This window comes from Kitasatospora sp. NPDC034533 (genome assembly GCF_055575155.1).
Genome location: NZ_JBVITE010000046.1, coordinates 1 through 57519, shown reverse-complemented (window position 1 = coordinate 57519; position 57519 = coordinate 1). Strand labels below are relative to the sequence as shown.

General features: G+C 74.8%; 49 protein-coding genes (1 of these 49 only partly in view). 26 read left to right on the top strand and 23 right to left on the bottom strand.

What is annotated here, in order from left to right:
* On the top strand, window positions 1-206 hold the final stretch of the coding sequence (locus ACZ55U_RS27200; RefSeq protein ID WP_465529956.1) for a PucR family transcriptional regulator. The gene continues 1414 nt to the left of window position 1, outside the view; the window shows 206 of its 1620 coding nt (coding positions 1415-1620); its start codon lies beyond the left edge, outside the window; the stop codon is at window positions 204-206.
* 217 nt (window positions 207-423) lie between these two features.
* On the opposite strand, the gene ACZ55U_RS27195 is transcribed toward ACZ55U_RS27200, so the two are convergent.
* Complete coding sequence (locus tag ACZ55U_RS27195) at window positions 424-1497, bottom strand: alpha/beta hydrolase (RefSeq protein ID WP_465529954.1); 1074 nt, start codon at window positions 1495-1497, stop codon at window positions 424-426.
* A gap of 366 nt (window positions 1498-1863) precedes the next feature.
* Between ACZ55U_RS27195 and ACZ55U_RS27190 the strand changes: the two genes are divergently transcribed.
* From ACZ55U_RS27190 to ACZ55U_RS27160, 7 genes are all read left to right on the top strand, one after another.
* The gene (locus tag ACZ55U_RS27190; RefSeq protein ID WP_465529990.1) at window positions 1864-2877 is read left to right on the top strand and encodes a substrate-binding domain-containing protein; all 1014 of its coding nucleotides are present in this window, start codon (window positions 1864-1866) and stop codon (window positions 2875-2877) included.
* Window positions 2874-3920: an ABC transporter permease gene (locus ACZ55U_RS27185; protein WP_465529952.1), complete on the top strand. Its 1047-nt coding sequence runs from the start codon at window positions 2874-2876 to the stop codon at window positions 3918-3920. The genes ACZ55U_RS27190 and ACZ55U_RS27185 overlap by 4 nt, the downstream gene beginning before the upstream one ends.
* Window positions 3917-4843, top strand: a complete 927-nt coding sequence (locus ACZ55U_RS27180; RefSeq protein ID WP_465529950.1) for an ATP-binding cassette domain-containing protein — start codon at window positions 3917-3919, stop codon at window positions 4841-4843. Before ACZ55U_RS27185 ends, ACZ55U_RS27180 begins: the two co-directional genes overlap by 4 nt.
* On the top strand, window positions 4840-5946 hold the full coding sequence (locus tag ACZ55U_RS27175; RefSeq protein ID WP_465529948.1) for an ROK family glucokinase: 1107 nt from the start codon (window positions 4840-4842) through the stop codon (window positions 5944-5946). The genes ACZ55U_RS27180 and ACZ55U_RS27175 overlap by 4 nt, the downstream gene beginning before the upstream one ends.
* Window positions 5947-6221: 275 nt before the next feature.
* A complete protein-coding gene (gene ggt, locus ACZ55U_RS27170) occupies window positions 6222-8021 on the top strand; it encodes a gamma-glutamyltransferase (protein WP_465529946.1) in 1800 nt (599 codons plus the stop codon).
* A gap of 75 nt (window positions 8022-8096) precedes the next feature.
* Window positions 8097-8951 (top strand): exodeoxyribonuclease III, encoded by an 855-nt coding sequence (locus ACZ55U_RS27165; protein ID WP_465529944.1) that lies wholly within the window; start codon window positions 8097-8099, stop codon window positions 8949-8951.
* 159 nt (window positions 8952-9110) lie between these two features.
* Complete coding sequence (locus ACZ55U_RS27160) at window positions 9111-9758, top strand: hypothetical protein (protein WP_465529942.1); 648 nt, start codon at window positions 9111-9113, stop codon at window positions 9756-9758.
* Between the two features lie 76 nt (window positions 9759-9834).
* On the opposite strand, the gene ACZ55U_RS27155 is transcribed toward ACZ55U_RS27160, so the two are convergent.
* A complete protein-coding gene (locus ACZ55U_RS27155) occupies window positions 9835-10548 on the bottom strand; it encodes a lysoplasmalogenase (protein ID WP_465529940.1) in 714 nt (237 codons plus the stop codon).
* Window positions 10549-10995: 447 nt separating this feature from the next.
* On the opposite strand from ACZ55U_RS27155, the gene ACZ55U_RS27150 reads away from it, so the two are divergent.
* Window positions 10996-12732 carry a DUF2398 family protein gene (locus ACZ55U_RS27150; protein ID WP_465529938.1) on the top strand — a complete coding sequence of 579 codons (1737 nt, stop codon included), beginning with the start codon at window positions 10996-10998 and terminating at the stop codon, window positions 12730-12732.
* 191 nt (window positions 12733-12923) lie between these two features.
* Here the strand turns inward: ACZ55U_RS27150 and ACZ55U_RS27145 are convergent, their stop codons facing one another.
* The 6 genes from ACZ55U_RS27145 to ACZ55U_RS27120 all read right to left on the bottom strand — a co-directional run bounded on the left by ACZ55U_RS27145 (window position 12924) and on the right by ACZ55U_RS27120 (window position 18063).
* Entirely contained in the window at window positions 12924-13103 is a 180-nt protein-coding gene (locus ACZ55U_RS27145) for a hypothetical protein (protein ID WP_396299391.1), read from the bottom strand.
* A gap of 120 nt (window positions 13104-13223) precedes the next feature.
* Window positions 13224-14855 (bottom strand): BCCT family transporter, encoded by a 1632-nt coding sequence (locus ACZ55U_RS27140; protein ID WP_465529936.1) that lies wholly within the window; start codon window positions 14853-14855, stop codon window positions 13224-13226.
* 132 nt (window positions 14856-14987) lie between these two features.
* Window positions 14988-15395 carry a MerR family transcriptional regulator gene (locus ACZ55U_RS27135; protein WP_465529934.1) on the bottom strand — a complete coding sequence of 136 codons (408 nt, stop codon included), beginning with the start codon at window positions 15393-15395 and terminating at the stop codon, window positions 14988-14990.
* Between the two features lie 43 nt (window positions 15396-15438).
* Complete coding sequence (locus tag ACZ55U_RS27130) at window positions 15439-16203, bottom strand: alpha/beta fold hydrolase (RefSeq protein ID WP_465529932.1); 765 nt, start codon at window positions 16201-16203, stop codon at window positions 15439-15441.
* A 197-nt stretch (window positions 16204-16400) separates the two neighbouring features.
* Window positions 16401-17051, bottom strand: coding sequence for a TetR/AcrR family transcriptional regulator (locus tag ACZ55U_RS27125; RefSeq protein WP_465529930.1), 651 nt, complete (start codon window positions 17049-17051; stop codon window positions 16401-16403).
* 103 nt (window positions 17052-17154) lie between these two features.
* Entirely contained in the window at window positions 17155-18063 is a 909-nt protein-coding gene (locus ACZ55U_RS27120; protein ID WP_465529928.1) for an acyl-CoA thioesterase, read from the bottom strand.
* A gap of 141 nt (window positions 18064-18204) precedes the next feature.
* On the opposite strand from ACZ55U_RS27120, the gene ACZ55U_RS27115 reads away from it, so the two are divergent.
* Window positions 18205-19626, top strand: a complete 1422-nt coding sequence (locus ACZ55U_RS27115) for an SWIM zinc finger family protein (RefSeq protein WP_465529926.1) — start codon at window positions 18205-18207, stop codon at window positions 19624-19626.
* On the top strand, window positions 19623-22337 hold the full coding sequence (locus ACZ55U_RS27110) for a DUF7824 domain-containing protein (protein ID WP_465529924.1): 2715 nt from the start codon (window positions 19623-19625) through the stop codon (window positions 22335-22337). The genes ACZ55U_RS27115 and ACZ55U_RS27110 overlap by 4 nt, the downstream gene beginning before the upstream one ends.
* Window positions 22338-22424: 87 nt before the next feature.
* On the opposite strand, the gene ACZ55U_RS27105 is transcribed toward ACZ55U_RS27110, so the two are convergent.
* The 3 genes from ACZ55U_RS27105 to ACZ55U_RS27095 all read right to left on the bottom strand — a co-directional run bounded on the left by ACZ55U_RS27105 (window position 22425) and on the right by ACZ55U_RS27095 (window position 25015).
* On the bottom strand, window positions 22425-23639 hold the full coding sequence (locus ACZ55U_RS27105) for an MBL fold metallo-hydrolase (protein WP_465529988.1): 1215 nt from the start codon (window positions 23637-23639) through the stop codon (window positions 22425-22427).
* A gap of 392 nt (window positions 23640-24031) precedes the next feature.
* Window positions 24032-24484 (bottom strand): MaoC family dehydratase, encoded by a 453-nt coding sequence (locus ACZ55U_RS27100; protein ID WP_465529922.1) that lies wholly within the window; start codon window positions 24482-24484, stop codon window positions 24032-24034.
* Window positions 24485-24559: 75 nt separating this feature from the next.
* The gene (locus tag ACZ55U_RS27095) at window positions 24560-25015 is read right to left on the bottom strand and encodes a pyridoxamine 5'-phosphate oxidase family protein (RefSeq protein ID WP_465529920.1); all 456 of its coding nucleotides are present in this window, start codon (window positions 25013-25015) and stop codon (window positions 24560-24562) included.
* 137 nt (window positions 25016-25152) lie between these two features.
* Here ACZ55U_RS27095 and ACZ55U_RS27090 point away from each other — a divergent pair, with 137 nt between their 5' ends.
* The 13 genes from ACZ55U_RS27090 to ACZ55U_RS27030 all read left to right on the top strand — a co-directional run bounded on the left by ACZ55U_RS27090 (window position 25153) and on the right by ACZ55U_RS27030 (window position 39741).
* Window positions 25153-26019, top strand: coding sequence for a hypothetical protein (locus ACZ55U_RS27090; protein ID WP_465529918.1), 867 nt, complete (start codon window positions 25153-25155; stop codon window positions 26017-26019).
* Between the two features lie 137 nt (window positions 26020-26156).
* Window positions 26157-26780, top strand: coding sequence for a hypothetical protein (locus ACZ55U_RS27085; RefSeq protein WP_465529916.1), 624 nt, complete (start codon window positions 26157-26159; stop codon window positions 26778-26780).
* Window positions 26774-27715 (top strand): hypothetical protein, encoded by a 942-nt coding sequence (locus ACZ55U_RS27080; RefSeq protein ID WP_465529914.1) that lies wholly within the window; start codon window positions 26774-26776, stop codon window positions 27713-27715. The genes ACZ55U_RS27085 and ACZ55U_RS27080 overlap by 7 nt, the downstream gene beginning before the upstream one ends.
* A 146-nt stretch (window positions 27716-27861) precedes the next feature.
* Window positions 27862-28767, top strand: coding sequence for an SAF domain-containing protein (locus ACZ55U_RS27075; RefSeq protein ID WP_465529912.1), 906 nt, complete (start codon window positions 27862-27864; stop codon window positions 28765-28767).
* Complete coding sequence (locus ACZ55U_RS27070; RefSeq protein ID WP_465529910.1) at window positions 28767-30311, top strand: hypothetical protein; 1545 nt, start codon at window positions 28767-28769, stop codon at window positions 30309-30311. The genes ACZ55U_RS27075 and ACZ55U_RS27070 overlap by 1 nt, the downstream gene beginning before the upstream one ends.
* Window positions 30301-31944 (top strand): CpaF family protein, encoded by a 1644-nt coding sequence (locus ACZ55U_RS27065; protein WP_465529908.1) that lies wholly within the window; start codon window positions 30301-30303, stop codon window positions 31942-31944. Before ACZ55U_RS27070 ends, ACZ55U_RS27065 begins: the two co-directional genes overlap by 11 nt.
* Window positions 31944-32909 (top strand): type II secretion system F family protein, encoded by a 966-nt coding sequence (locus tag ACZ55U_RS27060; protein WP_465529906.1) that lies wholly within the window; start codon window positions 31944-31946, stop codon window positions 32907-32909. Before ACZ55U_RS27065 ends, ACZ55U_RS27060 begins: the two co-directional genes overlap by 1 nt.
* A complete protein-coding gene (locus ACZ55U_RS27055) occupies window positions 32906-33784 on the top strand; it encodes a hypothetical protein (RefSeq protein ID WP_465529904.1) in 879 nt (292 codons plus the stop codon). The genes ACZ55U_RS27060 and ACZ55U_RS27055 overlap by 4 nt, the downstream gene beginning before the upstream one ends.
* Window positions 33785-33891: 107 nt before the next feature.
* On the top strand, window positions 33892-34182 hold the full coding sequence (locus tag ACZ55U_RS27050) for a hypothetical protein (RefSeq protein WP_465529902.1): 291 nt from the start codon (window positions 33892-33894) through the stop codon (window positions 34180-34182).
* Between the two features lie 38 nt (window positions 34183-34220).
* Window positions 34221-34595, top strand: a complete 375-nt coding sequence (locus ACZ55U_RS27045; RefSeq protein WP_465529900.1) for a TadE/TadG family type IV pilus assembly protein — start codon at window positions 34221-34223, stop codon at window positions 34593-34595.
* A complete protein-coding gene (locus tag ACZ55U_RS27040; protein WP_465529898.1) occupies window positions 34592-35101 on the top strand; it encodes a pilus assembly protein in 510 nt (169 codons plus the stop codon). The genes ACZ55U_RS27045 and ACZ55U_RS27040 overlap by 4 nt, the downstream gene beginning before the upstream one ends.
* A 159-nt stretch (window positions 35102-35260) precedes the next feature.
* Window positions 35261-35710 (top strand): hypothetical protein, encoded by a 450-nt coding sequence (locus ACZ55U_RS27035; RefSeq protein WP_465529896.1) that lies wholly within the window; start codon window positions 35261-35263, stop codon window positions 35708-35710.
* Window positions 35710-39741 (top strand): LysM peptidoglycan-binding domain-containing protein, encoded by a 4032-nt coding sequence (locus tag ACZ55U_RS27030; protein WP_465529894.1) that lies wholly within the window; start codon window positions 35710-35712, stop codon window positions 39739-39741. Before ACZ55U_RS27035 ends, ACZ55U_RS27030 begins: the two co-directional genes overlap by 1 nt.
* Window positions 39742-39824: 83 nt before the next feature.
* Here ACZ55U_RS27030 and ACZ55U_RS27025 read toward each other — a convergent pair whose 3' ends face one another.
* Complete coding sequence (locus ACZ55U_RS27025; protein ID WP_465529892.1) at window positions 39825-40337, bottom strand: HAD domain-containing protein; 513 nt, start codon at window positions 40335-40337, stop codon at window positions 39825-39827.
* 563 nt (window positions 40338-40900) lie between these two features.
* Here ACZ55U_RS27025 and ACZ55U_RS27020 point away from each other — a divergent pair.
* Entirely contained in the window at window positions 40901-42970 is a 2070-nt protein-coding gene (locus tag ACZ55U_RS27020) for a hypothetical protein (RefSeq protein ID WP_465529890.1), read from the top strand.
* Window positions 42971-43100: 130 nt separating this feature from the next.
* Here the strand turns inward: ACZ55U_RS27020 and ACZ55U_RS27015 are convergent, their stop codons facing one another.
* The 4 genes from ACZ55U_RS27015 to ACZ55U_RS27000 form a co-directional block, all read right to left on the bottom strand.
* Window positions 43101-44471, bottom strand: coding sequence for a S53 family peptidase (locus ACZ55U_RS27015; RefSeq protein ID WP_465529888.1), 1371 nt, complete (start codon window positions 44469-44471; stop codon window positions 43101-43103).
* 209 nt (window positions 44472-44680) lie between these two features.
* The gene (gene fabG, locus ACZ55U_RS27010) at window positions 44681-45439 is read right to left on the bottom strand and encodes a 3-oxoacyl-ACP reductase FabG (RefSeq protein WP_465529886.1); all 759 of its coding nucleotides are present in this window, start codon (window positions 45437-45439) and stop codon (window positions 44681-44683) included.
* Between the two features lie 70 nt (window positions 45440-45509).
* Window positions 45510-46709 (bottom strand): thiolase family protein, encoded by a 1200-nt coding sequence (locus ACZ55U_RS27005; protein ID WP_465529884.1) that lies wholly within the window; start codon window positions 46707-46709, stop codon window positions 45510-45512.
* A gap of 88 nt (window positions 46710-46797) precedes the next feature.
* A complete protein-coding gene (locus ACZ55U_RS27000; RefSeq protein ID WP_465529882.1) occupies window positions 46798-47961 on the bottom strand; it encodes an acyl-CoA dehydrogenase family protein in 1164 nt (387 codons plus the stop codon).
* 171 nt (window positions 47962-48132) lie between these two features.
* Between ACZ55U_RS27000 and ACZ55U_RS26995 the strand changes: the two genes are divergently transcribed.
* A complete protein-coding gene (locus tag ACZ55U_RS26995) occupies window positions 48133-48879 on the top strand; it encodes a TetR/AcrR family transcriptional regulator (RefSeq protein ID WP_465529880.1) in 747 nt (248 codons plus the stop codon).
* A 212-nt stretch (window positions 48880-49091) separates the two neighbouring features.
* Here ACZ55U_RS26995 and ACZ55U_RS26990 read toward each other — a convergent pair whose 3' ends face one another.
* From ACZ55U_RS26990 to ACZ55U_RS26960, 7 genes are all read right to left on the bottom strand, one after another.
* Window positions 49092-50519, bottom strand: a complete 1428-nt coding sequence (locus ACZ55U_RS26990; RefSeq protein ID WP_465529986.1) for a sugar porter family MFS transporter — start codon at window positions 50517-50519, stop codon at window positions 49092-49094.
* A 211-nt stretch (window positions 50520-50730) separates the two neighbouring features.
* Window positions 50731-51702 (bottom strand): L-histidine N(alpha)-methyltransferase, encoded by a 972-nt coding sequence (gene egtD / locus ACZ55U_RS26985; RefSeq protein ID WP_465529878.1) that lies wholly within the window; start codon window positions 51700-51702, stop codon window positions 50731-50733.
* 45 nt (window positions 51703-51747) lie between these two features.
* Complete coding sequence (egtC, locus tag ACZ55U_RS26980; RefSeq protein ID WP_465529876.1) at window positions 51748-52497, bottom strand: ergothioneine biosynthesis protein EgtC; 750 nt, start codon at window positions 52495-52497, stop codon at window positions 51748-51750.
* The gene (gene egtB / locus ACZ55U_RS26975; protein ID WP_465529874.1) at window positions 52497-53966 is read right to left on the bottom strand and encodes an ergothioneine biosynthesis protein EgtB; all 1470 of its coding nucleotides are present in this window, start codon (window positions 53964-53966) and stop codon (window positions 52497-52499) included. The genes egtC and egtB overlap by 1 nt, the downstream gene beginning before the upstream one ends.
* Window positions 53963-55321: an ergothioneine biosynthesis glutamate--cysteine ligase EgtA gene (gene egtA / locus ACZ55U_RS26970; RefSeq protein WP_465529984.1), complete on the bottom strand. Its 1359-nt coding sequence runs from the start codon at window positions 55319-55321 to the stop codon at window positions 53963-53965. The genes egtB and egtA overlap by 4 nt, the downstream gene beginning before the upstream one ends.
* Window positions 55322-55584: 263 nt before the next feature.
* Window positions 55585-56772 carry a MalY/PatB family protein gene (locus ACZ55U_RS26965; protein WP_465529872.1) on the bottom strand — a complete coding sequence of 396 codons (1188 nt, stop codon included), beginning with the start codon at window positions 56770-56772 and terminating at the stop codon, window positions 55585-55587.
* A 114-nt stretch (window positions 56773-56886) separates the two neighbouring features.
* Window positions 56887-57417 carry an SRPBCC family protein gene (locus ACZ55U_RS26960; RefSeq protein ID WP_465529870.1) on the bottom strand — a complete coding sequence of 177 codons (531 nt, stop codon included), beginning with the start codon at window positions 57415-57417 and terminating at the stop codon, window positions 56887-56889.
* Window positions 57418-57519 lie beyond the last annotated feature (102 nt).

Here is a 57519-nt window from a genome sequence, read left to right as displayed (position 1 = left end):
ACGACCTGGAGCACCAGGCGGACCTGGTCCGCACCCTGGAGGCCTTCCTGCGCTCGGACGGCTCCTGGACCCGCTGCGCGGCGCAGCTGCACGTCCACGTGAACACCCTGCGGTACCGGATCGGGCGGATCGAGGAGCTGACCGGGCGCGACCTCTCTCGCCTGGAGGACCGGGTGGACTTCTACCTGGCGCTGGAGCTGGCCTGAGGGCGGGCCGCCGCCGCCCAGCCCCGATCAAGCCCGGCCCGGATCAAGCCCGACCCCCACCACGACCGGCCCCGACCACGACCGGTCCCCGCTGCCACCGACCCCGCCACGACCGACTCCGCAGCGCCCGCGACGCCAGCGGCGAGCGCGACGCGGAAGGGCCCGCCGCGAAAGCTTCGCGGCGGGCCCTTCCGTACGGTTCGCTACGGCGTGCCGACTACTGCGCCGGGATGACCGAGGTCAGCCACTGGAAGGCGCCCGGGACCATCTTCTTCCACTGCTCGGTGGTGTGCGGGCCGGTGCCCTCCTCCACCTGGACGGTGGTCGGGGCCTTGGCCGCGGCGCGGATCGCCTCGCCGTCCTCGTAGCCGTCGCCCTTGGAGCCGCTGATCAGCAGGGCCACCTTCGGCGGCTGCTGGGCGGTCTTCAGGATGTTCACGGGGTTGTTGGCCTCGCGCAGCTTCGGGTCCTTGCCGACCAGCGAGTCCGGCTCCTGGGCCGGGTCGTTGTAACCGGACATCGCGATGGCGGCCCGGTAGCGGTTGGGGTGGGCCAGCGACAGCTTGGCCGCGCAGTGCGCGCCGGCCGAGTACCCGGCGATCGCCCAGCGGTCCGGGGAGGGGTCGGCGCGGAAGTTGTCCAGCACCATCTGCGGGACGTCGCGGCTGACCCAGGCGTCGGCGTTGACCTTGCCGGGGACGTCGGTGCAGCCCGCGTCCTGGTTCAGCAGCTTCGTGCGGGGCGAGACCAGGATGAACGGGGCGACCTTGCCCTGCTGCATCAGCGGCTTGAGCTGGTCGGAGACCTTGAGGGTGCCGTACCAGGTGGAGGAGGAGCCCGGGAAGCCCGGGATCAGCTCGACCACGGGGAACTTCTTGTCCTTGAACGCCGGGTCGTTGTACTGCGGCGGCAGCCAGACCAGCACCTCGCCGTCGACCCCGGACACCTGGCCCTTGAGCTCGGTCTTCAGCACGTCGTTGGGGACGAGCGGGTCGTTCACACCGCCGAAGCTCTGCTTGACCTTCGGCGGCTCCTTGGTGGCGTCGGCGCTCTGGCCCGGGGTGGCGGCCGGGTCGACCGGCGCCACCACGGGGACCGCGCGGACGTGGTCACCGGTGCCGAGCAGGTCGTCCCAGTTGCCGTAGATCAGGTTGGCGTTGTTGACCATCACGAAGACCATCAGGACGGCCGTGACCTGGCAGAACATGATCATGACGATCCGGGTGAGGTACCGCACCGGCTGCGGGCCGCCGACCCTCCCCCAGAACAGCAGCGCCACCGTGATGGACACCGGCACAAGGATGACGGTGAGGAGGAAGAATGGCGTACCTGTCAGTTCCATCGATTCTCGTTATCGGGTCGCACGTCGCCCGGGGCCCACTCGCCCGAACGCACGTCAATGGCATCAGACGTGGTGAACCGATGATCGGTTGCCGTCCGAATCTGTGCGGAACCTGAGAGGAACATCACGTTCTCGTGATGAACCTCCTTCGGAGCGGCGCCTAGTCTGCCACCCGGACGCGCGAGGTCCGGACCAGATGTCCAGCGAACTACCAGGAAGGGTCCCCCGGGGCACCTTACCTCCCAGGCCGTTCGCGCCGCCGGGCGAGGCGGTGCGAGCCCGCACGGCCCGGGCAGGGAGACTATGGGGATGAGCATCACCCGCTTTCGCCCGTCCCGCCGCTTCTGGCCCGTCTGCGCCGTCCTGGCCGTAGCGGTCACCGCGGCCGGTTGCAGCAGTACCGGAGGAAGACGCGCCGAGGAGGCCCGCGCCAAGGCCGCGGCCACCGGCGGCAGCGCCGTCACCACCCCGCGCTGGAAGGTCGCCATGGTGACCCACGCCGGCGCCGGCGACGCCTTCTGGGACACTGTTCGCAAGGGCGCCGAGCAGGCCGCCGCCAAGGACAACATCACCTTCCTGTACTCCAACGACGCGCAGACCCAGAACCAGGTCCAGCTCGTCCAGGCCGCCATCGACCAGAAGGTCGACGGCCTGCTGGTCACCCTCGCCAAGGGCGACGCCATGGCCGACGTCCTCGGCAAGGCCAAGGCCGCCGGCATCCCCGTGATCACCATCAACTCCGGCCAGGAGTACTCGCAGAAGTTCGGCGCGCTCACCCACGTCGGCCAGGACGAGGCCACCGCCGGCCAGGCGGCCGGCGCCGAGCTGGCCTCGCGCGGCCGCAAGAACGTGCTCTGCGTGATCCACGAGCAGGGCAACGTCGGCCAGGAGCAGCGCTGCTCCGGCGCCCAGACCAAGTCCGGCGGCGCCTTCCAGGTGCTCTACGTCAACGGCGTGGACATGCCCGACGCCCGCGCCGCGATCTCCGCCAAGCTCCAGGCCGACCCGGCCATCGACACCGTGCTCACCCTCTCCGGCCCGATGGCCGCCACCGGCCTCCAGGCCGTCCAGGACGCCCACCGCAACGTCGAGCTGGACACCTTCGACCTGGGCACCCAGGTGGTGGCCGGGCTCAAGTCCGGCAGCGTCGGCTTCGCCGTCGACCAGCAGCCCTACCTCCAGGGCTACACCGGCGTCGACCTGATCTGGCTGTACAAGTACAACCTGAACATGCTCGGCGGCGGCCGGCCCGTCGAGACCGGCCCGCAGATCCTCACCAAGGACGACGCCGACGCGCTCGCCGAGTACGTCGCGAGGGGGACCAGGTGAGCACCCCCGACCTCCTCGCCCACGACGGCCTCGGGGGCGGGCGCCCGGCGGCGCTGCGGCGGCTGCTCGCCCGCCCCGAGCTGGGCTCGCTGATCGCCGCCGTCGCCGTCTTCCTGGTGTTCGCCGTCGTCGCCGAACCCTTCCTGCGGGTCTCCTCGCTGGGCACCGTGCTGTACGCGGCCTCCACCATCGGGATCATGGCGGTGCCGGTCTCGCTGCTGATGATCGGCGGCGAGTTCGACCTCTCGGCCGGCGTGCTGGTCACCACCGCCGCGCTGACCTCCTCGATGGTCTCGTACCAGTTCACCGCGGTGACCTGGGTCGGCGTGCTGGTCTCGCTGGCGACCACGCTGGCCATCGGCTGGTTCAACGGCTGGATGCTGGGCCGCACCAAGCTGCCCAGCTTCATCGTCACGCTCGGCACCTTCCTGATGCTGACCGGTGCCAACCTGGGCGTCACCAAGGCGATCTCCGGCACCGTCTCCACCAAGTCGATCGCCGACATGCAGGGCTTCGCCTCCTGCCGCTGGCTGTTCGCCTCCGAGGTGACCGTCGGCGGGCTGGCGATCAAGGCCACCGTCTGGTGGTGGCTGGGCCTGCTGCTGGTCGGCAGCTGGGTGCTGCTGCGCACCCGCTTCGGCAACTGGATCTTCGCCGTCGGCGGCGACGCGGACGCGGCCCGCGCGGTCGGGGTGCCGGTCGCCCGGACCAAGACCGTGCTCTACCTGGGCGTCGGCTTCGGCGCCTGGGTGCTGGGCCAGCACCTGCTGTTCTCCTTCGACACCGTGCAGTCCGGCGAGGGCGTCGGCAACGAGCTGATCTACATCGTCGCCGCGGTCATCGGCGGCTGCCTGATCACCGGCGGCTACGGCTCGGTGGTCGGCTCGGCGCTCGGCGCGCTGATCTTCGGCATGGCCAGCAAGGGGATCATCTACGCCCAGTGGAACCCGGACTGGTTCAAGTTCTTCCTCGGCGCGATGCTGCTGCTGGCCGCGCTGCTGAACGCCTACGTCAAGCGCCGGGCCGAACGGGGGCCGCGATGAGCACGGACCTTTCGACGCTCCCGACGGCCTCCGCGGGGAGCGAGCTGCTGTCCCTGGACGGCGTCGGCAAGAGCTACGGCACCGTCCGGGCGTTGCAGGACGTCTCGCTGACCCTGCGGGCCGGCGAGATCAGCTGTGTGCTCGGCGACAACGGGGCGGGCAAGTCCACCCTGATCAAGATCATCGCGGGGCTGCACCAGCACGACGAGGGCCGCTACACGGTGGCCGGCGAGGAGGTCCGCCTCGACTCCCCGCGCCAGGCCCTGGACCGCGGCATCGCCACCGTCTACCAGGACCTCGCGGTCGTCCCGCTGATGCCGGTCTGGCGCAACTTCTTCCTCGGTTCCGAGCAGGGCATGCGCCGCTGGGGCGGTCTGCGGCTGGACGCCGACGGCATGCGCGCCACCACCCGCGAGGCGCTCGCCAGGATGGGCATCGACCTGCACGACGTCGACCGGCCGATCGGCACCCTCTCCGGCGGGCAGCGCCAGTGCGTGGCGATCGCCCGCGCGGTGCACTTCGGCGCCAAGGTGCTGATCCTGGACGAGCCCACCGCCGCGCTCGGCGTCAAGCAGTCCGGCGTGGTGCTCAAGTACGTCACCGCCGCCCGCGACGCCGGGCTCGGGGTCGTGCTGATCACCCACAACCCGCACCACGCCTACCTGGTCGGCGACCACTTCACCCTGCTCAAGCGGGGGCGGATGGCGGGCAGCCACCCGCGTGCCGAGATCGGTCTGGAACAGCTCACCACCGAGATGGCGGGCGGCTCCGACCTCGCCGAGCTCTCGCACGAGCTGGCCCGGCCCGGCCCTCCCGACGTCCTCGGCTCCCAGCCCGGCGACCGCGGTCCCGGCGACCGCGGTCCCGATCCTGATCCCGATTCCAGCGATTCCGATTTCCGTGAGGAGCGTCCGCGACCGTGACCGGCTCCCAAGGCAGCACCCGCCCGCCCGTCCTGCCCACGCTGCTCGGCCTCGGCCCGCGTGCCGAGCGCCGCCGCCGCGCCCTGCCCGCGGGGATACTGCGGCTGCCCACCATCGGCGTGGACATCGGCGGCACCAAGGTGGTCGCCGGGGTGGTGGACGGCGAGGGCAAGGTGCTGGAGAAGCTGCGCACCGACACCCCGCACAAGAGCAAGAGCCCCAAGGTGGTCGAGGACGTCATCGTCGAGCTGGTGCTCCAGCTCGCCGACCGGCACGACGTCCACGCCGTCGGCATCGGCGCGGCCGGCTGGGTGGACGCGGACCGCTCCCGGGTGCTGTTCGCCCCGCACCTCAACTGGCGCAACGAGCCGCTCCAGGAGGCGCTCAGCGAACGGCTGCGCTTCCCGGTGATCGTGGAGAACGACGCCAACGCGGCCGCCTGGGCCGAGTGGCGCTTCGGCGCCGGGCGCGGCGAGGACCACATGGTGATGCTCACGCTGGGCACCGGCATCGGCGGCGCGGTGGTCCGGGACGGCTACGTGGACCGGGGGAAGTACGGCCTGGCGGGCGAGTTCGGGCACATGCAGGTGCTGCCCGGCGGCCACCGCTGCCCGTGCGGCAACCGCGGCTGCTGGGAGCAGTACTCCTCCGGCAACGCGCTGGTGCGCGACGCGCGCGAGCTGGTAGCCGAGGAGTCCCCGGTGGTGCAGCCGCTGCTGGCCCGGGCGGGTGGCACGGTCGAGGGCATCACCGGACCGCTGGTCACCGAGGCCGCCCAGGACGGCGACCCGACCGCCACCGAGCTGCTCTACGAGGTCGGCACCTGGCTCGGCGTCGGCATCGCCAACCTGGCCGCCGCGCTGGACCCGGGCCGCTTCGTGATCGGCGGCGGGGTCTCCGAGGCCGGCGACCTGCTGCTCGCCCCGGCCCGGGACACCTTCCGCCGCACCCTCACCGGGCGCGGCTTCCGCCCCGAGGCCAGCATCGTGCACGCGGCGCTCGGCAACGAGGCGGGCCTGGTCGGCGCGGCCGACCTCGCCCGCCAGGTGGCGCGGCGCTTCCGCACCATCAAGCGGCGGCGGGTGGAGCGCAGCTCGCTGTAGGGGCGCCGCGCTCCACCGGGGGTGAACAGCCGACAGCCGACAGCTGACAACTTTCAGCAAACAGATTTCAGCGAACAGATTTCGTTATCTGTTCGCTGAAATCTGTCAGCTGTCGGCTGTTCCTCTTCCCGGCGGGCACCCGCCGCCGGGCCCTCCCTCCCCTCACTTCCGTCTCCTTCGGCCCGTCAACTACCCATTGGTAGCGGCGCGGTGTGGTTGTCGGATCATCCACGCTTGTGGAACAACTGAGTTGACGCCGACTCAGGAGGACTCGGATGAGGGCTCTGACCCGTCTCGCACCACCGCTGATGCTCGCCACCGCGCTGGTCTGCTCCAGCGTCGGACCGGCCGCGGCCGCCGGCGACGCGGCCCCGCCGCCCAAGGTGCCGGAGGCGGTGGGCTGGGGCGGGGCGGTGGCCACCGTCGACGCCGACGCCACCGCCGCCGGGATCGAGGTCCTGCGCAACGGCGGCAACGCGGTGGACGCGGCCGTCGCCGCCGCCGCGGCCCTCGGGGTCACCGAGCCGTACTCCTCCGGCATCGGCGGCGGCGGGTACTTCGTCTACTACGACCACGCGACCGGCCGGGTGCACACCATCGACGGTCGCGAGACGGCCGGCCGCACCGCCGACACCGGCCTGTTCCTGGAGAACGGCAAGCCGCTGGCCTTCGCCGACGCCGTCACCAGCGGCCTGTCCGTCGGAGTCCCCGGCACCCCCGCCACCTGGGACGCCGCGCTGCGCCGGTGGGGCACCCGCTCGCTCGCCCAGAGCCTCGAACCGGCCGAGCGGATCGCCGACCAGGGCTTCGTCGTGGACGACACCTTCCGCAACCAGACCGCGGACAACTACGCCCGGTTCAAGGACTTCCCGGCCACCGCCCGGCTCTACCTGCCGAACGGCAAGCCCCCCGAGGTCGGCAGCGTGCTGCGCAACCCCGACCTCGCCGCCACCTACCGGCTGCTCGCCAAGGACGGCGTGAAGGCCTTCTACCAGGGCGAGTTGGCCCGGGACATCGCCGACACCGTGCAGCACCCGCCGGTCGACCCGGCCTCCGGCCGCACCGCCCGGCCCGGCAAGGTCGACACCACCGACCTCGCCGCCTACCGGGTCCGCGACCAGGCGCCCACCCACGTCTCCCACGGCGCGTACGACATCTACGCGATGGCCCCCTCCAGCTCCGGCGGCACCACCGTCGGCGAGGCGCTCAACATCCTGGAGGACGGCGGCGACGTCTCCGCGTACAGCGGCACCCAGTACTACCACCACTTCCTGGAGGCCTCCCGGATCTCCTTCGCCGACCGCAACCGCTGGGTCGGCGACCCGGCCTTCAGTGACGTCCCCACCAAGCAGCTGCTGTCCGAGCGCTACGCCGCCTCCCGGGCCTGCCTGATCAGCCCGGACCACGCGCTCACCAGCCCGCTCGCCCCCGGCGACCCGCGCCACCCGGCCCGCTGCGCCGACACCGGCCAGGCCGTCGCCGAGCCGTACGAGGGCCCCAACACCACCCACCTGACGGTCGCCGACCGCTGGGGCGACATCGTCTCCTACACCCTCACCATCGAGCAGACCGGCGGCAGCGGCATCACCGTCCCCGGCCGGGGCTTCCTGCTCAACAACGAGCTGACCGACTTCGACTTCGCCCCGCTCGCCCCGGGCGTCCCCGACCCCAACCTGCCGGGGCCGGGCAAGCGGCCGCGCTCCTCGATGTCCCCGACGGTCGTGCTGCGCGACGGCGAGCCGCTGCTCGCGACCGGCAGCCCGGGCGGCGCGACCATCATCACCACCACCCTCCAGGTGCTGCTCGGGCGGCTCGACCGGGGCCTGAGCCTGGAGCAGGCCATCGCCGCGCCGCGCGCCAGCCAGCGCAACACCGCCGCGACCCAGGCCGAGCCCGCCTTCCTGGCACTGCCCGAGCGGTCCGCGCTGGAGGCCCTCGGCCACAGCTTCGTCAACGGCGGCGAGATCGGCGCCGCCACCGGGGTGGAACGGCTGCCGGACGGGCGCTGGGTGGCCGCCGCGGAACCGGTGCGGCGCGGCGGCGGCTCGGCCGCGGTGGTCCGCTCCACACGCTGACCGGGCCGGCCTGTCGGTGCCGGACGGTATGTTCGGGGTGGGTCCGCCTCCTGCGGGGCGGTCCACCCCGTCCGCATGTCCGTCCGTACGCCCGTCCGCACCGAACCACCGGGAAGGCCGCCCGCCGTGACCGTCCGCATCGCCACCTGGAACATCAACTCCGTCACCGCCCGGCTGCCCAAGCTCCTGGAGTGGCTGGAGAGCGCCAAGCCCGACGTGCTCTGCCTCCAGGAGCTCAAGTGCGCGGCCGACGCCTTCCCGTACGAGGCGGTGCGCGAGCTCGGCTACGAGACGGCCGCGCACGGCAACGGCCGCTGGAACGGCGTCGCGATCGTCTCCCGGCTCGGCCTGGAGGACGTCGAGCGCGGCCTGCCCGGCCAGCCCGGCTACCTCGCCGACGGCGCCCTGCTGCCCGAGGTCGAGCCCCGCGCCATCGCGGCCACCTGCGGCCCGGTCCGGGTCTGGTCGGTCTACGTGCCCAACGGCCGCGAGGTCGGCCACGCGCACTACCGGTACAAGCTGGAGTGGCTGGAGGCGCTGCGCGAGGCCGCCACCGAGGACGCCGCCGGCCCCCGCCCGTTCGCCGTCCTCGGGGACTTCAACATCGCCCCGACCGACGAGGACGTCTTCGACACCGCCGCCTTCGAGGGCCTCACCCACGTGACCCCCGCCGAGCGCGCCGCGCTGACGGCCCTCGGCGAGATCGGCCTCCAGGACGTGGTGCCCCGCCCGCTGAAGTACGACCGCCCCTACACCTACTGGGACTACCGGCAGCTGGCCTTCCCCAAGAACCGGGGCATGCGGATCGACCTCGCCTACGCCAACAAGGCCTTCGCCGACGCCGTGACCGACAGCTACGTGGACCGCGAGGCCCGCAAGGGCAAGGGCACCTCGGACCACGCCCCGGTCGTGGTGGACCTCGACCTCTGAGCGACGGGTCACGCACCGTGGCGGACGGTAACCCGAACGGCCGTGAGCGCTGGCCGGGCGGTGAGCGGCTGCCTACCTTCGGTGAGTGACCGGGTGCGGTTGATCGACCAGTGGACATGGGAGTCCCCGGCCGCGCCCGAGAATCCCGGAGGTTCCGGCATGCGCCCCACGCGTACGGCCGCCGCCGCTCTGATCGGCGCGACGGCGCTGACCGGCCTGACGGCCCCCCTCGCATCCGCCAGGGACGGCGCGGCCTCGGTCAGCCCGTCGAAGGCCGCACCGGGCCAGACCGTGACGGTCACGGTCTCCTGCGAGAAGTCGGACAAACCCGACGCCAAGACCATCACCGCCCACTCCGCCGCCTTCGACGGCGGCCCGGCGACCCTCACCCTGGGCCCCGACGGCAAGCACAGCGGCTCCGCCAGGCTGGCCGGCCGGTACGGCGGGGACAGCAAGGTCGACGGCACCTGCCCGGACGGCGGTGCCTTCTCCACCAGCGTCACCGTCACCACCGCGGCCGCCACCGGCCCTGAGAAGGGCTCCGAGAAAGGCCTTGAGAAGGGCGCTGAGAAAGGCATGGACAAGGGGCCGGACACGGGTCTCGGCGGGTGGAGCCAGGCGGCGGGGGAGTGGGCCGGCTCGCTCGGGCAGTCCGGCGCCGGCGGTCAGCAGGCCGTCCCGCACGGCTCCGTACAGACCGGCCTCGGCGGTTCGGTCACGGCCGACCCGGCGGAGCTGGCCGGCGGCTTCGCCCTGGTCGCCGGCGGTATCGGCGGTTTCTGGCTGCTGCGCAGGCGGGGTGCCTGAAGGCCCCGGCCCTCACGCGCCGCCGCGCGCCCGCCGCGCCGCCGGAACCCGACGGGACCGGCGGTGCGGCGGTGCGTCAGGCGCCGTGCGGCCCGGTCCGCTCCTCGCGCTCCTGGTGCCGCAGGGTGCCGTCGGCCAGCAGGTACTGGGCCAGGACGTAGGTCGCCATGATCCAGAACTGATGGCCCGGCAGCTCCCGCCACTTCGCCAGCTGGGTGGCGATCAGGGTGTCGGAGAGCAGGAACAGCGCCCCGCCCAGCCCGGTGCGCCAACCCAGTCCGGCCGAAGTGACGGCCGTCGAGGCGAGCAGCAGGCTGTAGCCGGCCACCGGTACGCGCAGGTCCCCGAGGTCCGGCCAGAGCTGCCCGACCAGGGTGACCCAGGCCGTCGCGTACGCGGCCGCGACCACCAGGGCCCGGCGCCGGTCAGTGAGCGCGCCGCGCCGGACGAACATGGTCACGTAGCAGACGTGCGCCGCCGCGAACGAGCCCATGCCGGCGAGGAACGCGGTGTCGTTCTTCAGCTGGAGCAGCACGTCCCCGCCCGCGCTCAGCAGCAGCGCCGGCGCCAGCAGCTTCGGCGCCTGCCGCTCCGCCGCCCTGGCCGCGGCCACGCTGTGGGCGGCCAGCAGCGGCATCAGGGCCGGCTTGGTGGCGTTCTGGAGCACCGACGCACCGGACACGATCGCGCCCAGGTGGGCCGCCGAGGTGGCCGCGAAGCCGCCCAGCAGCCCGGTGGCCGACCGCAGCCGCGCGCCGAGCCCGGCCCGGGTGGTGGTCCGGATGCTCATGCGCCCGCCTCGCCGAGCTCGGCGAGGGCATTCGCCCATGCGCGCCTCTTGATGATTCGCTCGCTGCGCTCGCTCATGCGCCCGCCTCGCCGAGCTCGGCGAGGGCATTCGCCCATGCGCGCCTCTTGATGATTCGCTCGCTCATGTGCCTGTCTCGCTCAGCTCGGCGGGCATTCGCCCACGCGCACCTTGTGATGATTCGCTCGCTGCGCTCGCTCATGGTGCGCGCCTCCCGATCGTCCGCTGGTCCGGACCGACCCTAAGGGAGCCCAGCCGCCCGGCGGAAGGGTCGGTTACCGGTGCGTAACCCGGGCGGAGCGCGGCGGATGACGGGGCGGCCGGCAGGCGGAGCGCGGGTGCCCGCTTCGAGGGCTCCTGCGCAGACTTCCCCGGGAGGGCGGTTGCTGCCATCGGGTGGCCCGGGCACCGTCTAGTCTGGACCCCGACATGAATCAGCAGGACTACGCGGTCGGTGCCACCCGGGTGGCCGCCGACAGGCCGGACGGACGTACGGGCGGGGCAGGACGGGGAACCGCCGACGCCGTCCTCGCCGTACGCGGAGCCGGTTCCGCTGACAGGGCGCCTGGGACGGCCGCGGAGGGCGGCGCTGACGGCCCGCGGGTGCCGGACGGTCCGGCCGCCGACGCCGACGTGACGCTCTCGCCCGACCCCGGATTGCTGCGGCTGGCCCACTGGTTCGCCGAGGCCGGCCCCGGCGACGCCGACGACCTCTGCACCGCGTCCTTCGGTCTCTACCCCGCCCGCCACCTCGGCGCCGCCGCCGAGCCCGCCGCGGACCCCGGGGTGAGCTGGTGGCACGGCCCCACCGCGCACTCCGCCATCTCCCTGCGCGCCCGCGAGGACCGCGCCGAGGGGGGACTGCGCCGCGCCCGCCGGGACGGTGCCGAGCTGCCCGTCGTCCGGTCAGGAGCCAAGCCGGGCAGGCCGGGTCGCCACCGCAGGCCCGAGCCGGTCCGGGTGGCGCCGCCGGCCGTGCCGTCGCAGGACCGCGGCGGGGAGGAGCTGCCGGCCGCTGAACGGCGGATCGCCGCCCGGCTGCTGCTGGCCCATCCGCTGGTCACCGCCTCCGGCCCGCACGCCGACGGTTTCCCGCTGATCCGCCGTCACCGCGACTGGCTCACCGAGCGCTTCGACACCCTGCTCGGCTACCGCCTCGTGGTCGGCCCCTGGCACGCCCGGCTCTGCAAGGCCGGCCTCGGTCCCGGCGCCGGCCGCCGCCTGCGGCACCCCGTCACCGGCGCTCCGTTCACCCCGGCCGGATACGCCCAACTCGCCCTCGCACTGGCCCTGTTGGTCGACGCCCCGGAGGAGCTGGGTTACCGGCGGCTGCTCGACGCGATGCACGCCGCCGCCCCCGAAGTCGCCGCCGAACCGGCCGACCTCGCGATGGCGCTGGCCGCGCTGGCCGACTGGCAGGTGCTCGGTGCGATGCCGGCCGACATCGACGACTCCTTCGTCCTGACCGTCGACCGCGAACTCGCCCGCGCCGTCCCGGCCGGCCCGCCCGCCCTCGCGGACGACGCCGACGACCTGATCCGCCGCGCCTCCGAGGCCGAGCCGGCCACCGCCGTCCGACGCCTGCTCGCCGAGACGCCCGCCGTGCTCGCGGCCGACCTCCCCGAGGACCGCCGCGTCTGGCTGCACGAGCACCGGCTCAGCGGTCCGGCGGCACTCGCCGAGTTCCTCGGCCTGGAGGCCGAACTGCGGGCCGAGGGCGTCGCCCTGCTCGACCCGGCCGCCGAACTCACCGACCTCGCCCTCCCCGGCGCCGGCACCCTCGCCCAGGCCGCCCTGCTGCTGGTCGAGCGGCTGGTCGAGGAGGTCCGCCCGCTGCCCGGCGAGAAGGTCACCGGCGACGTCCCGATCCCGGACGCGCTGATAGACGGCGTCCTCGGCGACATCGCGGACGAGTACGGGCTCCCGGCCCGCTACCTCTCGGACCGCACCGCCCTGCGTCGCGACGCCCTCGACCTGCTCCACCGCCTCGCGCTGATCGCCCCCACGCCCCACCCCACCCGGCCCCCGGCCTGGCGCCTGCGCCCCCCGGCCGCCCGCTATGCCCCGGCCCCCGACCTCCAACCCGCCCCGGGCACCGGCCGCCACTCCCGCCCCGATCCGCTGGTCCCGTCCCCGGCCGCCCAGCGACCGCAGCAGCGGGCGTAGCGGGGGACGTGACAAGGGGGCGTGGCAAGGGGGCGTGGCAAGGGGGCGCCCACGCGTCGAGTGCGCGCCCGGGCGAAGGCCGAACCGGGTCCGTCGGTCCCGTCCCCGGCCGCCCAGCGCTCGCGCGCACGGGGCGCGACAGCAAGGAGCACCGCGTCCGGGACGGGACGGCGGTGCTGGGCGGGCGGCCGCTACTTGCCGGCGGAGGCGCTGGTGAGGGGGCCGTGGGCGACGGTTTCCACGGTGGCGCCGACGCCCAGGGTGCCGAGGGCGATCGAGGCGAGGACGGCCGTGACGGCGAGGAGGCGGCGGTGCCGCTGGGGCAGGGGGAAGCGCGGGTCCTGGTAGGGCGCCTGAGGGTTGGCGTTCATGACACGGAGGTTTCCAGGGCGGCGTGAACGGTCGGTACGCGCGGGTGAAGTCCGGACGGGGGTTGGGCGTCGGTTGGCCGCATACGCCCCACCCGTCACCGGGCGGGGCGTATGCGCTGGTCAGCGGCGTGTGTCCGACTCTCCGACGGCGGCCCGGACGGCGTCCCGCAGGCCGTGCGGCGGGTGGAGGCGGGAGGGGGTGGCGGCCGGGTCCTCGCGGAGCTCCTTCACCAGCGAGACGCACAGCAGCAGCATCACCACCACGAACGGCAGCGCGACCAGGATCGTCGCGTTCTGCAGCGCGGTGAGCCCGCCGGCCAGCAGCAGGGCCGCCGCGACCCCGCCCATCAGCACGCCCCACACCACCACCAGCCAGGTGCGCGGGTGCAGCGAGCCCCGGCTGGAGAGCGAGCCGAGCACCAGGGAGGCCGAGTCGGCGCTGGTGATGAAGAAGGTCATCACCAGCAGCACCGCGACCACGCTGGTCACCGAGCCGAGCGGCAGCGAGCGCAGCATCTCGAACAGGGAGGCCTCGGCGCCCCGCGGGATGGTCGCGACCAGGTCGGCCGCGCCGGTGGTGTTCAGCCGGATCGCGGTGCCGCCCATCACGCAGAACCAGATGACCGTCGCGCCGCTGGGCACCAGCAGGACGCCCAGCAGGAACTCCCGGACGGTGCGGCCGCGCGAGATCCGGGCGATGAAGGTGCCGACGAAGGGCGCCCAGGAGAGCCACCAGGCCCAGTAGAAGATCGTCCAGGAGCCGAGCCAGCTCTCGTCGGTGAAGGCGCCGGTCTGGGTGGACATCCCGAGCAGGTCGGAGAGGTAGCCGCCGACCGAGGAGGGGATCGCGTCCAGTGCGAACACCGTCGGGCCGAACACGAAGACGAAGACCATGATCAGCGAGGCCAGCACGACGTTCGCGGTGGAGAGCCACTTCACGCCCTTGTGCACCCCGGAGAAGGCGGAGACCACGAAGGCGGCGGTCAGTGAGCCGATGATGATCAGCTGGGCGTTCTGGGTGTTGCGGACGGAGGAGATGTAGCCGAGGCCGTCGGCGACCTGGAGCGCGCCGAGGCCGAGGCTGGTCGCGGAGCCGAAGACGGTGGCGAACACGGCCAGCAGGTCGATCGTCCGCCCGGCCCAGCCGTCCGCGCCGCGCTGCCCGATCAGCGGGACGAAGGCGGCGGAGATCCGGTTGCCCCGGCCCTTGCGGAAGGTGGTGTAGGCCAGGGCCAGGCCGCCGACCGCGTAGATCGCCCACGGGTGCAGGGTCCAGTGGAAGAGCGAGAACTCCAGGGCCTGCCGCCCGGCGGCGGCGCTCTGCGGTTCCAGACCGGAGCCGGGCTGCGGGGTGGCGAAGAGCTGGAGCGGCTCGCCGACGCCGTAGAACATCAGGCCGATGCCCATGCCGGCGCTGAACATCATGGCGATCCAGGCGAGCGTGGAGAACTCCGGCCGGTCGTCGTCGCGGCCGAGCCGGATCCGGCCGAAGCGGCTGAACGCGAGTACCACGCTGAGGACCAGGAAGACGTCGGCGGCCACCACGAACAGCCAGCCGAAGTTGTGCAGCACCCAGCCGAGGGCGGTGTCGGAGGTGCGGCCGAGCGAGTCCTCGGCGAAGACGCCCCAGGCGACCACCGCCAGCACCAGGACGGCGCCGGTGCCGAACACCGCCCGGTCGGCCGGAAGGGTCGCGGCGGGTTCGTCGGGCTCCCTCGCGGGCTGGTCGGGCTGCGGGGGCTGGCTGCTCATCAGGTGAACCTCTCGACATGCGCGGACGCTCGGCGCGCCGGGACTGAAGGCGTATGTCGTACTATGTCCAGTTCGTTCCGCGAGCGGCACGACGGCGCGCCGGGGAGGCGCGGGCTGAGGACCTACGTCCCGTCAGGCCGCGCGCGTCTCGCCGGGGTCGTGCCCGGCCGTGAGCCCGGAGCCGTACCCGGGGTCGTGGGCGCTGTCGAGGTAGTGGGCGAGCGCCCGGCGGCTGCGGGTGAGCTCCTCGATCCGCGCGTCCAGGTCGGCGAGTTCGCCGCGCAGGGTGGCCAGCAGGTTCGGGCAGGCCTCCAGGACGGGGACGGGGCCGGTGGCGCAGGGCAGCAGCTCGCCGATGATCCGGGTGTTCAGACCGGCCGCGAGCAGGCTGCGGATCTGCCACACCCGGACGGTGTCCTCCTCGCCGTACTCGCGGTAGCCGGCCGTCGTGCGGTCCGGTCGGAGCAGGCCCTGCTCCTCGTAGTAGCGGAGCAGGCGGGTGGACACCCCGGTCAGGCGGGCGAGTTCTCCGATGCGCATGACCGGTCGAACGCGCCCGCCCGGAGGGGTGTTCCCCGCGGGGTCAGCCCTTGAGGAACTCCAGCAGCACGTCCCGCAGTTCGGGCAGCGCCTCGATCACCGGCAGGTGGCCGCTGGGGAGTTCGACCAGCCGCGCGCCGGGGACGAGTTCGGCGGCCAGCCGGTGCTGGGCGGGCAGGACGAGCGTGTCCTCGACGGTGCTGACGACCACGGTCGGCGCGGCCACCGCGGGCAGCTCGGACCGCACGTCGGTGCGGGCGGCCAGCCGGAACTGCTGACGGAAGCCGTCCGGCACCGGGGACTTGAGCTGCTCCCGCAGTTCGGCGAGCCGTTCGGCGGGCAGCGCGTCCAGCCAGCTCCGGCCGAGGACCACGCCGAGCATCAGCGCGGCGAGGTCCTCGGGCCGGTCGGCCAGGTCGGCGAACAGGTCGGCCAGGGCGCTCATCCGCGCCGAACCCCCGGCCAGCCCCGCGAGCAGCAGCAGCGAGCGGACCCGTTCGGGGTGCCGGGTGGCGATCCTGACGGCGACGGCGGCGCCCAGCGAGTAGCCGGCCAGGTCGAAGGTGTCCAGGCCCTCCTCGTCCGCCACGGCGACGAGCCGTTCGGCCAGCTCGTCCAGGGTCGGCTCGCCGGGCTCGTACGGGCTGTCGCCGGAGCCGGGGTAGTCGGGGGCGACGACGGTGCGGTGGGCGGCGAGGTGGGGCAGCAGCGGGCCCCAGTTGTCCCGGGCGCTGCCGCCGGCGCCGTGGGCGAGCAGCAGGCCGGGGCCGGAGCCCCGGACGATCCGGGCGAGCGGGGTGGCTGGCATGGGGTGCTCCTCTGCGGTCGGGGCTGTGGCGACAGCGGAGACGGTAGGAGTTCACACCGGTGTGAAGGTCAAGACCGCGCGCCGGTGTGTGCGCCGGACCGCACGCCGGACGGCGCGCCGGCGCGACGGACGGCCGGGCGGCGCCCGGCGTCCTCGCAGGCGCTCGGGGGCCGTCGCGGGCGCTCGGCTGGGCCCGCTCAGCCGGTGGACTGGACCTCGTACGGCGCCGGGTACCGCGTCTCGTACGGGGTCAGCACCAGCCGCACCACGTCCTCCAGCCGCCGCCGGGCGTCGCCGAGGGTGGTACGGCCGGTCACCCAGGCCGTCAGCTCGCCCTGCCAGGCGTGGGCCACGATGTGCCGCACCAGCTCGCTCGCGGCGGCCGGCACCTCGGCCGTCACCGCCTGGAGGGCGTTGCTGTCGGCCCGGGCCATGCCCTGGAGGGCCTCGCTGGCGAACGGGTCGGTGGAGGCGGCCACGGCCACCCGCAGCCGGGCGAGTTCCGGCTGCCGCTGGTAGGCCCGCATCCCGCCCCGGACGAACCGGACCGCCCGGTCGGTGGCCCCCAGTCCGGCCCGTGGCCCGCGCAGCTCGGCCACCAGGTCGGCCAGCAGCAGGCGGTGCCACTCGGCGATCGCCGCAGCCAGGAGGTGGTCCTTCGAGGAGAAGTAGCGGTACGCCGTCCCCAGGGCGACTCCGGACCGTTCGCAGACTTGCTTCATCTGCATCCGCTCGACGCCGATCTCGTTCACCAGGGCGAGCGCGGCCGCGATCAGGCTTTCGCGGCGTTCGAGCTGACGCGGAGACATCGCCTCCACCGGCCGTGGTGACAGGTCAACCTTGGTCACCCGCACCATGATACGGGCCGGGGACGCTCAGGAGTATGACGCCGTCCGGCCTCCGTCCGTTCGCCCGCCGGTCACCGGGGTGTGGGGACGGGCGCCCGGGCCGTCACGCGGGTTCGCGGATCAGCGCCTCCTGGACGGCCGAGGCGACCAGCCGGCCGTCCAGGTCGTAGAACTCTCCGAGGGCCAGACCCCGGCCGTCCGAGGAGGAGGGGCTGCGCTGGGCGAACAGCAGCCACTCGTCCGCCCGGAAGGGGCGGTGGAACCACATCGCGTGGTCCAGCGAGGCCATCACCAGGCGGGGCGGCTCGGTGCGCTGGAAGAAGTTCGGCTGCACGTTCAGCCCTGCGGTGGAGGCCAGGGTGAGGTCCGACAGGTAGGCCAGCGCGCCGGCGTGCAGCAGCGGCTCGTCCGCCGGCAGCGGGGAGGCCGTGCGCATCCAGACGAACTGCTGGAGCAGGCCGGGGACGGCCGGCGGCAGGCCCGGGGCGTCCGACGGGACGAACCGCACGTCGAGGTCGCGGAAGCCGCCGGTGGCGGCGAGTGCCCGGCGGACCTCCTCGGACCCGTGGGCGAGGGCGTCGGGCAGCGACTCCGGCCGGGGCAGCGCCGGCACCTCGCGCTGGCGGTCGGCGGCCGGCTCGGGGTGCTTGAAGGAGACCGAGAGGGTGAAGATCTCGCTGCCCTGCTGGAGCGCGGTCACCCGGCGGGTGGTGTACGACATGCCGTCGCGGACCCGCTCGACCGCGTAGTCGATCGGGTGGGCCGGGGAGCCCGGGAGCAGGAAGTAGCCGTGCAGCGAGTGCACCGGACGCCGGTCCCCGCAGGTGCGCCCGGCGGCGACCAGGGCCTGCGCGGCGACGTGTCCGCCGAAGGCGCGCATCGGGGCGCCGGCGTGGCAGTGGCCCCGGAACGTGTTCTCGTCCAGGGGCTCGATCCGCAGCAGTTCGGCGAAGCGGCCGGTCGGCCGGGAGCGCTGGTCGGTCCGGACGTGCGGTTCGGTCAGGTCGGTCACCGGGCCATAGTGGCAGAAGCCCGGCGGGTGGTGGTGTGACCTGGGTAACGCCGTGCCCGGCCGCCCTTCGATGGTGTAGAACGCGTTCCAGTCATGAGCTCGCCCGACGGAGTGTCGGACGTCCCACCTAACGTGCTCGGCATGACGCCATCCGCACACGCGTATGCCTATCTGCGCCCCTCGGCCGTCCTGGACGGCGCCGACGGCCGGCACCTCGACCTGGCCACCTCCGGCGGCGCCACCCCGCTCGGCGCCGTCGCCAACCCGCGCTTCTTCGCCGGGTTCCTCGCCGATCCGGCACCGGCCGCCGCCGCGCTGCTCGCGGTCGCGGACGTCGCGGCCGCGCGCTACTACCAGCCGCAGCTGCGGGCCTCGCTCGACCCGGTGGTCACCGCCAACGGGGACCGGCTGCGCTTCGAGTCCTTCTCGGGCTGCTGCGGCGTCTACGCCCGGCTCGACGTGCTCCGGGCCGGGCTCGACGGGGACGAGATCGGCCACGGCACCACCAACGTGGACGTCAACAACCCGCTGCGGGAGGCGCTGAGCAGGATCGGCCCGGCCGACCCGCTGCACCTCGCCGTCGGGCCGGACGCGCTGGAGGTCACCACCTTCGACGGCCCGCTGGTCGAGAAGAAGGTCCCGCTGCCGGAGCGCTGGCTGCGCGGCTTCGCCGAGACCCAGGTGGTCGCCGCCGGCTTCGAGCTGCGCGCCGAGCTGCCCGCCGCCGAGGCGGTCCGCTTCCTGCGGTCGCTGCCGCGCGGCGGGCGGGCCGGCGTCGGCTGGGTCGTCCCGGCCGGGAGGACGCTGCGGCCGACCACCCGGCCGGTGCCGGGCGCGGTCTGCCTGCCCGGGCCCGAACGGCTGGTGGCGCTCCAGCGGGTGCTGAGGCACGCACTCGCCCTGCGGGTGTACGGGCCGGTGGCGTCCGGGCAGCCCACCGCCTCGGCCTGGGAGGCGGTGCTGCCCGGCATGCGGCTGACGCTGACGCTCTCCCCGGACGCCTCCCGGGGCTTCTCCGGCGAGGGCGGGGTGCTCGACGCGCTCGCCACCGAGGCGGCCCGGCGGGACGCCGAGCTGGTCTCGGTGCTGCTCGCCTGGGAGCCCCGGATCGAGATCGGGGACCTCGCCGCGCAGTCGGGGCTGAGCCCCGAGCGGGTCCGCGCCGCGCTCACCCGGCTGGGCACCGCCGGGCAGATCGGCTACGACGCCGCCGAGGCCGCGTACTTCCACCGGCAGCTCCCGTACGACTCCGGGCGGGCCGAGGCGGCCAACCCCCGGCTGCGGGCCGCCCGGGCCCTGGTGGAGGCGGGCGCGGTCCGGCTGGAGGAAGGCGGGGCGACGGCCGTCGTCACGGTGGACGACCACATCCAGCGGGTGCGGGCGGACGAGTCGGGGCGGCTGAGCTGCACCTGCCTGTGGTGGGGCAAGTACCGGGGCGGGCGCGGGCCGTGCAAGCACGCGCTGGCGGTCGGGATGGTGCAGGGGTCGGCCGCCTCGGCGGGGGCGTTTTCCGAGACGGGTTCCGTCGCCCCGCCGGAGTCGGTGAAGGGGGCCGGAGCGTGAGCGCGACGGCGGACGCCGACCGGCAGGGCCCGGTCGAGGAACTGCTGACGGCCGTCCGCTCCGGGCGCCTGGCGCGAATACCGGAGCTGCTGGCGGCCCTGGACGCCGCCCAGCGGCGGGCCTGCCTGCCCGGGCTCAAGGCGCTGCGCAAGGAGCTGCGGGAGGACTGGTCACGGGAGGCGAACGACGTCCGGGCCCGCCTGCTGGTGGCCGGGGCCGGCTGCCACACCGGTCCGGCCGGCGCGGCCGTCTGGCTGGCCGCCGGTGACCTCAGCGTGCGCGACTGGCCCCGGAACTCCGTGCTGCACCAGGTCATCGAGGCCCAGCCGGTCGAGTGGCAGGTCGAGGTGGCCACCCGGCTCGCCGAGCGGCCGGTGCGGAACTGGGGCTGGTCGATGTACCCGGTGGCGGAGGCCGTGGTCCGGCGCACCGGCTGCGAGGTGCCGCGCACCGCGAACTTCGTCCGGAACTGGGTGGACCACACGAGCGACCTGGGCGGCCCGCGTCCGACGCTGGCCCAGACGCTGCGCGAGGACCCCTTCACCCCCGTGCTGCTGCCGGAGCTGTTCGAACTCGCCGACATCGGCTACACCCTGACCCTGCGGCTCAGCCCCCGCCCCGGCGACGTGTGGACGGAGGCGATCGGCGAACTGGCGGCGGCCGGCGTGGTGGCGCGGGCCGAACTGCTCGACCGCTGCCTGGCCCGGCTGCTGCGCGGCGGCAAGCCGGCCGACCAGCGGGCCTTCCTGGAGGTGCTGCGGGCGCTCGATCCGGCGCCCGAGGAGTACGCGGCCCGGGTGCGCGACCTGGTGGCACTGCTGGACGGGCTGTCGACGACCGCCGGACACGCCCAGGAGGTGCTCGCCGGGCTGGACGCGGCCGGGCTGATCGGGCCCGAGGTGCTGGTCGAGGCCTCGGCGGTGGTGCTGTTCCGGACCGAGAAGAAGCTGGTCCGCGCCCAGCTGGCCTGGCTGGACAAGGCCGCCCGGCGTACGCCCGAGCGCTCCGGCCCGGTGGTGCTGGCGGCGGCCGAGGCCTTCGGGCACCCGGACACCGCCCTCCAGGAGCGGGCGCTGAACGTGGTGGCCCGCCACCTGAAGGCGGCGGGCGAGGCGGTGCTGCCGGAGCTGCGGGCCGCCGCCGGGACGCTGGGCCCCGTGCACCACGGGCGCGCGGGCGAGCTGTTCGGGGCACCGGTCGGCGGTGACGGGGACGACCCGGACACCGGGTGGAGCGAACTCCTCCCGCCGGCCCCCGGACCGCGACCGCTCGGAGCGCCGATCGGCTCGGCGGCCGAGCTCGCGGAGGAGCTGTCCGCCCTGCTCGCCGCGCGCGATCCCGAGGTCGCCGTCTTCGAACGGGTGCTGGACGGGCTGGTGCGGCTGACCCACCTGGACCGGCGGGCCCTGACCGAGGCGGTGGAGCCGGTCCGCCGGGTGAACCCGTGGCACGGCGGCGGCAACCGCGGGGACTGCGCGCCCCGGGACATCCTCTACGTGGTGGCCGCGGTGGAGGGGCGGACGCCGCCGTGGAAGATCTGGGACTACCTGACCGGGAGGGGGCGCTCGCCGCTGCACGGCTCGCGGACGTCGGTGCACGGGGCCGTCCTCGCCGCCCGGCTGGAGGAGGCCGCCCGGCAGCTGATCCAGGGCCCGCCGCCGTACCTGCTCGCCACTCCGACCGATGCCACCGGCGCCCTGGACGCGGCCGTCCTGGTCGAGCGGCTGGCCGGGTACCAGGCGGTGGGCGCGACCCCGGGGAAGGCCGACCTGTCGCAGGCCCTGCTGCGGGTCGGGCCGGCGGTGGACGAGACGGTGCCGAAGGCCGCCGAGGCGCTCGGCTCCCCGGCCGGGCGCCGACTGGCGCACTGGCTGCGCACCGGCGGCCTGCCCGGACAGCCGTCCGAGCGGGTGGTGTTCGCGCCCGGCAGGGGCGCGCGGCGCGCCGACCCGTACGGGGACCGCTGGTGGGAGAGGGTCCAGCGGACCGCCGTCTCCCAGCCGGGCATCGGCGAGGGGCCGAGGGGGCCGGGCGGGGAACGGCTCGGGTCCGAGTTCCGGGCCCTGCTGGACGGCACCGAGCCCAGCGTGGACCGCGCCCGCAAGGCGTACGACTGGTCGTGGCAGCCCGTCGGGCACTGGTTCGCGATGCTGCCCTGGCACCGGGAGGAGCTGGCCGCGCGCTGGCTCGACCCGTTCGCCGCGGGCGCCGACCGGGACGAGTCCGGCGCCGCCCGCCACCTTCCGCTGCTCGCCGAGGCCGGCGGCCCGGCCGGACTCGCGCTGCACCTGGCGCTGGCGTACGGCCTGGGCGCCCGGCAGGCCGAGGACCGGACGGCGGCGGTGGACGCGCTGCTGGTGCTCGCCGCGCGCGGCGACCTGGACGGCGAGCTGCTCGGGCGCGAGCTGGGCGCCCTGGTGGCCTGCGGCACGGTCATGGCCACCCGGTTGTCGGCGGCGCTCGGCATGGCGGCGGAGACGGGTGCCCGGGCGACGGTCTGGACGGTGCTCGGGGCGGCGCTGCCGGCCCTGCTCGGGGAGGCCGACCAGTCGACGCGCGGGCTGGGCGACCTGGTCGCGCTGGCCGCCGACTGCGCCCGGCGCACCGGGGCCCGAGGACCGGTCGCCGAGGTGACGGCGGCGGCCGGGCGCGCGGGATCGGGGCGGCTGGTCAAGGAGGCCCGGGTGCTGCGGGACGTCCTCGCCGGGTGAGGTGGTGGACCGCCGGGGAGGGCGGCGGCTGGCGGCTGACAACTGACAGGTTTCAGATTTCAGATGTCAGATTTCAGCGAACGACTTTCAGCGAACAGATTTTGAAATCTGTTCGCCGAAAGTCGTCACTCGTCCGTCGGCCCCCGCGCCCCTCGGACCCGCCGCCTCGTCCGGCCCGGCGCCGACCAGGGGCGCGCCCGCGCGTGGCGTGGCGGCGACGGCGCGCCACCACAGCCGCAGCGCGGGCGGGGCGGCGGGCTCGAAGGGCTTGCCGGGGCGGGGCACCGCCAGCCGGGCTCCGAGGGCCTGGGCGGCGGCGAGCACCCGCTCGACGGGCTCCTCCCAGGGGTGCAGCGCGAGGTTGAAGGTGCACCAGTGGATCGGCAGCAGCAGGGCGCCACCCAGGTCCAGGTGCGCCCGCACGCCCTCCTCGGGCGTCATGTGCACCTCGGGCCAGAAGTCGCTGTACGCGCCGACCTGCATCATCGTCGCGTCGAACGGGCCGAGCCGGCGCCCGATCTCGGCGAAGCCGGGGAAGTACCCGGTGTCCCCGCTGTGGAAGATCCGGTGCCCGCCGCCGGCCACCACCCAGGATGCCCACAGGAACAGCGCGCTGGTGCGCGGGCCCCGGCTGCAGTAGTGGCGGGCCGGCGTGGCGGTCAGGGTCAGCCCGGCGACCTCGGCCGACTCCCACCAGTCCAGTTCGACGATCCGCTCGGCCGGTACGCCCCAGCACTCCAGGTGCGCGCCGACCCCGAGCGGGACGGCGAACACCGCGCCCGTCCCGATCAGCGCCCGGACGGTGTCCATGTCGAGGTGGTCGTAGTGGTCGTGGGAGACCACCACGACGTCCACCGGCCCGAGTTCGGACAGCGGCAGCGGCACCGGGTGCAGCCGCTTGGGCCCGGTCCAGGAGAAGGGCGAACAGCGCTCGCCCCAGACCGGGTCGAGCAGCACCCGCCGGCCGCCGATCTCGGCGAGCACGGTCGCGTGCCCCAGCCAGGTCAGCCGCAGCCCGGACTCCGGCGGCGCGGCCAGGTCGACCGGGAGCAGCCGGTGCACCGGCACGGCGGCGGCCGGAGCCCGGCGGGTCTTGTCCCCGGTCAGCTGGGCGCGGGTGATCTCCAACGGGCTGCGCTCGTACACCAGGCGGCGGGTCGGCAGGGGGTTGCGGAAGGCGCCGTCGACGAAGTTCGGGGAGCGGCGGATGCGGGCCAGCCGCTCGCCCCGGGGCTCGGCGCCGAAGGCCTCGGTGCGCACCCGGTGCCACAGGGCCCTGGGCAGCCCGGCGAGGCCCGGCACCGCGCGCTCGGCGGGCGGCGGGACGAACTGCGAGGACAGACCGGCGAGGCGGGAGAACCACGGGGCGGGGCGGGGCACGGCTCCTCCAGGGACGGTCACGGCTACCGGCCGGGCCGGGGCGCGCAGCGCAGCGGCGGGCGGGGCTGCTGCGAGACGACAACCATCTCGTCGGACGTTACTCGCCGTGGGCCGTGCGGACCCGGTGAAGGGCCCCGCACGGTCCAATCGGCGTACCCGGGGCCCTGTCGGCCCCGCACGGCACCGCGGCCCGTCCGTCGACCGCGACCCGTCCTCCGGCCGCGCGGCCCGGGGACCGTGCCATGGCCGCCAGGCCCGCCCGGCCCGGCGCTCGGTCCGTCGACCGCGCCCGGCCTGCCCGGCCCCGTGCGGGGTCAGGCGTAGAACCGGGTGATCGTCTCCGCGACGCAGTGCGGCTTGGCGCTCCGCTCGCTGGTGAGGGTGAACCGCACCACCGCCTGGACCCCGCCCGGCACCTCGGTGGCCGAGAGCAGTTCGGCGGTGGCCCGGATCGCCGTGCCCACCGGCACCGGCGCCGGGAAGCGGACCTTGTCGGAGCCGTAGTTCAGCGCCATCCGCACGCCCTCGACGGTGTAGCACTCCTTCGCCAGCACCGGGATCATCGACTGGGTCAGGTAGCCGTGCGCGATGGTCGAGCCGAACTGGCTCTCCTTGGCGCGCTCCGGGTCCACGTGGATCCACTGGTGGTCACCGGTCGCCTCGGCGAACAGGTCGATCTGCCGCTGTTCGATGGTGTGCCACCGGCTGGTGCCCAGTTCGGTGCCGACGGCGGCGGTCAGCTCGGCGAGGGAGGCGAAGGTCGTCACGGTGCGCTCCTGGTGGGGGACGGCCCCGGGCAGGGATCAGGACGCCGGAAGCGTATGCCTACCCACCGGTATCTGTCAGGAGGCGGACGGAAAACCGGTGTTCACGGGCCTGGCCGCACCCGGACCGGTGGGGAACAGCCGACGGCCGCTGACCAGCTCCGGCACCAGTGCGACGAACAGCGGCTCCGGATCGCCCACCCAGGGGCGCAGGCCCGAGCGCAGCACCCGGCGGAGCTGGTCCGGCTCGCTCACCACGTCGGCCCGCCCGTGCACCAGCACGCTCCACCCGGTACGCGTGACCGGGTCCAGCAGATCCGCCTGGAAGGCCACCACCGTGCCGTCGAGCCCGCGCGCGGTGGCACTTCCCCGGCGCACGGCGAGCACCAGTCGCCCGTCCAGGACCTCGAAGGAGACCGGCAGGACGGCCGGCAGTGCGTGCTCGGTGTACACCACGCGCCCGACGGGCACGGTGCTGAGCAGCCGCAGGCACTCGGCCTCGCTCAGGGTTTCCACACGGTCCTCACGCTCCATGCGTCCGATCGTCCTCGGTCGGTGCGCGCGCCGATAGGGCCCATGGTCCCTGAGCCGACGGGCCGGGAGCCCCGTCGGAGGCCGCCCGGAGCGGTAGCCTGCCCGGCGGGTGGAGGAACGGTGGAGGAGGGGGACGGATGGCGGGCGGGGTCGATCTGGTCGTGATCGGGGCGGACGGCGGGCCGGACCGGGCGTTCGGCGGTGCGGCGCTCGCACCTGACGGCGCCCGGCTGCTCGCCGAGGTGCTGCCCGGGATGTTCTTCGACACCGGCGCGGCCGGCTGCCGGGTGGCCGCGGTGCCGTCGGACGCGGACGCCAACGCGATGCTCACCGCCGTCCGGGAGGCTGCCCAGCGCCCCGGCCGGTGGCTGCTGGTCTGCCTGGTCGGCCAGTTGGTGGCCGATCCGCGTGGCCGGCGGCTCGCCCTGGTCACCGCGGGCAGCACCGCCGACAACGCCTACCGCCGGGGCCTGGCCTGGGACTGGGTGGTCAGCGCGATGGTGCACGGGGACCAGGAGGAGGCGCTGCTGCTGGTCGACGCGGTGGCCGACCGGGACACCTGGTCGGCTCTGGAGCGGGGCGAGGACGGCGCGGGCGAACTGCTGAGCTACTCACGGGTCCCGCTGTGGGGCCGGATCGGCCGCTACGCCCCGGGCAGCCGCTACGCCCCGAACAGACGCGGCCGGGACGCCGTACGGCCGGGCGGGGAGGGCTCGTTCAGCGCGGCCCTGACCACCGCCTTGCGCCAGGGCGTCCCGGGAGCCCCCGCGGCGGTCGGCCCGCACGATCTCCAGCCGGCCGTGGCCGCGCTGACGGACGGCGGTGAACCGGCCGGTAGTTCGGGCGCGCCCGGCGCGCGCCTGCTCGTTCCGCCGCACGCCGGGCGGCTCTTGATGCGCAATCGGGCCGCGGTTCGGGGCGCATTGGCCGGATTGTCGCTTTCCGAGGAACTGTTGGCCGTTCTGTGGCGGGAAAGTGCCCCGACGGAACCGCCTTCCGCGTAAGGTCAGGGGGCCTGAGGTGTTGCCGTGATGGGGTGGGTTGGCGAAGAATCGATCCCCAGCGGAAACACCGGCGGGACGGCGGAATTCTTCGGGCGGCCGTGGATCACGGATCGGATCGGTCGCGATGAGGTGGGGCCATGCGGCAGCGCGGAAATGTGTTGCGCCCTGGGGCGGTTGGGGTCAGTGGGGCGGTTCTGTTGTTGCTGCTCGGCGGCTGTGCGAGCGGCGGTGCCGGCGGTTCCGTCGATCGCATCGGCTCGTCCGCGCCCACTGTGGCTGGAGTGAACCCGGTAACTCCTTCGAGTGGTCCGGCAAACGACTCGATCGCGCCGACCGAGGGCCCGGAAGGGGCGATGGGGCGGCTGGCCCTGAGGACGTATCAGGACTGGTGGCAGGCGCAGGCCGAGGCTTTCGGCCGTACGGATTCGGACGGATTCTCGCTGGAGGGGTACTCCTCCGGTCGGGCGCTGTCGGACACCCTCGTGGGCCTGCGTCAACTCCACGACGCGAAACTGGTGATGACCGGATCTCCGCACAATTCCGCGGTGGTCAAGACCGTTGATCTGAAAGCCGATCCGCGGACCGCCGTGATCGAGGACTGCGTCGACGTGTCGGGCTGGCACCGCGTCGACGCCGCCACCGGGGCCGCGAAGGACCCGGCCCAGCGAATCGACCGCTACCTGGCGACGGCGTCCCTGCGCTGGTACCAGGCGCGTTGGCTGATCTACGACTTCAAGCGGGAGGTGGACCGGACATGCTGAACGGACGTCACCGGGTCCGGCGAATCGCGTTCCTCGCACCGTTGTCCGCCGGGCTGCTGCTGTCCTCGGCGCTGACGGCGGCGGCGGAGGAGCCACCGAGCGGCGGGGGAGCCACCCAGTGCGCCCCCGACAAGATCTGCTCGGACGTCCACACCGGCGGCAGCACGACCGGCCCCGGGTCCACCCAGCCGGGCGGCGGAGGGGGTTCGGGCGGCGGCCCGTTGGTGTGCAGCTACCACGGGGTGGAGTGGGCCTGCCACGATCCGGAACTCGGCTGGTTCAACAGCGACCAGGGCTGCTACTACAAGGTGCTCGACCCCCAACTCCCGGCGGGCGCACCGGAGTGGGGCGACCACAAGCCCTCGGACGGCGCGCTCTACTCGAAGGTCTGTCCGCAGACCGGCGGCGGCGCCGACGGCGCCCAGATCGTCTTCGAGGCCAACGCGCCGGCCGGCCCGCCGGTGCTGGACCTGCGCGCCATCGGCATCAGCCTCGCCCACGAGATGAGGTTCCCCAAGCCCGCCGCGGGCGTCGCGCCCAAGGGCACGGCCGTGGTGAAGGCGCCGGTCTGGCTCTGGCTGGACGGGGTCAAGGCGCCCGAGCCCAAGACGCTCGCGGTGCCCGGCGCCTCGGTCACCGTCACGCCGGTGCTCAAGAACGTGACCTGGACCTTCGACCAGGGCATGGAGGTGACCTGCGACACCGCCGGGACGCCGTACGACGCTAAGTACGGCGGCGCGAAGTCCCCGGACTGCGGGTACGAGTTCGCCGTCGGCTCGGGCACCAAGAAGGACGGCGTCTTCGACGGAACGGTGACGGCGCACTGGCAGGGGCACGTGGTCGTGACCGGGCCGAACGCCAAGGTCTTCGACGTCGACCTCCCGCAGTCCGCGGGCTTCGGGCTCAAGGTCGCCGAGATGCAGGTGCTCAACTGACCGCGTCCTCGTGACCGGGGACCTGTGACCCGGGCCCCTATCCCGCGACCACGCGAGCCACATCAGCCAGACCAGCCAGACGAGCAAGACCATCCAGCGCACGCGGCCAGAGCAGCCGGAGACGAACAAGGGAAGGGCGGAACCCGGTGGAGAACCGTACGTTCGCGACGCCGGGAACCGGCACCTCCGCGGGCCCCGCGGCGCCCGCCGCGCTCCCGGAGCAGCAGGAGCAGGGCGGTCCGGGCAAGGGCGGGGGACGGGTGGTGCCCCACGCGCCCGGGCGGACCATGCGGGCCAGGCGGCGGCGCCCGGCGGTGCTGGCGATGGCGGTCGCGCTGATCGCGGCCGGCGGGCTGGGCGGGGCCGTCCTCTACAACAGCACCGGCCAGCGGGTCGCGGTGCTGGCGCTGGCCCGGGACGTGCCCTGGGGCCAGGTGATCACCGAGGACGACCTGGTGGTCGCCCGGATCGCCGGGGACCCGGCACTGCACCCGGTGTCGGCCCAGGACCGGGCGAAGGCGGTCGGCATGCGGGCCGCCACCGACCTCAAGCGCGGGGCGATGCTCACCGGCGCCGACCTCGCGCAGGGCCTGACGGTGCAGCCCGGCCAGATCGTGGTCGGGGTGTCGGCCAAGCACAGCCAGCTGCCTGCCAGCCGGGTCCAGCCGGGCGTGCAACTGGTCATCGTCTACACCCCCGACAACGGCCGGGCCGACTCGCTGCCGGCCACCGCGATCACCGTCGGCCGGGTGGACACCGACGGCAGCCAGGTGATCGACGTGGCGGTCGGCACCGCGGACGGGCCCCGGCTCGCGCAGTGGGTGGCGAGCGGCCGGATCCAGGTGCTGCTGGCACCGCGCGGAGCGGCGGCGGGCGGTCCCGGCGCCGGGACCGCGCCGAGCCCGGCACCGGGCGGCGCGCCCGCGGGTGGCGCCCCCGCGCCGGGCGGCGCCACGCCTGCGGCCACCGGATCGGGTGCCGCCACGCCGGGCCCCACGGCCTCCGGCGCCGGGACCGCGTCGGGGGCCCCGGCCACGACGGGCGGCGCCTGATGGCGGTGATCGCGGTGGTCGGCGGCCCGGGCGCTCCGGGGGCCACCACCACCGCGCTGGCGATGCTGCTGGCCTGGCCGCTGCCGCCCGGCCGGCGGATGCTGCTGGTCGAGGCCGACCCGGACGGCGGCGCGGTGCTCGCCGGCGCCCTGGAAGGCCGGGTCGAGGCCGTGTACGGGCTGCGCAACCTGGCCGTCGCCGACCGGCGCGGGCTGCTCGCCCAGACCATCTGGGAGCAGCTGATCGACCTCTCGCCCGAGGGCAACGCCGACCGGCTGCTGCTGCCCGGGCTGACCGACCCCACCCAGGCGCCCGGCCTCGCCTACACCTGGGAGCCGCTCTCCGACCTGCTGCACGGCGTGGAGCAGCAGGGCTACGACGTGATCGTGGACCTCGGCCGCTCCGGCGCCACCGGCCACAGCGCGGTGCTCGCCCGGCGCGCGGACGTGGTGGCGGCGACCGTGCGCACCACGCTGCGCGGGCTGAGTTCGGCCCGGCCCCGGCTCGCCGCCCTCGCCGAGGACCTGGCCTCGGCCGGCACCGGGGCGGACGCGCTCGGGCTGCTGCTGGTCTCCGAGGGGCCGTACTCGCGGGCGGAGGTGTCCCGAGAGCTCGGACTGCCCGTCCTCGGGGTGCTGCCGTACGCCGCCCGGACGGCGAAGGTGCTCTCGGACGGCGGGGACACCACCGACCGCCGGTTCATCCGCTCGGAGCTGATGCGCACGGCACGGACGGCGGCGGACGAGGTGCAGCTGCTGGTCCGCCGCCGGCGCCAGCGGCTCGCGCCGGGCGCGGCGCCCGCCCAGCTGACGGCGGGCGGCCCGGCGGGGGCTCCCGGCAGGGCCGCAGCCGCCCCTGCGGGCCCCGCGGCGCCGGTGTCGGTGCCGGTGCCGGTGCCGGTGCCGCCGAGTTCGCCGATACCGGCCCCGCCCGTGCCGTCGGCGCCGCAGCCGCCGATGCCCGTGCCTCCCCCCGGGGCCTCCTCCGCGCCCGTGCCGGGGCCCGCTCCCACGCCGGGCCCGTACGGGCAGCCGGGGCACGGACAGGGCGGCTACGGTCAGACGACGCACGCCCAGACCCCCTACGCTCAGGACCCGTACGCTCAGGACCCGTACGGCCAGGCCACCTCCGGCCCGGCCTCGCCCGGGCCGGTCGGGTACGGATCGGCGCCGCACGGCCGGCCGGTGTACGGCCAGTCGGTGCCCGGACGCCCCGCGCACGCCCGTCCGGCGCACGCCCGTCCGGCGCATGCCCGTCCGGCAACCGGCCCGGTCGGCTACGCGGCGGCGGCCGAGAGCGAGCAGCCCTCCTACGCCCCGCCGCAGCCCGTCCCCCCCGTGATCACCACCGGCCCGGTGGCGCCGCTGGCCGGGCTGGCGCCGCAGCCGGCCGCCCCGGCGCCGTTCCCCGCGCACGTCCAGTCCGCGCCGAACGGCGATACGGGCGACCAGTACCCGCTCCAGCAACCGCTCGTGACGAACCGTCATGACGATCCCGGCGGGCCGTACCCGCACAACCCCGGGGAGGTGCTCCGTGCGCGGTAGCCCCCTGCACCAGCGCCCGTCCTCCGATCCGGCCGCGCTGCCCTGGGCCGCTCCGGCGCCCGCGGCCGCTCCCGCGCCGACGCCCGGCCCGGTCGCCCCGCCGTACGGATACCGGCCCGGCCCGGTCGCGCCCCAACCCGGCCCCGCCCAGCCCGCCGCCCCGCAGCCCGTTCCTCCCGGCGCGGCCGGGCCCACCGCCGTGCCCTCCCAGCTGCCCTCGCTGGACCTGCGCGGCGCCGCCACCCGCCCGGCCGTCGATCCGCAGGTCGCCCGTGAGCTCAAGCGCCAGGTCGCGGCCGAACTGCACCAGCAGATCAGCCGGTTGACCAGCGCCTCCGGCTCCGAGCCGGACCGCGCCACCCGCCGCCAGCGCGGCCGGGCGCTGATCGAGGAGGCCGTCGCCCGCTGGTCCGACGCCTACGCGCAGACCCACGGCATCCCGCCCACCCGGGAGCAGGACCGCGCCCTCGCCGAGGCCGTCTTCGACCTGCTGTTCCGGGCCGGCCGGCTCCAGCCCTACCTGGACGACCCGGAGATCGAGAACATCCTGATCAACGGCTGTGACGACGTCTGGGTCTCCAGGGTGCACCAACCCCTGCGCCAGGTACCGCCGGTGGCCGACAGCGACGCCGAACTCATCGAGCTGCTCCAGGACCTGGCCCGCCAGCACGGCGGCGGCGAGCGCAGCCTGTCCACCGCCAGCCCCACCCTCGCGCTGCGCCTGGAGGGCGGCATGCGCCTCCAGGCGCTCACCGAGGTGACGCCCCGGCCGTACGTGGCGATCCGGCGCCACCGGGTGGCCTCCGCGACCCTGCCCGAGATGGTCGAACTCGGCACCCTGGACGCCACCTTGGCCGCCTTCCTGGCCGCCGCGATCCGGGCCCGGAAGAACGTGATGATCACCGGCACCCAGGGCGTCGGCAAGACCAGCCTGCTGCGCGCCATGGCTGCCGAGATCCCGCCGGACGAGCGGATCGGCACCCTGGAGTCGGAGTTCGAACTCTGGCTGCACACCCTCGGCCACCTGCGCCAGGTCGTCCCGATGGAGGCCCGCGAGGGCAACGGCGAGCGCGTCGAGGGGCGCCTGGCCGGGGAGTTGACCCTCGGCGACCTCATCCCGGCCGCGCTGCGCATGACGCTCTCCCGGATCATCGTCGGGGAGGTCCGCTCCGGCGAGGTCGTCCCGATGCTGCGGGTGATGACCAACGGCGAGGGCGGCTCGATGTGCACCCTGCACGCCCGCGGCCCGCACATGGTCGTCGACCGCATCGCCGAACTCTGCCTGGAGTACGGCTCGCACATGACCGATTCACTCGCCTACCGGCTCACCGCCAACGCCCTGGACCTCATCGTGCACGTCACCATGGTCGACGAGACCGCCGTCGGCGGCCGTCGGCACCGCTTCGTGTCCCACGTCCTGGAGGTCACCGGCCTCGGGGAGAGCGGCCGGCCCGCCCTGAACACCGTCTTCGGCCCCCGGCCGGACCTCGGCGAGCCGCGGGCCGTCCCGCACACCCCGCCGCAGTGCCTGGACGACCTGCGCCGGGCCGGCTTCGACGCCTCGCTGCTCGGCTCCCGGTACGGGAGTTGGGCCGCCCCGCTGCACCTGCGGATCGGCGGTGGCGCGCGGTGATGCTGCTCTTCGCCCTGTGCGGGCTGGCGCTCGCGGGCGGCCTGGTCACCCTGGTGGTCTGGGGCCGCGGCAGCGAGCCCGAGGAGGAGGACGGGGCCGAGCGGACGGAGAACCCGCTCGCCGGCCGCCTCCACGTGTTCTGGTACGGCGCCCCCGGGACGGTCACCCCCCGGATGGCGCGGCTGCGCCGGATCCAGCTGCTGCTCGCGCTCGTCGGCGGGCCGCTGGCCTGGCTGTTCACCCGCATCCCGCTGACCGCGCTGCTGGTGCCGCTGGCCGTCTTCGGCCTGCCCTGGCTGTTCGACACCACCCGCCCTGACACCCAGCGGATCGAGCGGCTGGAGGCGCTGTCCGAGTGGACCCAGCGGATCGCCGACGTGCTGTTGCTCGGCGTCGGCCTCAACCAGGCCATCGTCACCAGCCGCCGCACCGCCCCGGCCGCCCTGGAGGACGAGATCGGCGAACTGGCCGCCCGGCTGCAGGCCCGCTGGCGGCCGGAGGAGGCGCTGCGCGCCTTCGCCGACAGCCTCGCCGACGCCACCGCCGACAAGGTGCTCGCCGCGCTCGTGCTGCGGGCCGGCGACAGCGGACCGGGCCTGGCCCGCACGCTCTCCGACATGGCCGACTCGGTGCGCGAGGAGGTCCGCCAGCGCCGCGCCATCGAGGCCGACCGGGCCAAGCACCGGACCACCATCCGCTGGCTGGTCGGCATCATCGTGCTGGTGGTGACGGCCGGCTCCTTCAACACCGAGTACACCCGGCCGTACGGGACCCTCCTCGGCCAGCTGGTCCTCGCCGTGGTGGCCGCCCTGTTCGTGGCGATCATCGCCTGGATGCGGGCGCTGGCCTCCCACCCGCCGGTGCCCCGGCTGCTGACGCCGGACCGGCGCAGCAGGAGCGGACGGCGCTCCGGCGCTCCGGCGCCCGCGCCGCAGCCCGCCGAGCAACTCGGGGAGGTCCGGTGATCTCCCCCTGGTCCGTGCTGGCCGGCGCCGTCGCGGCCGGTGGCCTCGCCCTGCTAGTCGCCGAACTGCGCCCGACGCCACCGGACCTGGGCCAGGCGCTCGACCGGCTGCACGCCACCCCCGCCGACCGCGCGCAGGACCCGGACGAACGACCGCGCTGGTACGACCGGATCGGCGAACGGTCGGTGCGGCTGCGCGGCGTCTCCGTGCCGCGCCGCGAACTCGCCCTGATCGGCCGCACCCCGGCCCGGTTCATGGTGCACAAGCTGCTGTTCGCCGCGCTCGGCCTGGTGCTGCCCGCCTACCTGGGCGCGATGGCCGTGCTGATGGACGTCGGCCTGCCGTTCGCGCTGCCGCTGGTCGTCGGACCGCTGCTGGCCGGCCTGCTCTGGTTCGTCCCCGACGCCATCGTGCGCGGCGAGGCCAAGGAGGCGCGCACCGAGTACCTGCACGGCATCGCCGCCTACCTGGAACTCGTCGCGATGGAGCGGGCCGCGGACTGCGGCCCCGCCGAGGCGCTGCGCCGGGCCGCCGCGGTCGGGCAGGGCACGGTGTTCCGCCGGATCCGCGACGCCCTGGAGCGCGCGGCCACCGACCGGCTCCCGCCCTGGGCTGGACTCGACGCTCTGGCCGAGGAGTTGGGGCTCAGCCCGCTCCAGGACGTGGCCGACATCATGCGGTTGTCCGGCACCGACGGCGCCGCCGTGTACGACACCCTGCGGGCCCGTGCCAAGGGCCTGCGCGGGGAACTGCTCGCCGAGGACCTCGCCCGTGCGAACGCCGACAGCGAGCGGATGGTCGCGCCAGGGGCGGCCCTGACCCTGCTGATGACCGTCCTGATCGTCTTCCCCGCGCTGCACCAGATGCTCAACTGACCGGTGCCCGGCTCCGGTCCGGCTCCTCCGTCCTCTTGGAGCAGCGTCCTCTCAGAGCAGTCGGCACCACCACACCTCACCACACCGCCTTACCCCCGGGAGACCCGATGACCGTCCGACTCGCCCAGCTGGCAGACCGGGTGCTGCGACCCGTCCTGCTACCGGTCCAGTTCGCACTGCTGCTGTTCACCTTCCGGCTCGGCCGTCTCCGGGCCGCCCGCGCACGCGGCGACCGGGGCGCGATCAGCATCGAACTCGCCCTCGCCATCATCGCGTTGGTCTTCGTCGCGGGCGCCGTGGCGACCGCGCTCTACCTGCTGAAGGACAAGGTCGTGAAGAAGGTCGAGCAGGACCCGAACCTGCCGGGCGGCGCGGGCGCGGGCGGCGCCACCCCGTGATGCGTCCTGCTCTCCGTCGCGGCGGCGACCGGGGGTCGATGAGCGTGAGCCTCGCCATCGTCTTCCCGGTCGTCCTGCTGCTCCTGCTGCTCGTCGTCCAGGCCGCGCTGTGGTGGTACGACCGGCAGGTCGCGCTCACCGCCGCCCGTGAGGGCGTGGACGCCGGGCGGGTGCAGGGGAGCGCGACGGACGGCGAGAAGAACGAGGCCGCCCAGCGGCAGGCCCGCGACTTCCTCGACCGGCAGGGCGTGCACGAGTACACCGTGGGCACCGAGGGGAGCACGGCGCAGACCGTCCGGGTCACCGTGCGGCTGACCCCACCGCTGCTGCTCCCCGGGCTCAAGGCGCCGGCCATCACCCAGTTCGCAGAGGCGCCGCGCGAGCGCTTCGTCCCGCCGGCGGTGAAGCCGTGAGGCGCGCGCCGCGGACACCGGCCCGGTGGCGGCGGCGCGACCGGCGGGGCGGGCCGGACCCGCTGAACCGGCGGGGCGGCTCGAAGCGTCGGGACCGCGGCGGGATCGCGATCGAGGCGGCGATCGTCGTCCCGGGAGTGGTCGGGCTCGTCCTGGTGGCCATCGCCGCCGGGCGGGTGCAGACCGCGGCCGGCACCGTGGAGGCCGCCGCCCGGGCCGGAGCCCGGACCGCCTCCCTGCAGCGCGGTGCGGTCGGTCCGGAGCAGCCCGCCAGGGACTCCGCGCTCGCGACGCTGCGCCAGCAGGGCGTGTCCTGCCGCGACGGCGACGTCCGCGTCGCCAAGGGGCAGCTGAACCTGCCGGGCGGACCGGTCGCCACCGTCACGGTCACCGTGGTCTGCGACGTGGAACTGGCCGACGTGCTCGGCGGACCGTCCGGCGTACCCGTGACGAAGCACCTCGTCGGCGAGTTCACCTCGGTGGTGGACCGCTACCGGGGCACCTGAGGACGTACGGCGCCGGCACCCGCGGGACGGGGGATTGGAGAAGGCCCGAGTGGGGAAACGCAAGCGGAGAGCGCTCGGGGGATGACACAGCGGTACCGAGTGGCGCCCGGTGGGGGCAGGTGGGGAGAGCAGCGTGCGGAGTGGGGGGAGGGGACGGGGATGGTGAGCGGACTGCGGCGACGGCTGTCGGCGCGCCGGTCCGACCGGGGCGCGGTGGCCCTCTTCGTGGCGATCTGCGCGGCCTACGTCGTGCTCGTCATCGCTCTGGTGATCGACGCCGGAGGCCGGCTGCGGATCGCCGAGCGGACCGACGCCTACGCCCTGGAGGCCGCACGGGTGGGCGGCCAGCAGCTCGACCAGGCCGCCGTCCTTCAGGGCCAGGGCTTCAAGGTCCAGGAGAAGTACGTCCGGGACGCCGCCGACGCCTACCTGGGCCTGTACGGCCTCCGGGCGGGCGGCATCGAGTTCTCCGGTGACGGGAAGGTCGTCACCGTCACCGTGCAGGCCGACTACCGACCGGTCCTGCTGGGAGCCCTCGGGGAACGGAAGGTAACGGGCAAGGGCAGTGCGACCCTCGTCCACGGAGTCGAGAAAGCGGAGACCGACTGATGGCCGCGCCACGTGCCAAGGACCAGGCCCGAACCGCCCAGGCCCGTACCGGCAGGGCCGGGAGCTCCCACCGAGCCGGCGGCGCGCGGGGGCCCGCCGCCCCGCTGCCCCGACCACCGCGCGGGCGCGGCCGGGCCGTGATCACCGCGCTCGGCGCGCTGGTCACCCTGCTCGCCCTGCTGCTCGGTGTCCCCGCGCTGCTGCTGTACGGCACCGACGCGGTCGCCGGGATGGGTGACGTCACCTCGGGCGGGGTGGGCGAGGCGCTCACCAGCTCGGACGACGGAAGCCTGTTCCTGTGGGCGCTGGTGGTGGTCGGCTGGCTCGCCTGGGCCTGCTTCGCGCTCTCCGTCCTGCTGGAGATCCCCGCCCAGCTGCGCGGCCGGATCGCCCGCCGCATCCCGGCCTTCGGCTGGAGCCAGCGGCTCGCCGCCGGGCTGGTCGGCTCGGTGCTCGCGCTGGTGCCGGTGGCCGGCTCGGCCTTCGCGGCCGTCCCCGAACTCGACGACGGCCCGGCCGCCCAGGCGCAGGTGACGCCGGGCGTGCAGCGGGCCGCGCTGCCCGCGGCGCAGTCCGCGCCGACCCTGACCCCGGCCGCCGAGCAGCAGAACACGTACACCGTGCGGGACGCCCGCCCGGCCGACAGCCTGTGGTCCATCGCCGAGCGCCAACTCGGCTCGGGCGAACGCTGGGTGGAGATCGCGAAGCTCAACGAGGGCCGGGTGATGGGCGATTCGGGCGTCCGCTTCGACGCCGACCGGCCGATCCAGCCCGGCTGGGAGCTGCTGATGCCGGCGGACGCCAAGCCGGACGAGGCGAAGGCGCCCGCGCCCGCTCCTTCGGGCGATGCCGCGCAGGGGGCGCCCCAGGGCGCGCCGCAGAGCGTTCCGCAGTCCGGTACGGAGGCGGGGCCCGGTGGCGCGGCCGGCTCCGGCGCGCCGCGGACCGTCACCGTCCAGGCCGGGGACAGCCTGTCGGCCATCGCCCAGCGGGAGCTGGGGGACGGCGAGCAGTGGCCGAAGCTCTTCGAGGCGAACAAGGGGGCACAGGCGCCGGACGGGGAGCAGCTGACGAACCCTGACGTGGTGGTGCCGGGAATGGTGCTCACGGTGCCGGGGACGGGGGCAGCGACTCCGGCTCCTGCTCCCGGTGACCAGGCCGCCCAGCCCGGGCAGGCTCCCGCCCCCGCCCCCGCACCGGCCGACCAGGCGCCGGCCCAGACTCCGGCTCCGGCTCCGGCGGCGGGCGCCCCCGCCTCGGGCGCCCCGCAGTCGGCCCCCGCGCCCACGCACGCGCCGGCCAAGGCGCCGGCCCCCGCCGCGCACGCCGACCCGGCCACCGGCGGCGACTACACCGTCGCCCTCACGGCCTCCACCGTCGGCGTCCTGCTCGCCGCCATCATGGTCGGCACCGTCGCCCACAAGCGCGGCACCCAGCAGCGTGCCCGCCGCCCCCGGCACCGCATCGCGATGCCCGGCGCCGAGGCCGCCGCCTTCGAGAACGAGCTGATGGCCCGGCAGGACGGCGCCGGGCTGGACCTGCTGGACCGCGCCCTGCGCACCCTGGCCCGCAACACCGTGCGCGGCGGCAAGCGGCTGCCCGCCATCGTCGCCGCCCGGATCACCCAGGGCCAGACCATCGAGCTGCACCTGTCCGGCCCGGCCACGCCGATCGCGCCGTTCCGCGCCGCGCACGCCGCCAACGTCTGGTGGTGCAGCGCCGACTCCGGCGACCTGCTCAGCCCCGGCCAGGCCCGGAAGACCGCCGCGCCGTACCCCGCCCTGGTCACCCTCGGCAGCTCGCCGGACGGCTCGGTGGTCCTCGCCGACCTGGAGGCCGTCCGGCTGCTCCACCTGTCCGGCCACCCGGACGACGCCCGCGACGTGCTGCGCACCCTCGCCATCGAGCTGGCCCACAGCCCGCTCGCCGACCGGCTGCACCTGCACCTGGTGGACCTCGCCGAGGAGGTGCCGATCAGCGGCCCGGCCGCCGAGCGCGTGCACCGCCACCCCACCCTGGAGGCCGCGCTCGCCGCCCTCGGCCCGCGCACCGCCAAGGCCCGCGCGACCCTGGTCGCCGCCGAGGCCAGCAGCCCGCGCGAGGCCCGCAGCCGGGGCCAGGCCGACGAGTCCTGGACGCCCGAGATCGTGCTCTGCGCGCACCAGCCCGGCGGGGAGATCCCGGCCGAGCTCGGGCGCCTGCTCGACGCCCGGCCGCGCACCTGCGTCGCGGTCGTCACCCGCGCGCCCGAACGCGGCACCGGTCCGGTGGCCCGCTGGACCCTGCCGACCTCCGGCCAGGCGGCGATCCCGGGTCTGCACCTGACGGTCGAGCTACAGCGGCTCAGCGGGCAACAGTACGACCAGGTCACCGAGCTGCTGCGGGTCGCCGACGACACCACCCAGCACCCGGCCCCGGCCTGGACCCTGGACGGGCCGGACGGGGACACCGACACCACCGAACTGCCCGTCGCCGTACCGGTGCTGGCGGGCGTCGGAGCCTCGGGCGGCGGAGCGCAGGAGGGCGCGGGCGCGGACGCCGGTCCGCGGCTGGTGGCCCGGGTCATCGGCACCGGGGCCAGCCCGTTCGCGGGCACCGACCCGGTGACGCCGGCTCCGGCGTCGGCGCTGGTGCCGGCTCAGTCCGCCGGTCCTGGTCCCCTTCCCGTTCCGGCTCCCTCGCCGGGTGCGGGTGCGGGGCCGGGCGCGACGTCGGTTCCGGCCGGTCCGGCGCGCTTCGCCGTCAACGGCCAGGGGCGGCAGGCGGCCACCGACGAGACCACCCGGGACCTGCGGCGCCCCGGCCCGCCGGAGGGCGAGGGCGGCGCCGAAGGGACCGCCGAGTCGGGGGGCGGGTCCTCGGAATCCACGGCGACGATGGTCCTCGCCGTGCAGCCGGTCGTGCCCCGGTCGGCCGAGCCTCAGCCGGTCGTACCGCAGCCGGCCGAGCCCACCACGGAATCCGTTCCCGGTCCGGCCGCCACTGTCGGGGCCGGCGCCGACGCGGGAGCCGCCTCCGGGACCGTGGACGCCCCGGAGGTGGCTGAGGCCGCCGAGGTCGTGGAATCCGTCGAGACCGTCGATACCGTCGAGTCCGGTGAAACGGCCGACAGCTCGGGCGCCGTCGCCACCCAGGCGCCCGAGCCCGCGCCCGCGCCCGCCGTCGAGCCGGGCCCCGCCGCCGTCGCGCCGGTCGCCCGGACCACCCCCGGCCGCAGCGACAGCGACGACCTGCTCGCCATCCTCCGCTCCCCGGAGGCCCACGCCCCGCGCAACGCCCCCCGGATCCGCCTGCTCGGCCCGGTGGACGTCGCGGGAACCCTCGGCTCCACCACGCCCGGTGCGCTGCCCAGGCTCACCGAACTGGCCGTCTACCTGGCGCTGCGCCCCGGTGCCGACCGCCACGCCCTCGACCACGACCTGCACCCCGGCGCGGCGCACCTCGACCCGCACCCCACCGCGGCCGACGCCCAGAGCCCGCTGCCGGCCAAACTCGCCGACCTGGCGGCCTGGTTCGGCCAGTCGCCCGATGGGCGGGCCTTCCTGCCCACCGAGGGCACCGAGGGCTACTCCTTCGCCCCGGCGGTCACCTGCGACTGGGACGAGTTCCGCAGCCTCTACCGGCGCGGCATGCGCAGCACCAGCGCCACCGCCGACGCCGCCCTCGCCCACGCCCTGGCCCTGGTCCGGGGCGCGCCGTTCGCCGAGGCCCCGCCGGCCTCGTACGGCTGGGCCGAGGCGGAGCGGCAGGACATGATCGCGGCGATCGTCGACACCGCCCACGAACTGGCCGCCCGCCGCCTGCAGTACGGCGACCACCGCAGCGCCGAGGCCGCCGTCTTCCGCGGCCTCGCCGTCGCCCCGGACGTCGAACTGCTGCACCGGGACCTCTTCTACGCGTACGCCTCGGCCGGCGCCCGGGACCAACTCCTGCGGGCGGTCAACCGGTTGGACGCGCTCAGCCGTCGTACCGGCCGGGACCTCGACGCCGACACCGTCACCCTCCTGCGGGACCTGCTCGCCGGCTCCTGACCCAGGCGGCCCGCTGCCCGGCCACTCCCACGGGGGAGGCCGGGCAGCGCCGTTGACGGGCCGACCACAGCGGCCGCGGCCGGTCAGACGGTCCGCAGCCAGGCCTCCAAGGCGGCGAAGTCCGACTCGGTGAGCCCGCGTCCGGGGTCCACCCGGTGGAGGAGGGCGCGGGCGGCGGAGTGCACGGCGACCCAACGGCGGTCGGCCTCGGCGATCTCGTCGTCCACCCAGGCGAACGGCCGCCCGTCCGCCCATGCGACCAGCGCACGCGTCTTCCAGTGCACGCCGTCCGGCTGGTCCGGTTGCTCCACCGGCCAGTCCACGACGGGCAGTCGGGGCAGGCCGAGCCAGGGCGCGAGGCACTCGTTGGCATCCTCCAGCCACGTCGTGGCCCACACCGGCTCGCCCGGCAGGCCCAGCAACCGCGCCCCCAACTCCGGGTCCACCCGGCCGATCAGCGGGTTCCCGCCGGGCAGCGCGCCGGACGGGACGTACGGGCTCCGGAACGTCGGGTAGCCGCCCGGCGGCGGATCGCCGAAGGGAATGAGCGGGCCGTCGACGTCGAGGAACAGCAACGGGCGGCCGGCATCACTCATGACGGCACCCTAGCGGGACGGCGTGGGCGGGGTGGCGCGCCGATCGGCCACCCGGCCTGGAACGGGCGAGCCGGGATCTCGTAGGGTGGCGCGCACGGAGTGTGGTGGCAGGCACCACGCGGGCGAGGGCATCAGACGCCGCGGGAGCGGCGGGGCGGGGCGGTGACCAGGAGATGGCGGAGACGACAGCGGTTTCCGGAGGTCCCGACCCGGCGGCCGACCCGGGCCCCTGGGACGCCGTACCGCCGCCGCCGCGTCTGCCGGTCGGGGAGCACCCGCCCGGTCCCGCCGCGCTGTACGAGCCGCCGCCGCCCCCGGCCGCTCCCGCTCCGATCGCAGCGCCGACTTCGGAGCCGGTTTCGGAGCCGGCTTCGATTCCGGGTGTCGGGATGGGTGTCGGGACGGGCGTGCAGGGGGGTGCGCAGCCGATCGGGCAGGCGCCCGTGCCGCCGCCCGCGCCCCCGGCCGCGCCTCCTGTGCCGCCCACCGGATGGACCCTCACCGGACTGCCGGCCGTCGGGTCCGCGTCCACGGCGACCCCGCCGCCGTTCCCGGTGCAGGGCGTGGCCCAGGGCGCTGCCGCCGTCGGTGCGGGTGGGCTCGGTGCGGCGCCGCGCGGGCGGATCCTGGTGATCGAGGGCGGGTACGGCAACTCCGGCCGCCGCACCTGGGGGCGGGGCGGCCCGGCCCAGGCGCCGGTGCTCTCGGCGATGCTCGCCGCCGTCTCGCCGCAGGTGCTGCTCGCCGCGGACGCGGTGGACGCCGTCCACCTCCCCGGCGCCGGCGACCCGCACACCGTCCTCGCCCACCTGCGTGCCGCCTCCCGGCACCCGGGACCGCTGCTGATCCACCTGGGCGGCCACGTGGTCGCCGACAAGCGCGGTGGCCAGCTCCAGTTGACCCTGCGTGACGCCAAGCAGGACGGCCTGCCCTGGCAGGCGCTCGCCGCCGAGCTGGGCCACCGTCCGGCCGAGTGGCCGACCCTCGTCATCGCCGACCTGAGTGCCGATCAGAACGCCTGGCCGTACCTCCAGGGCACCGTCTCCCCGCTCAGTGAGGGCATCCCGCTGTGGGCGGTGGTCAGCCCGGACCCGGAGCAGATCGGCACCTTCACCCGTGCCCTGATCGAGGCACTGCACGGCGGCCGACCCGGCGCGGGCGAGGTGCTCGCCCCCGAGCAACTGCGGCAGCAGGTGTACTCGGTGCTGCGGCCGGACGTGGTCATCCTGGCCACCCACGCTCCGGAGCGCCCGTTCTTCCGCAACACCGCCCGGCGGGGCGAGGGGCCGGCGGCCGAGGTGGCGCCGCCCCCGGTGCCGCTGCCGTCGCGTTCGGCGGAGCCGCGGGACGCCGTCGCCGACCGGCCGGTGCCCGCGCCGGCCGTGGTGCCTGTGCCGTCCGCCACGGCCGGGGCCTCCGGCGCGCCGGCCTCGCCCGGAACGTCCGCCGCGCCCGGAACGTCCGCCGCGTCCACCGCGTCCGAGGCGGACCCGGTGACGGCTGGTGGGGGCCCGGTCAGCCTGGTCAAGCCGGGCGTACCACCGACCCCGCCGCGGCCGGCCCGTCCGGTCAGCCTGCTGAAGGCGGGTGAGGCGGGTGAGGCGGGTGAAGCGGGTGAGGCGCCGGCCGTGAACCTGCGCAAGCCCGTTCCGGCCGACGCCGTACCGGTGGACCGCACGCCGGTGACCGGTGTCACGCTGCGCAAGCCCCGGCCGGAGCCGGCGGACAGCGTCGCGGAGCCCGAACTCCCGTGGGTGGAGGCCGTGGTGGCCTCCGAGGCCGGGGTCGAGGTGGCGGCGGCGGTGGAGGAACCGGTCGGGGAGGTCGTCGGGGAGGCGCCCGAGGACGCTGTTCCGGTCGAGCCGGCACCGGCGGATGGGACGCCGGCCGACGGGGGACCGGCCGACGGGGGACCGGCGGGCGAGGCGCCGGTGGGCGAGGCGACCGCCGAGGTGGTGCCGGCCGACGAGACTTCTGCGGACGAGACGCCTGCCGATCAGACGCCTGTGGACGAGGCGCCCGCTGACGAGGTGCCGGCCGACGCCGTGCCCCAGGGCGGCGTGCCGGCGGGCGAAAGGTCGGTCGACGCGGCGGCCGTGGCACCAGCCCCCGTCGACGGGACGCCCGCCGCCCCGGCCGAGAGCCCCGCCGAGACTCCGGCCGAGACGCCCGGCGCCGAGGCCCCCGAGACCGGTCGGCCCCGTGCGGACTACCGCGAGGTCATCGGACGGATCGTCCGCAGCGCCGACGCCGGGGACCACGCCGCCGCCACCGATCTGGCCTTCGCGCTCGAACTGGAGGCGATCGCGGAGCACGGGGCGGTGTCCGAGCCGGTGCTCCAGGTGCGGCAGGTCCGGGCGCACGTGTGCCGGCTCGCGGGCCGAGCGGCCGAGGCCGCGGACATCTACCGCGAGGTGGCGCTGACGCTGCTCCGCTCGCAGGGCCCTGACCACCCGGAGACCCAGCGGGCGGCCACCAACGCCGAGGCCTGCTGGCGCGCCGTCACCGACCGGGCCGAGGCGATCCGGATCGCCCCGGAGATCATCGAACTGCGCGCCCACCTCCCGGGCCCCGACCGCCGCAAGCTCCGCGCCGCGGAGCGCTACCTCGCCCAGCTGGCCGCGACCGACTGACAGACGGCCAGGAGACGACGAACAGCGAACAGATGACAGATTTCGAAATCTGTCATCTGTTCGCTGTTATCTGTTCGCTGTCATCTGTTCGTCGTTACCTGTTGCCCGCCGTCGCGCGCGGCCCGCCGTTTCAGCGAGCGGCGATCGCGTGCACGAACTTGGCGGCGTCGATGGTGCCCAGACCGCTGGCGAGGTCGTATCCCGGAGTGGCGTTGTAGCCGGTGACGCCGCCCCAGCTGTTGTCGCCCTCCTTCACGTCGACGATGCCGGTCAACTGGCTCGGCAGCAGGTTCATGCCGTACAGGCGCCAGTTGAGCTGGCCGAGGCGGTGGCCGGCGAGCTGGTCGGCGAGCGCGACGACACCCGAGAACAGCGGCGTGGCCTCGCTGGTGCCACCGGTGAGGTGCCAGCCGACCGAGGTCGGGTCGTAGGACTCGTAGGTCCAGGCGGCGCCGTCCACGGCCGCGCTCATGCTGATGTCCGGGGTGCCGCGGTGGTTGCCGGTGACGTTCGCGACGCCGGCCTGGTACCACGGGCGCTCGAAGATCCCCGAGACGCCACCGCCGCCGGCGCCGGACTGGTCGTGCCACACCTTGTCGGGCGCGGTGCGCTTGCCGGAGTCGTCCAGGGTGAGCTGGGTGCCGCCGATGGAGGTGACCAGCGGGTCCGAGGACGGCCAGGAGTTGACCTTGTACGGGTACAGGTCGGTGCCGTTCTCCTGGGCGTCGGTGGCGCCGTTGTCGCCGGAGGCGGCCAGCACCGTCACGTTGTGGTCGGCGGCGGCCTGGAAGGCGTACCGCAGATCGGTGAGCGACTTGAAGTCGCCCTTGTCGTAGCCCGGGAAGGTGTTCTCGGTGGCGCCGAAGCTCTGCGAGATGACGTCGCCGCGGCCGGCCTTGATGAGGGCCTTCTCGGCGTCCATCATCTCGGGCAGGCCCGTGGTGCCCTCGGTCTCGGAGACGCCGGTCTCGACCAGGACGATGTGCGCGTCGGGGGCGACGGCGTGGGCGTACTCGACGTCCAGGGTGGTCTCACCGGCCCAGCCGGTGTGGTCGGGGTTCTTCGGGTCGAAGGCGGGGACGTCGCCCCACTTGACCACCTCGACGTTGGTGTCCTTGATGCCCCACTGCTTGTCGAAGACCTCCAGGTCGTGCTGGATGGTCGGGGAGCCGAAGGAGTCGACGATGACGATCGTGCGGCCCTTGCCGGTGATGCCCTCCCGGTACAGCGGGTCCAGGTTGTAGGCGGTGCGGTACTGGAGCGGCGAGTAGCAGTGGATGCCGATCTGGCTGACGCACTGGGTGGTGCTCAGCGGGGCGACGCGCGCTTGGGCGTTGTGGTGCCCGAAGGAGGCGGGACGGACGTGGACGCCCGTCAGGTCGTGCGCGGGGGCGGCGATCGCGGTGCCGGCGGCCGGTACGGCGACGGTGCCGGCCGTGAGGGCGGTGGCCCCCACGGCGAGCAGAGCCAGGGCGCGGCGGAGGGTGGCGGGGCTGCCCATGGGACTCCTTGGGACGCAGGGCCCGACCTGGTTCGGTCGGGTGGGTCCGGCCATCCCATCGAGAGCTACATGATCATGCCATAGTCATTCGGAGGGGTCATATGATCAAGGTCATGGTCATGCTCGGCCACGCGAAAAGGTAAAGGCCGTCCCAGGGGAAGGTAACCTCCCACCTGGGACGGCCGGGTGACGACACGTCAGCAGGAGTCCTAACGCGCCCCGCCGTTGACGTAGAGGGTCTGCCCGCTGACGTACGAGGCCTCCTCGCTGGCCAGGAAGGCGACCACCGAGGCGATCTCCTCCGGCTGCCCGACCCGGCGCAGCGGAGTCCGGGCGGCGACCTCCGCCTGGTGCTCCTCGGCGCTGCTGCCGACCCGCTCGGCGGTGGCGGCGGTCATCGCGGTGGCGATGTACCCGGGCGCGACGGCGTTGACGTTGATGTTGAACGGCCCGAGCTCGATCGCCAGCGTCGCGGTGAGGCCCTGGATGCCGGCCTTGGCGGCGGCGTAGTTGGCCTGGCCCCGGTTGCCGAGGGCGGAGCGCGAGCTGAGCGAGACGATCTTCCCGTACTTCTGCGCCACCATGTACTTCTGGGCGACGTGGCTGCAGTTGTACGCGCTGGTCAGGTTGACCGTCAGCACCGCGTCCCAGTCGGACTTGGGCATCCTGAAGAACAGGTTGTCCCGGGTGATCCCGGCATTGTTGACCAGGATGTGCACCCCGCCGAGGTCCGCCGCGACCTGCGCGAACACCGCTTCCACGGCGTCGTAGTCGGCCACGTCGCAGCCGTACGCCCGGGCGGTGCCGCCCTTGGCGGTGATCTCGGCGACCGTCCCGGCCGCGCGCTCGGCCGTGAGGTCGACCACGGCGACCGCCGCGCCCTCCTCGGCCAGCCGGCGGGCGGTGGCCGCCCCGATGCCCTGCGCCGCGCCGGTCACGACGGCGACCTTCCCCGCGAACCGCGTCATGTGAACTCCTCGGAAGTCTGGATCAACAGGTGGCAAGTGACAGAACGCCCGTGGCAGGCGGCGGTGGTGGTCAGACGCTCTCGACCAGCACGGCCGTACCCTGCCCCACGCCCACGCACATGGTGGCCAGGCCGCGCCGGGCACCGGTACGGCGCATCCGGTGCAGCAGGGTGGTCAGGATGCGGGCGCCGGAGCCGCCCAGGGGGTGGCCGAGCGCGATCGCCCCGCCGCTGGGGTTGACCACCTCCTCGGCCTGCTCCGGGTCGAAGCCGATGCCGTCGGCGGAGGCGAGCGCCTGCGCTGCGAACGCCTCGTTCAGCTCGGCGGTGTCCAGGTCGGCGAGCGACCAGCCGGCCCGGGCGAGCACCTTCGCCGTCGCCGGGACGGGGCCGATGCCCATGACGTCCGGGTGCACCCCGGCCGAGGCGCCGGCCACGTACCGGCCGAGCGGCTGGAGCCCGAGGTCGCGCAGCGCCTCCTCGCCGACCAGGAGCAGGCCGGCCGCGCCGTCGTTCATCGGCGAGGCGTTCCCGGCGGTCACGGTGCCCCCGGGGCGGAACACCGGCTTCAGCCCGGCGAGCTTCGCCAGGCTGGTGTCCTCGCGGATGCCCTCGTCCTGGCCCACCGTCACCCCGTCCGGCCGCTCGACCGGGACCAGCTCGGCGTCGAAGTGCCCGTCCTTGCGCGCGGCGCCGGCCCGCTGGTGGCTGCGCAGCGCGAAGGCGTCCTGGCGCTCCCGGCCGATGCCGTACCGGGCGGCCACCTCCTCGGCGGTCTCGCCCATGCTGAGCACGCCGTGCAGTTCGGCCATCCGGGGGTTGGTGAGCCGCCAGCCGAGCCGGGTGTCGAAGGTCTCCATCCGGTGCGGCAGCGCCTCGTCGGGGCGGGGGAGGACGAAGGGGGCGCGGGTCATCGACTCGCACCCGCCGGCCAGCACGACGTCCGCCTCGCCGGAGCCGATGGCCCGGGCGGCGAGGGTGACGGCCTCCAGGCCGGAGGCGCAGAGCCGGTTGACGGTGGCTCCCGGCACGGTCTCCGGCAGGCCGGCCAGCAGGACGGCCATCCGGGCGGCGTTGCGGTTGTCCTCGCCGGCCTGGTTGGCGGCGCCCCAGTAGACGTCGTCGATCCGGGCCGGGTCGAGTGCGGGCGCGTCGGCGAGCAGGGCGCGCAGCACGGTGGCCGAGAGGTCGTCCGGGCGGACCGTGGCGAGCGCGCCGCGCAGCCGGCCGATGGGGGTGCGGCGGGCGGCGGCGAAGTAGACGGGGCGCACGTCGTCGGGCTCCTTGTCGGGTGGCAGGGGTGGCAGGGACGGCCGGGGTGGCCGGGGTGGCTGTAGGGAGGGCGGGCGCGTGCCGCGGTCAGAAGGCGTTGACGCCGGTGAGGGCGCGCCCGATGAGCAGCTGGTGGATCTGGCTGGTGCCCTCGTAGAGGGTCATCACCCGTGCGTCACGCAGGTACTTGCCCACCGGGTACTCGTCGATGAACCCGTAGCCGCCGAAGACCTGGAGCGCGTTGTTGGCGGCCCGGACGGCGGCCTCGCTGGCGTACAGCTTGGCGACGGAGGACTCGGTGGCGAACGGCAGGCCGCGCTCGATGTGGTCGGCGACCTTCCAGGTGAGCAGCCGGGCCGCCTCGACGTCCACGGCGATGCCGGCCAGCAGCTCCTGGACGAGCTGGTGCGAGGCGATCGGCTTGCCGAACTGCTCGCGCTCGCCCGCGTAGCGCACCGCGGCCTCCAGGCAGGCCCGGGCGATGCCGACGCAGCCGGCCGCCACCGACATCCGCCCCTTGGCCAGGGCGGCCATCGCCACGGTGAACCCCTTGCCGACCTCGCCGAGCCGGGCGCTGTCGGGCACCCGGACGTCCTCGAAGGTGAGCGCGGCGGTGGCCTGGCCGCGCAGGCCGAGCTTGCCGTGGATCTCGGTGCGGGTGAAGCCGGGCAGGTCGGTGGGGACCAGGAAGGCGGTGACGCCCCGGTGGCCCCGCTGATCGGGCGCGTCCCCGCCGGTGCGGGCGAAGACCAGCGCCACGTCGGCCCAGGTGCCGTTGGTGATGAAGGTCTTGGCGCCGTTGATCAGCCAGTCCCCGCCGTCCCGGACGGCGCGGGTGGTGAGGTGGGCGGCGTCCGAGCCGGTGCCCGGCTCGGTGAGGGCGAAGCAGGCGAGCGCCTCGCCGGAGGTGAGCCGGGGCAGCCAGTACCGCTTCTGCTCCTCGGTGCCGAAGCCGTTGACCGACTTGCCGACCAGTCCGAGCGAGACGGAGACGATCCCGCGCACGGCCGAGTCACCGCGCCCGAGCTCCTCCAGGACGAGGCAGTACGCGAGGTGGTCGCCGCCGCTGCCGCCGTACTCCTCCGGGATGGTCAGCCCGAGGAAGCCGACCTTCGCGAGCTTGCCGACGATCGCGCGGTCGACGGACTCGGCGCGGTCCCACTCGGCGGCGTACGGCACGATCTCGCGATCGGTGAAGGAGGCGGCGAGGTCCCGGACGGCGCTCTGCTCCTCGGACAACTCCAGGTTCACGGCGGCTCCCGAATCCGGTGTCCAGGGCCCGGGAGGGGACCGGGCCCATTAAACTAGCGCTGCAAGTTTTATGGGGGGACTGTAGCCCCGCCGACGCCGTGCTGGGAAGGGGCACCTGCCAGAATCGGTCCCCAGCGCACTCGACCGGAGGAACCGGAGGCACCCGCCGCGATGGCCCGTCCACGCACCCCGCTGCTCAGCCGCGAGCGCATCGTCGCCGCCGCGCTGCGGCTGATCGACGAGGAGGGGCTGGAGGCCCTGTCCACCCGCCGCCTCGCCACCGAGCTGTCGGTCAGCGGGCCCTCGCTCTACAACCACTTCGCCACCAAGGACGAGCTGCTGGACGCGGTGGTGGACAGCGTCATCGGCGAAGTCGACCTGTCGATGTTCCGGACCGCCGGGACGGGGACGGGGGCTGCCGGGGGCACTGCCGTGGGGGCCGCAGCTGGGCCCGCCGCAGCGGGAGCCACTGGGCCGGGGGCGGCGGACCCGGCGACCGTCGAGACCCCCTGGCCGGCGGCGCTGCGCGACTGGGCCCGCTCCTACCGCGCCGCACTGGCCGCCCACCCCAACATCGTCCCGGTGCTCGCCCAGGGCCCCGGGCGGCGGCCGAACGCGCTGCGGCTGGCCGACGCCGTCTTCGGCCACCTGGTGGAGTCCGGGTGGCCGCGCGGCCAGGCGACCCGGATCGGCGCGCTGATGCGCTACTTCGTCACCGGCTCCGCGCTCGCCTCCTTCGCGGCCGGCTTCCCGGCCGACGCCGAGGTCTACGACGCGGCCGACTACCCGCACCTCGGCGAGGCGCACCGGCTGGCCGGACACCGGGGGGCGGTGGACGAGGGCGCCTTCGAGACGGGTCTGGAGGCGCTGCTCGACGGGCTGGCCCTGCGTTACGCCCGGCTCGCCGAACGCCCCTGACCCGGCCCCCTCGACCGGCCTGGTCGGCCGGCCCCGTCGAACGGCCGCGCCGACCGCCCGCGCCGTCCGCCCGCTCGAAGGGCGCTGCCCCGGCCGGACCCGCCGTCCGGTGGACCACCGCGGATCGATCCGGCTCGGCGGAAACGATTCGGCCCCCGCCTCCCCCCGTCGTTGGCGCGGGAGAGGCGGGGGCCGACGGCCCGGCGTTCGGATCAGCCCATGTCCTCCAGCCGGACGCCCTTGGTCTCCTTCATGAACTTCGCCACGAAGAGGACGGACAGCGCCGCGAAGGCGGCGTAGATCAGGTACGTCGCCGACAGGTTCCAGCGCGACATGGACGGGAACGAGACGGTGATCGCCCAGTTCGCGATCCACTGCGCGGAGGCGGCGACCGAGAGCGCGGCGGCGCGGATCCGGTTCGGGAACATCTCGCCGAGCATCACCCAGACGACCACGCCCCAGGACATCGCGAAGAACAGCACGAAGGCGTTGGCGGCGACCAGCGCCACGGTGCCCTGGAAGTCGGGCAGGGTCAGGTTGTCGCCGCTGCCGGTGGCCGAGGAGAAGGCCCAGCCGGCCGTGCCGAGCGCGACCGCCATGCCGACCGAGCCGATCAGGGCCAGCGGCTTGCGGCCGATCCGGTCGACCAGCACGATCGCGATCACGGTGCCCAGGATGTTGATCACCGAGCCGACGAAGCTGATCAGCAGCGAGTTGCTCTGGTCGATGCCGACCGACTGCCACAGGATCGACGAGTAGTAGAAGATCACGTTGATGCCGACCAGCTGCTGGAAGACCGACAGGCCGATGCCGATCCAGACGATCGGCAGCAGTCCGAAGCGGCCGCCGAGCAGGTCGCGGAAGCGCGGGCGGTGGTCGGAGGCGATCAGCGCCCGGATCTCGGCGATGCGGGCGTCCGTGTCCACGCCGTCCCCCTCGACCTCGGCGAGCACCTTGCGGGCGTCGTCCAGGCGCTCGGCCTGGATCAGGTAGCGCGGGGACTCGGGGATGACCGAGGCGAGCGTGAAGTAGACCGCGGCCGGGACGACGCAGATGCCGAGCATCCACTGCCAGGCCTCCAGGCCGAGCAGCTGGCCGCGGGTGTCGCCGCCGGCCGCCTGCGCCAGCAGCCAGTTGACCAGCTGGGATATCGCGATGCCGAGCACGATCGCGGCCTGCTGGAAGGAGGCCAGCCGGCCCCGGTACTTGGTCGGCGCGACCTCGGCGATGTAGGTCGGGGCGATCACCGAGGCGATGCCGATGGCCGCGCCGCCGAGGACCCGCCACAGGGCGAGGTCCCAGGCGGAGAACGGCAGCATCGAGCCGACGGCGCTGATCGCGAACAGCAGTGCGCCCGCCTTCATGACCTTGATGCGGCCGTAGCGGTCGGCGAACCGTCCGGCGAGCGCCGCCCCGACCGCCGAGCCCAGCAGGGCCGAGGAGACGATCAGTCCGGTCACGCCGCTGCCGACGCCGAACTTCTCCTGGATGCCCGAGACGGCGCCGTTGATCACGGAGCTGTCGTAGCCGAACAGGAAGCCGCCGAGGGCCGCTGCCGCGGTGATGAAGACGACGAAGCCGAGGCGGCCGGGCGCGGGGGCCTCGACCGCCCCGGAGGGCTTCTGGGTGACACTCACGATCTGACTCCTGGTACTCAACGCTGAGCTCGGTAGCGGAGATCGTAACCCCTGTGCGTTTAAGTCTTGTACATCGGGAACCTCAAGTTTCGCTCTGAGAATTCGTAAGGTGAACAAGCAAATTGAGCTGTCCGAGCCTGGTCGCCGGGGCGCCCTCGGGTTCACCCCTCGTGCGCCCCCGCGTCCTGCCCTCGTGTGCCCCGTCGCGGGCTTCTCAGACCGGTGCGGCGAGCGAGAGCCCGAACCGGCCCTCGGGGTCGGTCCACCAGTGGCTCAGCCGCAGCCCGGCCGCCGCCAGCTCCCCGGCCACCCGCTCCCGGCGGAACTTCGCCGACACCTCGGTGCGCAGCTCCTCGCCCCGGGCGAAGTGCACCGGCAGGTCCAGGGCCGGGATCTTCACGGCCTGCGCGCGCAGCGAGCGCAGCCGCATCTCGATCCACTCCTGCTCGGGGTCCCAGAGCGCGACGTGCTCGAAGGCGTCCGGGTCGAAGTCGGCGCCCAGCTCGCGGTTGAGAACGTTCAGCACGTTCCGGTTGAACTCGGCGGTCACCCCGGCGGAGTCGTCGTACGCGGCGACCAGCACCGCAGGGTCCTTGACCAGGTCGGTGCCCAGCAGCAGGAAGTCGCCCGGGTCGAGGGCGGCGCGCAGGCCGCGCAGGAAGGCCGCCCGCTCCTGGGGCAGCAGGTTGCCCAGGGTGCCGCCGAGGAACGCGACCAGGCGCGGGCCGCCCTCCGGGGGCAGGCCGAGCCGGGCGGTGAAGTCGGCGAGCACCCCGTGCACCCCGAGCCCGGGGTACTCGGCGGCGAGCGCGGCGCCGGCGGCGGCCAGCGCGCTCTCGCTGACGTCCACCGGGACGTACGTCTCCAGGGTGCCGAGCGAGCGCAGGGCGTCCAGCAGCAGCCGGGTCTTCTCGGAGGACCCGGAGCCCAGCTCGACCAGGGTCCGGGCCCCGGTGGCGGCGGCGATCTCGCCGGCCCGCGCGGTCAGGATGGCCCGCTCGGCGCGGGTCGGGTAGTACTCGGGCAGCCGGGTGATCTCCTCGAACAGCTCGCTGCCCCGCGCGTCGTAGAACCACTTCGGCGGGAGCCACTTGGGCGCGGAGGTCAGCCCGTGCTGCACGTCGTGGCGCAGCGCGGTGCTGAAGTGGTCGGCGGGCAGCAGTCGGACGAGATCGAAGGTGTCCATGACAGGGTGGTTCCTCTGTTCAGAAGATGAAGGGAGAGTGGGCAATCAGTCGCGGCCGGGAAGCCGGTCCACGGTGATGCCGCGCGAGTCCGCCAGCAGCAGCGAACCGTCCGGGACGGGGGTCCAGCCCGGTGCGTCGTCGTACGGTTCGGAGGCCACCACCGTGCCGAGGCCCGGCAGGGTGCGGTGGTACAGGGTGTCGCCCCAGGTGGTCGCGGCGATCGCGGTGCCGTCGGTGAGCAGCAGGTTGAGCCGCCCGGTGGTGTGCGCGGCGACGTCGGCGACGGTGGCCGCCAGGGCCTCGCCCGGTCCGGCGCCGGCCCGCAGCCGGTGCAGGGCGAGCGCCCAGAGCAGTGCCGAGTCGGTGCGCGCTTCCAGCTCCAGCAGCTCGGCCGGGGGCAGCAGGGCGGCCGCCGCGGCCAGTTTGCCGGGCCAGCCGGCCACCGCGCCGTTGTGGCTGAACAGCCAGCGCTCGGCGGCGAACGGCGCGGCCGCGGTCTCGCCCGCCGCGCAGCCCTCGGTGGCGGAGCGGACGGCGGCCAGCAGCGACCGGGTGCGGACCACCCGGGCGAGGTCGGCGAAGGTCTCGTCCGCCCAGATCGGCCCGGTCCGGCGGTAGCGGGCGGGCACCTCGTCCCCGTCCGCGTACCAGCCGAGCCCGAAGCCGTCCGCGTTGACCGTCCCGTACTGCTGGACGCGGGGCGCCCAGGACTGCCGGTAGAGCCCGTACGGCGGGTGCACCAGCAGCTCCCGGGGGGCCACCGGTTCGCCGAGGTAGGCGATGTGGCGGCACATCAGTGCTCCTCCGGGCTGCGCGCGGTGCGGAAGCCGGCGAAGATCTGCCGTCGGATCGGGTAGTCCCAGTTGCGGAAGGTGCCCCGGCAGGCGACCGGCGCCACCGCGAAGCAGCCGCCGCGCAGCACCTTGTACTCGGGGCCGAAGAACACCTCCGAGTACTCCCGGTACGGCCAGGCCCGGAAGCCCGGGTAGGGGTGGAAGTCGCTGGCCGTCCACTCCCACACGTCGCCGATCAACTGCCGGACGCCGTAGGGTGACTGCCCCTCGGGGTAGCTGCCCGCGCCGGCCGGGCGCAGATGGCGCTGGCCGAGGTTGGCGTGCTCGGGGCCGGGGGGCTGGTCGCCCCAGGGGTAGCGGCGGGAGCGTCCGGTGGCCGGGTCGTGCCGGGCCGCCTTCTCCCACTCCGCCTCGGTCGGCAGTCGGCGGCCGGCCCACCTGGCGTACGCGTCGGCCTCGTACCAACTGACGTGCAGCACCGGCTCGTTCGGTTCGACCGGTTCGACCGAGCCGAAGCGGCGGCGCAGCCACTGGCCGTCCTGCCACCGCCAGAACAGCGGGGCGGTCAGGCCGGCCTGCTGCCGGTGCGACCAGCCCTCGGGGGTCCACCAGCGCGGGTCGTCGTAGCCGCCGTCCGCGATGAAGCGCTGGTAGGCGGCGTTGGTGACCGGGGTGGTGTCCAGCAGGAACGCGGGCAGGTCGACGGCGTGGGCCGGGCGCTCGTTGTCCAGCGCCCACGGCTCGGTGTCCGTGCCCATGGTGAACGGGCCCGCGGGGATGAGGACTTCGGCGGGCAGCACGGCCGCGTCGGCGGGCGCGGGCGGCGGCGGGGGAGCGGCCAGGGCGGGCGCACCCCGGCGGAGCTGGTGGGTGATCAGCATCGTCTCGTCGTGCTGCTGCTCGTGCTGGGCGATCATGCCGAACGCGAATCCGGCCTCCAGCAGCGGCGCGCCGTCCAGCGGGCTGGCGGCCAGCAGGTCCAGGACCCGGCCGCGCACCTCGTGGGCGTAGGCGCGGGCCTCGGCGGGCGGCAGCAGCGGCAGGCTGGGGCGCTCGGCGCGGGGGTGCTGGAAGGCGTCGTACAGCGGGTCGATCTCGGGGTGCATCGGATCGCGGCCGCCGACGTTGCGCAGCAGCCAGAGTTCCTCCTGGTTGCCGATGTGCGCCAGGTCCCAGACCAGCGGGGACATCAACGGGGAGTGCTGGGCGGTGAGGTCGCCGTCGTCGACGCAGTCGGTCAGCGCGGCGGTTCGGGCGCGGGCGGCCAGCAGCTCGGTGGCGATGCTCTCGCGCAGCGCCTCGGTGCCGAGGCCGTCGAGGGTGCTGGGGGCGCCGAGTCCACCGGCGGGGTGGGGGGCGCCGAGTCCACCGGCGGGGTGAGCGGCGCCGGCGGGGCGGGTGGTGCCGGTGGTACCGGTCGGGTCCGTGCTGCCGGCTTGGGCATCCCCGTGGGGTCGGACGTCGGTCATGGTGCGGCCTCCTCCGGGGGAGTGCGTCGGGTGCCGGAGCGCAGGGCGTCCAGCTGGTCGTCGGCCGGGCAGCGGCCGCGCGCGGGGTAGCGCTCGGCGAACTCGGCGACGGTGGCGCGCAGCCGCCCGGCGCCGGGCAGGCGGCCCAGGGCGGCGTCGGCGGCGGCGAAGCAGGCGAGGGTGGCCCGGCGCAGCTCGGGGTCGGCCACGGCGAGGGTGGCGGCGCGGCGCCAGACGTCGCTGCGCGGCGCGCGCGGGCCGTCCGTGATAGGCGGGCCGTCCGTCCCCAGCTGGTCATCGGTCCCTGGCGGGTCGTCCGTCCCCGGTCGGCCGGTGGACTCCAGCGGCTCCAGGGCGGCCAGCGCGGCGTCGGCGGCCACCGGGTCGTCCAGCAGCGCGGTGACCAGTGCGGTCGGCACCACCCAGCCGTCCCCGGGCTGGGCGTCGATCATCCGCAGCTCCAGGTGGCCGCGTGGGCGCACCGGCGGGAAGAGGGTGGTGCTGTGGTACTCCAAGTCATCGAGTGTGGGCGGCCGTTCGCCTCCACCTCGGATCCAGTCGCGGAAGGTCAGCCCGGCCGGAGCCGTCCAGGGCAGGCCCTCGGGCCTTCGGACGCACAGTACTTCGGCGTCCAGCACGTACCGCGCCCAGGCCTCGCGCGGGTCGCCGTGGTCGGGCTCCGGAGCGAGGGTGCGGGTCGGGTCCATCCGGGACCAGACCACCTGACGGGTGGACCGGTGGCCGGTCGGACTGCCGTCCAGGACGGGGGAGTTGGCGAACGCGGCGACCAGGACCGGGCCGAGCAGGTGGGACAGTCGCCAGCGGCGCTCGACCGCGTGCGGGCCGTCCGCCTCGCCGGCGTCCAGGCAGACCTGTACGGACGCGGTTCCGGTCATCATGATCCGGCCCCAAGGGCCGGCGGAGTCGAAGAACCGCTCCATCGCGAGGTAGCGGGGGTGGTCCAGGACCATCCGTCGGGGGCGGGCCAGCGGGTCCGTCCCGGTGCCGGTGAGTCGCAGGCCCTGCGCCGCGAAGGCGGTCCGCAGGGCGGTCAGATCGCGTCGGGTTTCCTCGACGCAGGCCAGGAGGCCGGTGGCGGGCGGGGAGCTGAGCTCGACCTGTCCGCCGGGTTCGAGCGTGAGACGCGAACCGGAGGGGAGCGAGGTGCCGTCCGGGCCGCCGAGGGGCAGCGATTCCAGTGCGGCGTGGAGCAGTTCGGGCCGTACGGGCCGGGTGGGACATCGGTTGTCGTGGACGAACCATTCGACCTCCACCCCGACCAGGCGGGGCGGTCCGATCTTGAAGCAGACGCCCGACACGTGGCTGCGCGCCCCCGATTCGGTCAACGGGGTCACCCCCGGCGGGGGCGGTGGCGCGCTCTGCCGGTCGGGCGGAGTGGTGCGGGATGTCGGTATCACCGGACTCACCATCCTCGGGATCACGATTGCGGCCCGGTCTACCCTGCCCAGTCTGCTACGGAGCATGCGAGGGCGCCCCGCAAAAATCGCGTGAACGTTCGTTTCCGCAGGTCGGCGGTGTGGCGAACGGGTGAACGGGCGTTCTCCGGCGCGGCGCGGGGGCGACTGCCGGCGGAGTCCGGCCGGGGCAAGTGCCGGGGTCACGGGCGCGACGGGCCCTCAGGACGCTCCGGGCACTCCAAGCGCTCCAGCCGGTCGAGGACGGTCGCCAGCACCGGCCCCGGCAGGGCGTAGTTCAGACGCAGCGAACCCCGCCCGCCCGCACCGAACTCGGCGCCGTCGGAGGCCTCCAGGCCGCAGCGCTCCAGCAGTGCCCGACGGGCCTCGGCGGGCGGCAGGCCGAGGGCGGCGGCGTCCAGCCAGAGCAGGTAGGAGGCCTGCGGGACGGAGCGGACGGCGGGCCCGAGCCGGTCGGTGAGCCGGGTGCGGGCGTCGGCGAGGTGGGCGAGCAGGGCGTCCAGCCAGGGGCCGCCCTCGCGCAAGGCGGCCTGCTGCACGGTCTGTTCCAGCAGGCCGCCCTCCCAGAGGCCGTAGCCGGCCAGGGACTCGGCGAACCGGGCGCGCAGTCCGGGGTCCGGCACGAGCGCGAAACTGCTGGGAATGCCGGAGCAGTTGAAGGTCTTGCCGACGGAGTTGAGGGTGACGACGAGGTGACGGTGCGCCGGGTCGGCGGTGGTGACGGCGACGGGGTGCGATGGGCCGGGGTGGGTGAGGTCGCCGTGCACCTCGTCCGAGACCAGCGGTGTGCCGTGCTCCGCCGACCACGCGGCGAGAGCGCGCACCGCGTCGGCCGGCCACACCGTGCCGGAGGGGTTGTGCGGGTTGCTCAGCAGCAGGGCGCCGGCGGGGTGGGGCAGCGGGCCGAGGGGCAGTCGGTAGCCGTCCGGGCCCGGATGCAGGGGCAGTTCGCGGTGGGGCAGGCCGGCCGCGCGGCAGAGCTGGGTGAAGCCTCCCCACTCGGGGGTGGGCAGGAGCACGGGTGCCTGCGGCCGGAGGGTCTCCAGGAGGACGCGTAGCGCGGTGCGCGGGCCGCAGGGGAGCAGCAGGACCCAGTCCGGGTCCACCGCGGCGTCGTGCCGGGCGCGGTACCAGTCGGCCACCAGGGCGCGCCCGGCCGGGTCGCAGACGGTGTAGCCGTACGCCCGGTGCCGGGCGCGCCGCTCCAGCGCGTCGGCGACGGCGGGTGGGCCGGGAAGGTCCATGTCGGCGAGGCCCATGGGGATCACCCCGGGGGCGGCGGCCCGGGCCCACTTGCTGCTGCCGGTGCCGGCGCGGTCGAAGGGGGCGTCGAAACCGAAGTCCGGGCGAGGGGTGGGGGTGGCGGTCACGGGGTCGGGGCCGGGTGCGGGAGTGGCGCGAACAGATGACAGATTTCGAAATCTGTCATCTGTTCGCTGAAAGCTGTCATCTGTCATCTGTTCGCCGTCACCCCGCCACCCTCGTCATCCGCAGTCGCACCCGGGGCGCGCACCCGCACCCGCGTCCGCACCCGTAGCCCCGCCGTCGCTCCCCGCCCCGCCCCGACCCGCCAGGTACACCCCCAGCCCCCGCCCGCCCCGGCGCATCATCACCGCGTGGTTGGCCCGGAACAACGGGTGCAGCGGCAACGCGAGCCGGCGCAGCAGGAGCTTGCCGGGCCGGGAGTCCTCCTCGAACAGCACCCGGCTCCCCGTGCCGCCCGGCCCGTCCGGTGTCACCGTGAACCGCGACCACCCGGCCAGGTCGCCCCGCATGACCGCCTCCAGCACCCCGGCGGCCGGGTCGCGCCGGCTCGTCGCCAGGCCGATCACCAGGCGGTACGGCAGCAGCGCGCGCACCACCACGTCCCCGGAGTCCTCGCCGGTCGGCCGGACCTCGCGGATCTCCGGCCACCACAGCGGGTAGCTCCGCACGTCCTCAAGCGCCGTGTACACGGCGGACGCCGGGGCCGCGAGCCGCCAGACGCCCCGGAACCGGTAGTGGTTGGGGTCCACGGGCCCACCCTAGATGAATGAGTCCGATCTCCGGACTGGCCGCGACCATGACGAAGGGTGCCCGTTGGTTGGTTTGTGAAGACGAACCTGGACACCCTTCTG

Excerpts from the sequence above, each read along its gene's own strand:
- ACZ55U_RS27155 (WP_465529940.1), bottom strand. The coding sequence starts at position 10,548 with ATGAGCATCCGGACCACCACCCGGGCCGGGCTCGGCGCGCGGCTGCGG.
- ACZ55U_RS27115 (WP_465529926.1), top strand. The coding sequence starts at position 18,205 with ATGACGCCATCCGCACACGCGTATGCCTATCTGCGCCCCTCGGCCGTC.
- fabG (WP_465529886.1), bottom strand. The coding sequence starts at position 45,439 with ATGACGCGGTTCGCGGGGAAGGTCGCCGTCGTGACCGGCGCGGCGCAG.
- ACZ55U_RS27135 (WP_465529934.1), bottom strand. The coding sequence starts at position 15,395 with ATGCGCATCGGAGAACTCGCCCGCCTGACCGGGGTGTCCACCCGCCTG.
- ACZ55U_RS27030 (WP_465529894.1), top strand. The coding sequence starts at position 35,710 with ATGGCCGCGCCACGTGCCAAGGACCAGGCCCGAACCGCCCAGGCCCGT.
- ACZ55U_RS27160 (WP_465529942.1), top strand. The coding sequence starts at position 9,111 with ATGCGCCCCACGCGTACGGCCGCCGCCGCTCTGATCGGCGCGACGGCG.
- ACZ55U_RS27085 (WP_465529916.1), top strand. The coding sequence starts at position 26,157 with ATGCGGCAGCGCGGAAATGTGTTGCGCCCTGGGGCGGTTGGGGTCAGT.
- ACZ55U_RS27095 (WP_465529920.1), bottom strand. The coding sequence starts at position 25,015 with ATGGAGCGTGAGGACCGTGTGGAAACCCTGAGCGAGGCCGAGTGCCTG.
- ACZ55U_RS27145 (WP_396299391.1), bottom strand. The coding sequence starts at position 13,103 with ATGAACGCCAACCCTCAGGCGCCCTACCAGGACCCGCGCTTCCCCCTG.
- ACZ55U_RS27015 (WP_465529888.1), bottom strand. The coding sequence starts at position 44,471 with ATGGGCAGCCCCGCCACCCTCCGCCGCGCCCTGGCTCTGCTCGCCGTG.
- ACZ55U_RS27025 (WP_465529892.1), bottom strand. The coding sequence starts at position 40,337 with ATGAGTGATGCCGGCCGCCCGTTGCTGTTCCTCGACGTCGACGGCCCG.
- ACZ55U_RS27150 (WP_465529938.1), top strand. The coding sequence starts at position 10,996 with ATGAATCAGCAGGACTACGCGGTCGGTGCCACCCGGGTGGCCGCCGAC.
- ACZ55U_RS27050 (WP_465529902.1), top strand. The coding sequence starts at position 33,892 with ATGACCGTCCGACTCGCCCAGCTGGCAGACCGGGTGCTGCGACCCGTC.
- ggt (WP_465529946.1), top strand. The coding sequence starts at position 6,222 with ATGAGGGCTCTGACCCGTCTCGCACCACCGCTGATGCTCGCCACCGCG.
- ACZ55U_RS27080 (WP_465529914.1), top strand. The coding sequence starts at position 26,774 with ATGCTGAACGGACGTCACCGGGTCCGGCGAATCGCGTTCCTCGCACCG.
- ACZ55U_RS27035 (WP_465529896.1), top strand. The coding sequence starts at position 35,261 with ATGGTGAGCGGACTGCGGCGACGGCTGTCGGCGCGCCGGTCCGACCGG.
- ACZ55U_RS27090 (WP_465529918.1), top strand. The coding sequence starts at position 25,153 with ATGGCGGGCGGGGTCGATCTGGTCGTGATCGGGGCGGACGGCGGGCCG.
- ACZ55U_RS27045 (WP_465529900.1), top strand. The coding sequence starts at position 34,221 with ATGAGCGTGAGCCTCGCCATCGTCTTCCCGGTCGTCCTGCTGCTCCTG.
- ACZ55U_RS26995 (WP_465529880.1), top strand. The coding sequence starts at position 48,133 with ATGGCCCGTCCACGCACCCCGCTGCTCAGCCGCGAGCGCATCGTCGCC.
- egtB (WP_465529874.1), bottom strand. The coding sequence starts at position 53,966 with ATGACCGACGTCCGACCCCACGGGGATGCCCAAGCCGGCAGCACGGAC.
- ACZ55U_RS27165 (WP_465529944.1), top strand. The coding sequence starts at position 8,097 with ATGTCCGTCCGTACGCCCGTCCGCACCGAACCACCGGGAAGGCCGCCC.
- ACZ55U_RS27140 (WP_465529936.1), bottom strand. The coding sequence starts at position 14,855 with ATGAGCAGCCAGCCCCCGCAGCCCGACCAGCCCGCGAGGGAGCCCGAC.
- egtD (WP_465529878.1), bottom strand. The coding sequence starts at position 51,702 with ATGGACACCTTCGATCTCGTCCGACTGCTGCCCGCCGACCACTTCAGC.
- ACZ55U_RS27180 (WP_465529950.1), top strand. The coding sequence starts at position 3,917 with ATGAGCACGGACCTTTCGACGCTCCCGACGGCCTCCGCGGGGAGCGAG.
- ACZ55U_RS27070 (WP_465529910.1), top strand. The coding sequence starts at position 28,767 with ATGGCGGTGATCGCGGTGGTCGGCGGCCCGGGCGCTCCGGGGGCCACC.
- ACZ55U_RS27130 (WP_465529932.1), bottom strand. The coding sequence starts at position 16,203 with ATGCCAGCCACCCCGCTCGCCCGGATCGTCCGGGGCTCCGGCCCCGGC.
- ACZ55U_RS27060 (WP_465529906.1), top strand. The coding sequence starts at position 31,944 with ATGCTGCTCTTCGCCCTGTGCGGGCTGGCGCTCGCGGGCGGCCTGGTC.
- egtC (WP_465529876.1), bottom strand. The coding sequence starts at position 52,497 with ATGTGCCGCCACATCGCCTACCTCGGCGAACCGGTGGCCCCCCGGGAG.